At 63.2% G+C, this 56,467-nt stretch carries 52 protein-coding genes (2 of these 52 running past the window's edge); 18 read left to right on the forward strand and 34 right to left on the reverse strand.

Annotated elements, in window-relative coordinates; all coding sequences use genetic code 11:
* On the forward strand, positions 1–153 hold the 3' portion of the coding sequence (locus tag JQ641_RS19100; protein ID WP_211997524.1) for a bifunctional alpha/beta hydrolase/OsmC family protein. Its footprint begins 1,071 nt before the window's first position; the window shows 153 of its 1,224 coding nt (coding positions 1,072–1,224); the start codon falls outside the window, past its left edge; its stop codon occupies positions 151–153.
* A 5-nt stretch (positions 154–158) separates the two neighbouring features.
* On the opposite strand, the gene JQ641_RS19105 is transcribed toward JQ641_RS19100, so the two are convergent.
* The 16 genes from JQ641_RS19105 to JQ641_RS19180 all read right to left on the reverse strand — a co-directional run bounded on the left by JQ641_RS19105 (position 159) and on the right by JQ641_RS19180 (position 14,683).
* The gene (locus JQ641_RS19105; protein ID WP_502754973.1) at positions 159–1,130 is read right to left on the reverse strand and encodes a YeeE/YedE family protein; all 972 of its coding nucleotides are present in this window, start codon (positions 1,128–1,130) and stop codon (positions 159–161) included.
* A 316-nt stretch (positions 1,131–1,446) separates the two neighbouring features.
* A complete protein-coding gene (locus JQ641_RS19110; protein ID WP_211997526.1) occupies positions 1,447–2,451 on the reverse strand; it encodes a quinone oxidoreductase family protein in 1,005 nt (334 codons plus the stop codon).
* A 33-nt stretch (positions 2,452–2,484) separates the two neighbouring features.
* Entirely contained in the window at positions 2,485–3,816 is a 1,332-nt protein-coding gene (gene paaK, locus JQ641_RS19115) for a phenylacetate--CoA ligase PaaK (RefSeq protein WP_211997527.1), read from the reverse strand.
* Between the two features lie 29 nt (positions 3,817–3,845).
* Positions 3,846–4,298 (reverse strand): hydroxyphenylacetyl-CoA thioesterase PaaI, encoded by a 453-nt coding sequence (paaI, locus tag JQ641_RS19120; RefSeq protein ID WP_211997528.1) that lies wholly within the window; start codon positions 4,296–4,298, stop codon positions 3,846–3,848.
* Between the two features lie 190 nt (positions 4,299–4,488).
* Positions 4,489–5,568 (reverse strand): 1,2-phenylacetyl-CoA epoxidase subunit PaaE, encoded by a 1,080-nt coding sequence (paaE, locus tag JQ641_RS19125; protein WP_211997529.1) that lies wholly within the window; start codon positions 5,566–5,568, stop codon positions 4,489–4,491.
* A gap of 2 nt (positions 5,569–5,570) precedes the next feature.
* Positions 5,571–6,074 (reverse strand): 1,2-phenylacetyl-CoA epoxidase subunit PaaD, encoded by a 504-nt coding sequence (paaD, locus tag JQ641_RS19130; protein ID WP_192737266.1) that lies wholly within the window; start codon positions 6,072–6,074, stop codon positions 5,571–5,573.
* Positions 6,068–6,844, reverse strand: coding sequence for a 1,2-phenylacetyl-CoA epoxidase subunit PaaC (paaC, locus tag JQ641_RS19135; protein WP_211997530.1), 777 nt, complete (start codon positions 6,842–6,844; stop codon positions 6,068–6,070). Before paaC ends, paaD begins: the two co-directional genes overlap by 7 nt.
* Positions 6,845–6,977: 133 nt before the next feature.
* The gene (gene paaB / locus JQ641_RS19140; protein WP_192737264.1) at positions 6,978–7,265 is read right to left on the reverse strand and encodes a 1,2-phenylacetyl-CoA epoxidase subunit PaaB; all 288 of its coding nucleotides are present in this window, start codon (positions 7,263–7,265) and stop codon (positions 6,978–6,980) included.
* Between the two features lie 10 nt (positions 7,266–7,275).
* Positions 7,276–8,268, reverse strand: a complete 993-nt coding sequence (gene paaA / locus JQ641_RS19145) for a 1,2-phenylacetyl-CoA epoxidase subunit PaaA (protein WP_211997531.1) — start codon at positions 8,266–8,268, stop codon at positions 7,276–7,278.
* Between the two features lie 75 nt (positions 8,269–8,343).
* On the reverse strand, positions 8,344–9,213 hold the full coding sequence (gene paaX, locus JQ641_RS19150) for a phenylacetic acid degradation operon negative regulatory protein PaaX (RefSeq protein ID WP_211997532.1): 870 nt from the start codon (positions 9,211–9,213) through the stop codon (positions 8,344–8,346).
* 195 nt (positions 9,214–9,408) lie between these two features.
* Positions 9,409–10,179, reverse strand: a complete 771-nt coding sequence (locus JQ641_RS19155; protein ID WP_211997533.1) for an esterase/lipase family protein — start codon at positions 10,177–10,179, stop codon at positions 9,409–9,411.
* Positions 10,180–10,367: 188 nt separating this feature from the next.
* On the reverse strand, positions 10,368–11,654 hold the full coding sequence (locus JQ641_RS19160; RefSeq protein WP_211997534.1) for a DUF445 domain-containing protein: 1,287 nt from the start codon (positions 11,652–11,654) through the stop codon (positions 10,368–10,370).
* 209 nt (positions 11,655–11,863) lie between these two features.
* Positions 11,864–12,340 carry a phasin gene (locus tag JQ641_RS19165; protein ID WP_211997535.1) on the reverse strand — a complete coding sequence of 159 codons (477 nt, stop codon included), beginning with the start codon at positions 12,338–12,340 and terminating at the stop codon, positions 11,864–11,866.
* A gap of 290 nt (positions 12,341–12,630) precedes the next feature.
* Positions 12,631–13,224, reverse strand: coding sequence for a GNAT family N-acetyltransferase (locus tag JQ641_RS19170; RefSeq protein WP_211997536.1), 594 nt, complete (start codon positions 13,222–13,224; stop codon positions 12,631–12,633).
* Positions 13,221–14,306 carry an alpha/beta fold hydrolase gene (locus tag JQ641_RS19175; RefSeq protein ID WP_211997537.1) on the reverse strand — a complete coding sequence of 362 codons (1,086 nt, stop codon included), beginning with the start codon at positions 14,304–14,306 and terminating at the stop codon, positions 13,221–13,223. Before JQ641_RS19175 ends, JQ641_RS19170 begins: the two co-directional genes overlap by 4 nt.
* A complete protein-coding gene (locus JQ641_RS19180) occupies positions 14,303–14,683 on the reverse strand; it encodes a poly(R)-hydroxyalkanoic acid synthase subunit PhaE (RefSeq protein ID WP_211997538.1) in 381 nt (126 codons plus the stop codon). Before JQ641_RS19180 ends, JQ641_RS19175 begins: the two co-directional genes overlap by 4 nt.
* Positions 14,684–14,861: 178 nt before the next feature.
* On the opposite strand from JQ641_RS19180, the gene JQ641_RS19185 reads away from it, so the two are divergent.
* Together JQ641_RS19185 and JQ641_RS19190 are read left to right on the forward strand one after the other, a co-directional pair.
* Complete coding sequence (locus JQ641_RS19185) at positions 14,862–15,779, forward strand: alpha/beta fold hydrolase (RefSeq protein WP_349628587.1); 918 nt, start codon at positions 14,862–14,864, stop codon at positions 15,777–15,779.
* Between the two features lie 104 nt (positions 15,780–15,883).
* Positions 15,884–16,345, forward strand: a complete 462-nt coding sequence (locus JQ641_RS19190) for a nuclear transport factor 2 family protein (protein ID WP_211997540.1) — start codon at positions 15,884–15,886, stop codon at positions 16,343–16,345.
* A 102-nt stretch (positions 16,346–16,447) separates the two neighbouring features.
* Here the strand turns inward: JQ641_RS19190 and JQ641_RS19195 are convergent, their stop codons facing one another.
* The 7 genes from JQ641_RS19195 to JQ641_RS19225 form a co-directional block, all read right to left on the reverse strand.
* Complete coding sequence (locus tag JQ641_RS19195) at positions 16,448–17,122, reverse strand: spermidine synthase family protein (protein WP_211997541.1); 675 nt, start codon at positions 17,120–17,122, stop codon at positions 16,448–16,450.
* Between the two features lie 222 nt (positions 17,123–17,344).
* A complete protein-coding gene (locus JQ641_RS19200) occupies positions 17,345–20,581 on the reverse strand; it encodes a bifunctional cytochrome P450/NADPH--P450 reductase (protein ID WP_211997542.1) in 3,237 nt (1,078 codons plus the stop codon).
* Positions 20,582–20,766: 185 nt separating this feature from the next.
* A complete protein-coding gene (locus JQ641_RS19205) occupies positions 20,767–21,762 on the reverse strand; it encodes an alpha/beta fold hydrolase (protein ID WP_192737251.1) in 996 nt (331 codons plus the stop codon).
* Between the two features lie 9 nt (positions 21,763–21,771).
* The gene (locus tag JQ641_RS19210; protein ID WP_211997543.1) at positions 21,772–23,319 is read right to left on the reverse strand and encodes a WS/DGAT/MGAT family O-acyltransferase; all 1,548 of its coding nucleotides are present in this window, start codon (positions 23,317–23,319) and stop codon (positions 21,772–21,774) included.
* A gap of 101 nt (positions 23,320–23,420) precedes the next feature.
* Positions 23,421–24,155, reverse strand: coding sequence for an esterase/lipase family protein (locus JQ641_RS19215; protein WP_249150549.1), 735 nt, complete (start codon positions 24,153–24,155; stop codon positions 23,421–23,423).
* A 62-nt stretch (positions 24,156–24,217) separates the two neighbouring features.
* Positions 24,218–24,472, reverse strand: a complete 255-nt coding sequence (locus JQ641_RS19220; protein WP_192737248.1) for a DUF6489 family protein — start codon at positions 24,470–24,472, stop codon at positions 24,218–24,220.
* Positions 24,473–24,571: 99 nt separating this feature from the next.
* A complete protein-coding gene (locus tag JQ641_RS19225) occupies positions 24,572–25,825 on the reverse strand; it encodes an NAD(P)/FAD-dependent oxidoreductase (RefSeq protein ID WP_211997545.1) in 1,254 nt (417 codons plus the stop codon).
* A gap of 194 nt (positions 25,826–26,019) precedes the next feature.
* Between JQ641_RS19225 and JQ641_RS19230 the strand changes: the two genes are divergently transcribed.
* From JQ641_RS19230 to JQ641_RS19285, 12 genes are all read left to right on the forward strand, one after another.
* Positions 26,020–27,615 (forward strand): ABC transporter substrate-binding protein, encoded by a 1,596-nt coding sequence (locus tag JQ641_RS19230; RefSeq protein ID WP_211997546.1) that lies wholly within the window; start codon positions 26,020–26,022, stop codon positions 27,613–27,615.
* Between the two features lie 112 nt (positions 27,616–27,727).
* Entirely contained in the window at positions 27,728–28,708 is a 981-nt protein-coding gene (locus JQ641_RS19235) for an ABC transporter permease (RefSeq protein WP_211997547.1), read from the forward strand.
* Between the two features lie 14 nt (positions 28,709–28,722).
* Positions 28,723–29,694, forward strand: coding sequence for an ABC transporter permease (locus JQ641_RS19240; RefSeq protein WP_211997548.1), 972 nt, complete (start codon positions 28,723–28,725; stop codon positions 29,692–29,694).
* Complete coding sequence (locus JQ641_RS19245; RefSeq protein WP_211997549.1) at positions 29,691–30,689, forward strand: ABC transporter ATP-binding protein; 999 nt, start codon at positions 29,691–29,693, stop codon at positions 30,687–30,689. Before JQ641_RS19240 ends, JQ641_RS19245 begins: the two co-directional genes overlap by 4 nt.
* Positions 30,686–31,684: an ABC transporter ATP-binding protein gene (locus JQ641_RS19250; protein WP_211997550.1), complete on the forward strand. Its 999-nt coding sequence runs from the start codon at positions 30,686–30,688 to the stop codon at positions 31,682–31,684. The genes JQ641_RS19245 and JQ641_RS19250 overlap by 4 nt, the downstream gene beginning before the upstream one ends.
* A gap of 99 nt (positions 31,685–31,783) precedes the next feature.
* Positions 31,784–33,589 (forward strand): gamma-glutamyltransferase family protein, encoded by a 1,806-nt coding sequence (locus JQ641_RS19255; RefSeq protein WP_211997551.1) that lies wholly within the window; start codon positions 31,784–31,786, stop codon positions 33,587–33,589.
* A gap of 12 nt (positions 33,590–33,601) precedes the next feature.
* Positions 33,602–34,324 (forward strand): DUF1028 domain-containing protein, encoded by a 723-nt coding sequence (locus tag JQ641_RS19260; protein ID WP_211997552.1) that lies wholly within the window; start codon positions 33,602–33,604, stop codon positions 34,322–34,324.
* Complete coding sequence (locus tag JQ641_RS19265) at positions 34,321–35,373, forward strand: ABC transporter ATP-binding protein (protein WP_249150537.1); 1,053 nt, start codon at positions 34,321–34,323, stop codon at positions 35,371–35,373. Before JQ641_RS19260 ends, JQ641_RS19265 begins: the two co-directional genes overlap by 4 nt.
* A 172-nt stretch (positions 35,374–35,545) precedes the next feature.
* On the forward strand, positions 35,546–36,652 hold the full coding sequence (locus tag JQ641_RS19270) for an ABC transporter ATP-binding protein (protein ID WP_211997553.1): 1,107 nt from the start codon (positions 35,546–35,548) through the stop codon (positions 36,650–36,652).
* Positions 36,653–36,669: 17 nt separating this feature from the next.
* A complete protein-coding gene (locus JQ641_RS19275; protein WP_211997554.1) occupies positions 36,670–38,181 on the forward strand; it encodes an ABC transporter substrate-binding protein in 1,512 nt (503 codons plus the stop codon).
* A gap of 148 nt (positions 38,182–38,329) precedes the next feature.
* Positions 38,330–39,271, forward strand: coding sequence for an ABC transporter permease (locus JQ641_RS19280; RefSeq protein WP_192737237.1), 942 nt, complete (start codon positions 38,330–38,332; stop codon positions 39,269–39,271).
* A 3-nt stretch (positions 39,272–39,274) separates the two neighbouring features.
* Entirely contained in the window at positions 39,275–40,162 is an 888-nt protein-coding gene (locus tag JQ641_RS19285; RefSeq protein ID WP_211997555.1) for an ABC transporter permease, read from the forward strand.
* A gap of 166 nt (positions 40,163–40,328) precedes the next feature.
* On the opposite strand, the gene cnbZ is transcribed toward JQ641_RS19285, so the two are convergent.
* The 7 genes from cnbZ to JQ641_RS19320 all read right to left on the reverse strand — a co-directional run bounded on the left by cnbZ (position 40,329) and on the right by JQ641_RS19320 (position 50,590).
* Positions 40,329–41,072, reverse strand: coding sequence for a 2-amino-5-chloromuconate deaminase CnbZ (gene cnbZ / locus JQ641_RS19290; RefSeq protein WP_211997556.1), 744 nt, complete (start codon positions 41,070–41,072; stop codon positions 40,329–40,331).
* A gap of 19 nt (positions 41,073–41,091) precedes the next feature.
* Positions 41,092–42,342 carry an adenylate/guanylate cyclase domain-containing protein gene (locus tag JQ641_RS19295; RefSeq protein ID WP_211997557.1) on the reverse strand — a complete coding sequence of 417 codons (1,251 nt, stop codon included), beginning with the start codon at positions 42,340–42,342 and terminating at the stop codon, positions 41,092–41,094.
* Positions 42,339–42,728: a response regulator gene (locus tag JQ641_RS19300; RefSeq protein ID WP_211997558.1), complete on the reverse strand. Its 390-nt coding sequence runs from the start codon at positions 42,726–42,728 to the stop codon at positions 42,339–42,341. Before JQ641_RS19300 ends, JQ641_RS19295 begins: the two co-directional genes overlap by 4 nt.
* Positions 42,729–42,789: 61 nt before the next feature.
* The gene (locus JQ641_RS19305; RefSeq protein WP_211997559.1) at positions 42,790–45,375 is read right to left on the reverse strand and encodes an ATP-binding protein; all 2,586 of its coding nucleotides are present in this window, start codon (positions 45,373–45,375) and stop codon (positions 42,790–42,792) included.
* A gap of 125 nt (positions 45,376–45,500) precedes the next feature.
* Positions 45,501–48,596: a MexW/MexI family multidrug efflux RND transporter permease subunit gene (locus JQ641_RS19310; RefSeq protein ID WP_211997560.1), complete on the reverse strand. Its 3,096-nt coding sequence runs from the start codon at positions 48,594–48,596 to the stop codon at positions 45,501–45,503.
* Positions 48,597–48,693: 97 nt separating this feature from the next.
* Positions 48,694–49,887, reverse strand: a complete 1,194-nt coding sequence (locus JQ641_RS19315) for an efflux RND transporter periplasmic adaptor subunit (protein ID WP_211997561.1) — start codon at positions 49,885–49,887, stop codon at positions 48,694–48,696.
* 1 nt (position 49,888) lies between these two features.
* Positions 49,889–50,590 carry a TetR/AcrR family transcriptional regulator gene (locus tag JQ641_RS19320; RefSeq protein ID WP_211997562.1) on the reverse strand — a complete coding sequence of 234 codons (702 nt, stop codon included), beginning with the start codon at positions 50,588–50,590 and terminating at the stop codon, positions 49,889–49,891.
* 323 nt (positions 50,591–50,913) lie between these two features.
* Here JQ641_RS19320 and JQ641_RS19325 point away from each other — a divergent pair, with 323 nt between their 5' ends.
* Positions 50,914–52,152, forward strand: a complete 1,239-nt coding sequence (locus JQ641_RS19325) for a cytochrome P450 (protein WP_211997563.1) — start codon at positions 50,914–50,916, stop codon at positions 52,150–52,152.
* Between the two features lie 12 nt (positions 52,153–52,164).
* Here the strand turns inward: JQ641_RS19325 and JQ641_RS19330 are convergent, their stop codons facing one another.
* Positions 52,165–52,356, reverse strand: coding sequence for a hypothetical protein (locus tag JQ641_RS19330; RefSeq protein ID WP_211997564.1), 192 nt, complete (start codon positions 52,354–52,356; stop codon positions 52,165–52,167).
* A gap of 183 nt (positions 52,357–52,539) precedes the next feature.
* On the opposite strand from JQ641_RS19330, the gene JQ641_RS19335 reads away from it, so the two are divergent.
* Positions 52,540–52,677, forward strand: a complete 138-nt coding sequence (locus JQ641_RS19335) for a hypothetical protein (protein WP_211997565.1) — start codon at positions 52,540–52,542, stop codon at positions 52,675–52,677.
* A gap of 219 nt (positions 52,678–52,896) precedes the next feature.
* Positions 52,897–53,385 (forward strand): hypothetical protein, encoded by a 489-nt coding sequence (locus JQ641_RS19340; RefSeq protein WP_211997566.1) that lies wholly within the window; start codon positions 52,897–52,899, stop codon positions 53,383–53,385.
* A gap of 143 nt (positions 53,386–53,528) precedes the next feature.
* On the opposite strand, the gene JQ641_RS19345 is transcribed toward JQ641_RS19340, so the two are convergent.
* The 3 genes in view from JQ641_RS19345 to JQ641_RS19355 are tightly spaced (at most 9 nt apart) and all read right to left on the reverse strand, a layout consistent with a single transcriptional unit that may run on beyond the window.
* Positions 53,529–54,392, reverse strand: a complete 864-nt coding sequence (locus JQ641_RS19345; protein WP_211997567.1) for a sugar phosphate isomerase/epimerase family protein — start codon at positions 54,390–54,392, stop codon at positions 53,529–53,531.
* Entirely contained in the window at positions 54,392–55,585 is a 1,194-nt protein-coding gene (locus JQ641_RS19350) for a dihydrodipicolinate synthase family protein (protein WP_211997568.1), read from the reverse strand. The genes JQ641_RS19345 and JQ641_RS19350 overlap by 1 nt, the downstream gene beginning before the upstream one ends.
* A gap of 9 nt (positions 55,586–55,594) precedes the next feature.
* Positions 55,595–56,467, reverse strand: the 3' portion of a protein-coding gene (locus JQ641_RS19355) for a Gfo/Idh/MocA family protein (RefSeq protein ID WP_211997569.1). It continues 279 nt past the right edge of the window; the window shows 873 of its 1,152 coding nt (coding positions 280–1,152); its start codon lies off the right edge, out of view; it ends in the stop codon at positions 55,595–55,597.

The following is a 56,467-nucleotide window of genomic DNA, read 5'->3' on the forward strand; positions in this document are numbered from 1 at the left end:
GTCGGCATGCTCGACCAGATCGACCGCGTGATCTCGATCGAAGGCGCACTCGACCCCGATCAGCGCAAACGCTTGATGGAGATTGCTGACAAGTGCCCGGTGCACCGGACGCTGACCTCGGAAATCCGGATCGTGACGAAGGCTGCGGAGTAACGGAACTAGGCCGTTGCCAGCGGACGAACGCGGAGCGCGCCGCGCAGGCCGAGCGCGGTGCCGACCAGGATGCCGGCAACCGCGATCAACGAGGCCAGCGCCAGGGTCGAAAAGCCTGACAGGCCCTGCCCGATCGAGCAGCCGAACGCCATCACGCCGCCGGCACCCATCAGCGCCGCACCACCGGCCGACCGCAGCATGTGCTGCGGCGATTGATAGCCTTCGAGGTGGAATCGGCCGGTCGCCAGCGCGGTGATCAGGCTTCCCGCCAGCACGCCGCCCACGGTGGCGATGCCGAAATTCAACGTCGATCCCGTCGACAGCATGACATATTGCAAGGCATCCGCGATCGGCGCGATGAAGGTCAGCGACACCACCGGCGCCGGATTGAAGTCGTCGGCGCCGAGATAGCCGCTGGCGAACCAGCCGGCCGCGACCAGCAGGCCGACCACAAGACCGGCGGCGACCTGTCCCGGTGATTTCCGGAACGGTGCATGCGCGAACGCAAAGATGATCAACGCCGCGCTGATGACTGACGCGGCCACCATGCGCGCCGTGACGTCGCTCAATCCAAATGCCGATAGTAATGCGGGCACCGAATTCGCCGACGCCGTGGTTTGCGATGCCTGCACCAGGGCGATGCGTGCCGGAGCGATCAGGCCTTTCAGCGTCATCATCGCAAAAATGCCGAGCACGACCACCACCACGAAGGAACGGAGATTGCCGCGCCCGAGCAGCACCAGCGCGCGCGAGCCGCAGCCGTTCGACAGCACCATGCCGTAACCGAACAGCAAGCCGCCGAAGAACATCAGCGGCGCCGAGAACGACGGCTGCAGATAGATCGACTTGCCGAGATCGACGAGACCGGCTGCAGCGAGCAATTGCGTCGCGGCGACGCCGACGCCGATCGCCAGCGCGTAAGTGCGGGCCAGACGTCCATCGCCCTCCGCCCACCAGCCGCGCAAGCTCGAGAGCATGCAAAAGCCGCTCAACAGGCCAACCGCGCCATAGATCAGGCCGATCACCAATCCGCTCAACACAATGACGTTCGCAGTGCCTTGCACGGTAGTTTTTCCCTAAAGCCATCGGCGAAAACGGGTCGAGACAGCATAAATATGCTACAAACTCGACCTTTCTATAACGATGCTTGCATGGGGGCGCCACGGCAGCTGACAACAAAGAATGAAGCTTCCGTGCGGCGCGACAACGGGAGAATAAAACAATCGCCTCCAACCGGAATGCGATTGGTTTCATTCCCTCGCTGAAGAGGAAAAATATCTGCCGGAAGCCGGTTTACACCGGCCGCAGGATCACACGGTCACGCGACGAACCCGCCACCGCCACGAAGGCGGCCCTGGCCTGTTCCAGGGAAAACATCGCGGCCGGCTTGATCGGGAACGGTTTGAGATGCCCGCTCGCAAAGCCCGGGCCCAATTCCCTTAGCACCGCGCCGGTTGCGATCGACGACAGCCCGAGCGTATCGATGCCGACATAGGTGTGCTGGCCGCGATAGAACTCCAGAATGTTGAACTGTACGATGCGGTCGACCGCGGCGATCAGGATCTGCCGTCCGCGCAACGCCAGCGATTTGTGCGCCGCCTGGAAATAGGGATCGCCGACGGTGTTGAAGACGATGTCGGCGCCCTTGCCGTCGGTGAGTTCGCGCACCCGCGCCGCGACATCGGTCGCGGAGGCATTGATGATTTCGACCTTCGAATTGGCGTGGCCTTCATAAAGTTCGTCCTTGCGGACGACGCCGATCACGCGCGCGCCGTGCCAGCTTGCGATCTGCACCGCCGCCTGCCCGACCTTGCCGTTGACGCCCATCACCAGCACGGTCTCGCCGGCTTTGGGAATGCCGGCGCGGCGCAGGCCTTCCATCGCGGTCACGAAGGGAACGCCGATACCGGCGGCCTCCTCCCACGAAATGCTTTTGGGCTTCTCCACCACCGCATCGGCTTCGACCACGAGATGCGTGGCATGGGTGCCGTCGCGGCGAATGCCGAGATCGCCGGACGAGCCGAACACTTCGCGCCCGATCGACCCCACCGGGCCGTCGATCACGACGCCCGCATAGTCGCGGCCCGGCGTGCGCGGAAACACCGCATAGGGCATCAGGCCGGTCGCAGCTTTGACGTCGGACGGATTGACCGCGGCAGCCTTGACCTCGATCAACAGGTCGGTCGCGCCGCGCGACAGCGTTTGGGTCTCGATGACGGGCGCGAGCGAGGCCGCGTCGGCGACCTTTTCCAGGAGGCGCACGCAGCGGGCTTGAACAACTGGCTTCTCGGCAGGCATGTATCGAATTCCTGATCTCGCGCGGATCAGCAGTTACCCCTTCGGGCGCTTGTCGTAAACACGTTTCGCCTTTCCCAGCGATCGCTCCAGGGTTTCGGGGGCGACGGCTTTGATGCGGGCGGTGATGCCGATGGTGTTCTTGATGAAGGTTGCGACTTTTTCCGTGTGTGCGGGCAGACCGCTGCCGTCCCAATGTTCGGGGCGGGCTTCCGCCAGCACGGTCATTTCGTCCATGCGGCCTTCGCGCGTCAGTTCGATGATGAAATGCCCGCCGCACCAGTCGGTCGCGAGCAAGGCTTCCTCGATCTGGGTCGGGAATACATTGACGCCGCGCAGGATGATCATGTCGTCGGAGCGACCCGTGACCTTTTCCATCCGCCGCATGCCCGGCCGCGCCGTGCCCGGCAGCAGCCGCGTCAGGTCGCGGGTGCGATATCGGATGATCGGAAAGGCTTCCTTGGTCAGCGAGGTGAAAACGAGTTCGCCCTTTTCGCCATCGGGCAGCACCGCGCCGGTCTCGGGGTCGATCACTTCCGGATAGAAATGGTCTTCCCAGATATGCAGGCCGTCCTTGGTCTCCACGCATTCCTGCGCGACGCCCGGGCCGATCACTTCCGACAGCCCGTAAATGTCGGTCGCATCCATATCGAAGGCCTGTTCGATCTCGACGCGCATCGCGTTGGTCCAGGGCTCGGCGCCGAAGATGCCGAACTTGAGCGAGGATTTTCGCGGGTCGAGCTTCTGCTTCTTGAACTCGTCCAGGATCGCCAGCATGTAGCTCGGCGTCACCGTGATGATGTCGGGCTTGAAATCGTTGATCAGTTGCACCTGCCGTTCGGTCATGCCGCCAGATACCGGCACCACGGTGCAGCCGAGTTTCTCGGCGCCGTAATGCGCACCTAATCCACCAGTGAACAGGCCGTAGCCATAGGCGTTGTGCATGATCATGCCGGTGCGGCCACCGGCAGCGCGGATCGAGCGCGCCATCACGTCCGACCATACGTCGATATCGGCCTTTGTGTAGCCGACCACGATCGGCTTTCCCGTCGTGCCCGATGAGGCATGGACGCGGACCATCTTCTCGCGCGGCACCGCGAACATGTTGAACGGGTAATTGTCGCGCAGGTCGGTCTTGACCGTGAACGGAAATTTGGCGAGATCGGAAAGCTGCTTGAAATCACCGGGATGCACGCCGGCTTTATCAAAAGCCTTCTTGTAGTGTGCGACGTTGTCGTAGGCATGCGCCAGCGACCAGGCGAGGCGCTTTGTTTGCAGCGCCATGATCTCGTCGCGAGAGGCGCGCTCCGCGGCGTCCAACTCGGCGCGGTAGCCGCCTGCACTGGATTGAAGCTTGGTCGAAGCCATCGCGTGTTTCCTCAAGGATCGTTCTTGTTTTATTTTGTCGTGGTACCGGGCAGCCACGCACCACCGATGGTGCGGGAATGGCCGCGGAATTCCGCGATCACAACGTCACCGGCGGTGACCTGCACATCGTAGATGCCCGATCGGCCGCTGCGTGAGATCTCGCGCGCGCTCGCCACCAGCACATCGCCGAGCTTGCCGGGCCGGATGAAGGTGACATGGCACTGCGCCGCGACTGCGCGCTCGTTATGGGTGTTGCAGGCAAAAGCAAAAGTGGAATCCGCCAACGTAAAGATGAAGCCGCCATGGGCGATGCGCTGGCCGTTGACCATCTCCGGCCTGACCGTCATCGACAGCGTCGCCCGGCCCGGCCCGATCTCGACGATCTGCATCCCGAGGCCCTTGCTGGCGTCGTCCTCCTTCCACATCGCGTCCGCACAGGCGCGCGCGAGGTCGTCAGGCGAAAGCGTGGCATTGACGTTCACTGCGGTCTCCCTGTCGTCGGGCCTGTTGCAACAGGCCTCTTTGAATGCGGATAGTCTTTAGTGAAGCACCAAATGTGTCAACGCTCACTCCGTCATTCCGGGATGCGCCACTTGGCGCAGGCCAGGAATCCATACTCACGATCGTGGTTATGGATTCCGGGCTCGCGCTTCGCGCGCCCCGGAATGACGGTTACACATGGTCGTAATCCACCACGACCCTGTCCGACACCGGCCGGGCCTGGCAGGTGAGGATGAACCCCGCCTTCAGTTCCCAGGGCTCCAGCGAATAGTTCACTTCCATCTGTGCGTCGCCCTCGACCAGCTTGGCGCGGCAAGTCGAGCACATGCCGCCCTTGCAGGCGAACGGCAGGTCCATGCCGGCGCGCAATGCGGCGTCGAGAATGGATTCGTCCTCGGCCACCGGCACCTCGCGGCGCTTGCCGTCGATCACGAGCGAGGCCAGCGCCTTCGGCGGCGCGGATGTCTCGACGATCTTTTTGGCGCGCGGCTTGCCGCCGAACTCGGAGACGAAGCGCTCGACGTGGATGCGATCCTCGGCAATGCCGATCTCGCGGCAGGTGTTTTCGATGTCCTCGCTCATCCCCAGGGGGCCGCAGACGAAGACATGATCGACGCTATCAGCCGGCACCATCGAGCGCAGCAGCACACGCACCTTTTCACCATCGAGCCGGCCGTGCAGGATCGGAATATCCTGCTCCTCGCCGGAGATGACGTGGAACAGCGAAAGCCGCTGCATGAAGCGGTCCTTCAATTCCTCCAGCTCTTCGAGGAACAGCATGCTGTTGGTTGAGCGGTTGCCGTAGAACAGGAAGAAGCGGCTGTTCGGCTCGCGCGCCAGCACGCCCTTGACAATCGACAGGATCGGCGTGATGCCCGATCCCGCGGCAAAGCCGACATAGACCCGCGCCTGATCGGGCGCATGCGCGACGCCGAAGCGCCCGGTCGGCGTCATCACGTCGAGTTCGTCGCCGGCTTTCAGTTCATCCGCAGCCCAATTCGAAAACGCACCGCCATCGACCTTCTTCACCGCGATGCGCAATTCACCGTCGTCGGGGCCGGAACAGATCGAATAGGAACGGCGCACTTCCTCGCCGTCCATGGTCGTGCGCAGGGTCAGATATTGACCGGGTGTAAAGCTGTAATCTTTGGTCAGCTCCGCGGGGATCGCAAAGGTCAGCGACACCGCATCCGACGCTTCGCGGCGCAGGTCGTTGACGGCAAGACGATGGAAACGGGGTGTGAGGGACATGGTCAATGACACTTGAAATAGTCGAACGGCTCGCGGCAGCTCTTGCAACGCCACAGCGCCTTGCAGGAGGTCGAACCGAACTCGGAGAGAACTTCGGTATTTCCCGAGCCGCATTGCGGACACGACACCTGCTGCTCGCCGAACAGCGCGCGACGCGAGCTCGACGCCTGCGGCGGCGCGATGCCGTATTCCCTGAGCTTGCGGCGGCCGTCCTCGGTCATCCAGTCGGTGGTCCAAGCCGGCGAGAGCACGGTTCGGATTTTTGGCCGCGCGATGCCGGCACGCTCAAGCGCCAGTTCGATTTCCAGCGCGATCATGTTCATGGCGGGGCAGCCGGAATAGGTCGGCGTGATCGCGACCTCGACATGACCGTCGCTGACGGCGACGTCACGCAGCACGCCGAGATCGGCGATGGTCAGCACCGGAATCTCGGGATCGACCACTTGCGCGGCTGCATCCCAGGCGCGCCGGCGCAGATCGGCATCGCTGAGCATGACCGTCACCATGTCGCCCCCGGAAAGGTTCGCGGCAGCGACTGCAATTCGCTGAGGAGATGGCCGAGATGTTCGCTGTGCCGGCCGTCGCGGCCGCCACGCTGCATCCAGCTGTTCTGCGGCAACGCCAGTGTCGCCTCGTTGACGACGCCGGACAGCGTCTTGAGCCATGGCGCGTGCAATTTCGCGGGGTCGATCGCGATGCCGGCATCGATCAAGCCGCACTCGCTGTCGTCGAGATGGAACATCTCGCCGGTATAGGCCCAGAGATCGTCGATGGCGCTCTGCGCGCGGCGGTGGCTCTCCTCGGTGCCGTCGCCGAGCCGCACCATCCATTCCGACGAATGCCTGACGTGATAGGCGCTTTCCTTTTCGGACTTCGCCGCGATCGCAGCCAGCGTCGGATCGCTCGATTGCATCATCGCGCGCCAATAGAGATCGGCGAACGCCGCATAGAAGAACTGCCGCACCATGGTGCGCGCGAAATCGCCGTTCGGCTGTTCCAGCAGCAGCAGATTGCGGTACTGCCTGACGTCGCGCAGATAAGCGAACTTGTCCTCGTCGTTATCCTTACCCTCGACCTTGGCGGCGTAAGCGTAGAGCTCGCGCGCCTGGCCGAGCAGGTCGAGGCCCATATTGGCGAGCGCCATGTCCTCTTCCATCATCGGCGCGTGGCCGCACCATTCCGACAGCCGATGGCCGAGGATGAGCGCATCGTCGGCGCGGCGCAGGGTGTAGAGCACCAGCGGGGTTTCGGAGACCTGGATCGAGGCGACTGCCATGTCGGTTTGCCTGTTCGTTCACTCTCCGACCTCATCCTGAGGAGCGCGCCCTAGCGCGCGTCTCGAAGGATGGGCCACGGGGCCTCATGGTTCGAGACGGCGCTGCGCGCCTCCTCACCATGAGGGATTGGGATCACATATGCCCGACTTCGTCCGGCACGTCGTAAAAGGTCGGGTGCCGGTAGATCTTGGATTCCGCGGGCTCGAACATCATGCCCTTCTCGGAGGGATCGGACGCCGTGATCGCGTTCGACGGCACCACCCAGATCGAGAGGCCTTCGCCGCGGCGGGTGTAGATGTCGCGCGCCGCCTGCAACGCCAGCGTGGTGTCGGCGGCGTGCAGCGAGCCGACATGCTTGTGCGCGAGCCCGTTGCGGCTGCGGATGAAGACTTCCCAGAGCGGCATGTTCGGCGTGGCCATGGTGATCTCCCTATTCTGCTGCTTGCGCGTGCTGCCGCTGCCTGCGCTTCTCGGCATAAGCCAGCGCCGCCTCGCGCACCCAGGCGCCATCGTCGTGGGCTTTACGCCGCGCCGCCAACCGATCGCGGTTGCAGGGGCCGTTGCCGGCGAGCACCTGATTGAACTCTTCCCAGTCGATCGCGCTGTATTCCCAGTTGCCGTTGGCGTTCTGCTTCATTCCGGGATCGGGAATCGTCAGGCCGAGGAATTGCGCCTGCGGCACCGTGGCATCGACGAATTTCTGGCGCAGCTCATCATTGGAAAAACGCTTGATCTTCCACTTTGTGGAGGTGTCCGAGTGCTGGCTCGCCTTGTCGGGCGGGCCGAACATCATCAGCACCGGCCACCACCAGCGATCGAGCGCGCTCTGCGCCATCGCCTTCTGCTCTTCGGTGCCCCTCGACAGCGTCACCATGATCTCAAAACCCTGGCGCTGGTGGAAGGATTCTTCCTTGCAGACGCGGATCATCGCGCGCGCATAGGGACCATACGAACAGCGACACAGCGGAATCTGGTTCATGATCGCCGCGCCATCGACCAGCCAGCCGATCGCACCGATGTCGGCCCAAGTGAGTGTCGGATAATTGAAGATCGAGGAATATTTTGCTTTCCCCGCCAGCATCAGATCGACCAGCTCTTCGCGCGAGGTGCCGAGCGTCTCGGCCGCCGCATAGAGATAAAGCCCGTGGCCGCATTCATCCTGCACTTTTGCCAGCAGTGCGGCCTTGCGGCGCAGCGACGGCGCGCGGGTGATCCAGTTGCCTTCGGGCAGCATGCCGACGATTTCGGAATGGGCGTGCTGGGAAATCTGCCGCGTCAGCGTCTTGCGATACGCCGCCGGCATCCAGTCGTTCGGCTCGATGCGCTCGTCGGCATCGATGCGCGCCTGGAAGTTTGCGGAACGTGCGGCGTCCTCGATGTGGCTGGTGTCGCCATCGGACGTATTGAGCGCCTGCGTGTACATGGCCGACCTCCCCGTATGTTCTTTCCTCCAACATATAACACAAAAATACGAATGCAAGTTATTTTTGTAACATGTTTACGTCCCGTCGAACCGGCGCGCCAGCGCCCCGCCCGGCTTCGGCAGCGGCCCGTTTTCGCTGGTCGCATGGTCGTCAAGCCATTGTTCCGACGCAGGAAGCAGCCCGCGATAGATCTCGCCGCAGAGCCGTCGCGCTGCCCTGCCCGGCCAGTCCCGGGGCAGCAGCGGTGCCGGCAGCAGCGGGTCGCGCAACACCACCCGGCGGTAATGGTGGATCAGCAGGATCCGGGCGGTGAAGGCATCCGTGTCGGAAAGAATCTCACCGCGGCCGAGCGAGGCGCGGAGCGGCTCGAAGGTCTTCATGAATTTCAGATAGGCGTCTGCGGTGCGCTCAAGCGGCCAGCTTTCGCTGAGCAGACGCCGGCCGCTGTCGTCTTCCGCAGAGACTTCGAGACGGATCGCGCCCGCGGCCTCTTCCGGAACCGGCACGCCTGACGGTGCAACCCACACGCCCGGCAGCGGACTGCCGAAGCCGGCGTTCTTCAGCGCATCGCGCGATGCATCGCGGTCCCCGCCATTGCCGATCAGCAGCAGCTCAAACCGCCCGGTCCAGTCGGACGGCGGTGGATCGTAGATATGCCTGGTGGCGGTATCGAAGGTCTGCCGTCCCTTCTTGTCGAGCCGGTAAAAACTGTTGCGGCCGACCTTGTTACGCTCGAGCCAGCCGTCGCTCGCGAGCCGCGACATCGCGGTGCGGACGACGCCGCTGTCGATGTCGATCGCGGTAAAGAATTCCAGCAGCGTGCCGAGCCACACCGAGCCGCCGCGCGGCACGATGGCGTCGCCGAACACGGTGATGACGATCGAACCGGTGCGCGAGGGTTCGCGCTTGAGCTGTTCGACAATGCGGGCGAGCGGCTGCGGCATGCGTCAAGGCATACCGCGTTTTGCGGATTCACGAAAACGGCGGCGCTCTTCTCCCTCGCCCGCTCTTCGCGGGGAGAGGGTTGGGGTGAGGGGCTCCCTCCACGTGCGCGATCTATCGATAGACCTGTACCCCCTCACCCGCCGCGCGAGAGCGCGTCGACCTCTCCCCGCAAGCGGGGCGAGGTAAGCAAGCAGCTACCGATCCGGGTTCGGATACACCATGCTGCGCCAGCCGCTGCGGTCGAACGGGGCCCATTTGCCTTCCGCCTGCGCCAGACGGTCGGCGACGGCATAGACCACGGCGGGGTGATGACCCATGCCGCAATGGCTGCTCTCGACCTCGATGCTTTCGGAGGTCGCGGTGGTCTGCTCCATACAGCCCTGCCAGGCGCAGATGCCGTCGGTACGGCTGAAGATCGCGGTGGTCGGCACCGGCGGCGTGCCCGCCAGTGACCCGCCGAAACGCGTGTCCTCTTCGTCGGCGCGGCGGCCGCTTGCCATTTCATAGACGCGCCAGGCATTGGTCGCCTTCGGGCCGGCCGCGAACGGGCTACCGAGCGTGATCACCGAGCGCACGCGCTCCGGCATCATCTTGGCGAGCTGACGCGCGTAAAGACCGCCAAGGCTCCAGCCGACGAGGCTGACCTTCCGGCCGTGCGTGTCGTTCAATTCATGGACGAGATCGACCATCGCGTGCTGCACGCCCTGGCGCAGACCGAGATTGCGGCCCTGGCGCCAGCCGCTGACGGCATAGCCGCGGCTCTTCAGGAAGCTGCGCAGCGGGCGCGTCGAGGTGTCGGACGCCACAAGGCCGGGCAATACCAGCACCGGATGCCCGTCGCCTCTCGGCGCAAGACTAAGGAGCGGCAAGGCACCAAGGAAAGCGCCCAGTTCGGAAATCGCCCGCCCCTCCAGAAACATCAGGGTTCTGGACGGCGGACGAAGCGTCTGCGTAGCAACGGACATCATATCTCCTTCTCGGGCCTGGCCCCTTACGTCTCGGCAGCCGGCCCAGGGTTCATGGGTAGATGCTCACCTGGTAGAATCGTTCCGCAACGCAACATTGTTTCGTAAAAAGCTAGGGAACCGGAATTCTTCTTTCAACGGCGCACTTCACACTTGTGACAATTAAAAGCGCAGACGTGATGAAATAGTCACACGAGCCGCAGCAGGTACTCGAGGGTGTAAAGCACCAATCCTGCAAGCCCGCCGATCAGCGAGCCGTTGAAGCGGATGTATTGCAGGTCGCGGCCGATGTTGATTTCGATCAGCGCGATCAACTGCCCCATGTCCCAGGATTTGACCTGATCGGAGATGAACGTCGAGACGCCGCTCTTCTGTTCGGCGACTACGCTGCGCAGCACGGCGACCAGACCCTGGTTGATTTCGGCGCGCATCTCGGCGTCGGCGGCCAGCGCCTCGCCGGCCGTTACGAACATGCGCACGAGATATTGCTCCAGCACCTGCGTCTCGCCGGACGCGCTGCGCTCGAAGAACGATCGCGCATTCTCCCAGATGTGGCGCGCGAGGCTGTTCAGTTCGGGGCGCGCCAGGAGATCGCGCTTCAGCCCCTGGATGCGCTCGGCATAGGCCGGATCGCTGCCGAGCCGGTCCACGAAGGTCAGCACCATGCGATCGAACTCGTCGCGGAACGGATGCTTGGGATCGTTGCGCACTTCCTCGAAGAACGCGGTCGCCGACGCCACGATCTTGTTCACCAGGAACCGGTCGGCGCGATAGAGTTTTAGCAGCGTCGGCAATTCGTCGCGGATCTTCTCGCGGATCATGGCCATGGTCTCGGCCTGCGTCAGCGATTGATGCACCGCGCGCATGATGTCGTCGAGCAGGCCCTGGTGCCGGCCTTCCTTCACGAAGGTGCGCAGCGTGCCAGCCGCCAGCGGCGCCAGATCGATCGACATCAATTGCGAGGTGATGCGGCGGCTGACGAAGGTCATCAGGCCGGAATTCTCCGTGGCCGCGACCGCCTCGGGCAACAGCCGCAGTGCGAAGCGCGCGAGATCCTCGCTGCGCTTGCGGTCGCGCAGCCAGTCGGCGATGAACGAGCCGAAATCGATCTGCCGCAGTTTGGCTTCGACCGGGGCCGCTTCCAGAAAATGCTGCTCGATGAATTCACCGAGCTTGTCGGCGATGCGGTGCTGGTTGCTCTGGATGATCGCGGTGTGCGGGATCGGCAGCCCCAAAGGCCTGCGAAACAGGGCCACGACCGCATACCAGTCGGCAAGGCCGCCGATGGTGGCGGCTTCCGCAAAGGCCGCGACGAACCCGAACGCCGGGTGGACCGGCAGCAGCGCCCTCGCCGCAATGAAGATCGCAAACGTCGCCGCCAGCACCAATGTGGCCAGCAGCTTTACACGGCGCAGTTCGGCAGCCCGCTGCGCGTCGGCGGGCGTGTCGATCACGAATGTGCGGGGGACGGTCATGATGGCTTTCGGATGAACACTACTCCTCATCCTGAGGAGCGGCGTCTTCGCCGCGTCTCGAAGGATGCAGGCCCCATCGTGGCCTCATGGTTCGAGACGGCGCAAGTGCGCCTCCTCACCATGAGGGTCTGGCCTGATCTAGGTGGACAACAGACAAAAAGAAGGCCCGCCTAAGCGGGCCTTCCAAAAGGGCAGTTGGCAGATCGCTATCAGGCGGTCTTGCTGTAGACCTTGGAGAAACTGTCCTGAGCGGTCTTGGCGCTGTCGGCGACGAGCTTGCCGAGATATTCTGACGTGGCCTTCGCCCGCGAGACGAACACTTCGCCACGCGCACGGACCATGTCCGACTGGATCTGGGCGGCTTCGCTCAGCGACTTGGCCGAAGCGAGCTTGTCGATGCCGGCGAAGAACGCTTCCGCGTCCTGATAAAACGCCTGCTGGATGTTGCGGCTGATCTTGGCAGCCTCGGAAACCGAACCGGCAACGGCGGTCTCGATGGCAGCGGTCACCTTCTCGGAACCGGCATGCATGTCGGCGGCGCGAACCTTCGCGGTCTCGGCCTGCTTCTTCACGAATTCACGGGCAGCTTCCGGAACCTCCAGGTTCTGGAGCTTGGTGAACGCCTCGGTGACGGGCGCGAAGGCTTCCTTGACGGTGTTCAGCACGGAATTGGTTTCGGTGGTCATTTGGGTCTCTCCATCCTCGGGTTTGAGCTATGGGCTCACCCCGTCCGGTTCGGCCCGGGGCGAGATCGTTGTGCCATAGTTAATGGTGCGACGCAACATCAATGTTGCATCGCGATATCACGAATCCGTGATGCGCCTGAATGATGGGCGGCCTGCCTAGGGAAACGGCAAAAGTTCCACTTTAGTCTTAGTGCCGGACGTAGCCGAGGCCCTCATGCTTACTTTGCATGGGGTTGTTTTCGCGATTCTGAGTCCGGGCTGGACGGCGCTCTTTGTGCTGGACGGCCCTCTTAATGCTGGACGGCGCCTGGGAGCCCGTAGGCTTCCAGCTGGGCCCGCACTTGCGCCACATTGTGTCCGAGCACGACGATGTCGTGCTTCTTGCCGTCGACGTCGCGGACGTGGTCCCGCAACAGGGCCTCGGCCTTGAAGCCGAGGCTCTCGAACAGCGCGATCGCCGCCTGCTGGTCTACCGTCATCTGCACCGAAAGCTTTTCCAGCCCGGCGCCCAGCGCCAGCGCGAAGGTCTCCTGCGACAGCGCCCGGCCGACGCCCTGCCCGCGCACGTCCTGCGACACCACCATCCGGATCTCACCGACATGCGGCGACCAGGAGTGCGGGTCACGCACCAGCGTGCCGCAACCGACCACCGCCTCTCCCTTCACCGCCAGCAGGCTCGTGATCTGCCCACGCTCGATCTCGTTGATCCAGGCCGACAGCACCTTGGGCTGGCTGATGTTGCGTGGCAGGAACAGCAGATCATGGGTCGGCAGTTTTTGCGCGAAGGCAAGCACCGCGGCCTCGTCGGCGCGGGACATCAGGCGGAATTCGATCACGCCCGCGTCGGTCTTGACGTGGCGCGGATAGGAACGTGTTTCACTCATGTTGATCTCTTACCTAACCAGTTGTCCAGTTTCGGCCATAGCCGCTTGACCGCATTGGCGCCGGCGACGACGCTGACGTGACCGCCCTTCAGCATCACCTCTTCCTTGTCGGACGAGCCGACCTTGGCGATCAGGTGCTTGGCCGCATCATAGGGCACGATGTGATCGTGTTCGGCGACCGCATGCAGGATCGGCACCTTGATGTTGGCAATATTGGCCGCACGGCCGCCGACGCTCATGGTGTCGTTGAACAGCTTGTTGTCCCACATCAGGTCCTTGGTGATGGCGCGAAAATATTCGCCGGCCAGCGGCAAGGTGTCCGTGCCCCAGCGATCCATCATCCGGTAGGCCTTGACGTATTCGTCGTTCCAGATGTTTTCCCACAATTGCACCTGGCTGGCGGCGCGCGACGCCGGCCGCAGCATCTCGAATGACGACAGGATCATCTCGGGCGGCACATTGCCGATGCTGTCGACGAGGCGGTCGACATCGAAATAGCGCCGGTCCGAAAAATTCGAGAACAGCTTCATCTCGCGGAAATCGATCGGCGTGGTGAAGCAGATCAGATTCTTCATCGGTCCGTCGTTGAAGATCGAGCCGTACAGCAGCGACAGCACGCCGCCGAAGCAATAGCCGATCACGGTGACGTCTTTTTCGCCGGAATCCTGCTGCACGCGGCGGACGCAATCCGGGATGAAGTCGAGGACGTAATCCTCCATCCGCAGCGATTTTTCCTCGGGCTTCGGCGCGGTCCAGTCCATCATGTAGACGTCGTAGCCGCGCTTGAGCAGAAATTCGATAAAACTCTGGCCGGGCACCATGTCGAGGATGTAGCCGCGGTTGGTGGTTGCCATCACGATCAGGATCGGCACGCGGTAGATTTCGTCCGCGATCGGGCGGTAGTGATAGAGGTTCAGCGTGCCGCGGCTGAGCAACACGTCCTTCGGCGTCGAACCCAGCGCGGGGCCCGACGATGAGATGTATTCGACGCCCTTGATGCTGCGCTGGATCGCGCGCTGCACCTCGGACTGGATCCGCTCGGGAATCGACGCCAGATCGAGGGCTGCTGCGGGCGCGTTCATTTTTGTTCTCCCTCCGACGGGGGACGCTTGGTGCGCGGCGGCCGCGCCGCGCCATAGCCGCCTTCCGGCGCCAGCGAATTGTGATGGATCTGGTGCAGCATCGCCTTGATCTCGTTGAGCTGGCTTTCGATGCCCTGGATGCGCTCGGCCATGCCGACCATTTGCGCCCGGCTCGGCAGGTTCATGCTGACGAGATATTTCTCCATCAGCTCGCCGAGCTGCTTCTGCGCGCCCGCCGTGGCGCCGCCGACCTGGTTCATCACCTTGGAAAATTCGGGCGAAGCCATCGCCTGGTTGGCAAAGGAGTTGAACCCCTTCTCCATCTCCCCGATCATCGTCTGCCAGATCACGGCAGGATCGTTGCCTTTGTCGGCCATAGGCGCCCTCCCTTGGTTACGAGCGCTTTGCCACGCCTCGATATTATTCCACCATACGACACCGTTGCGGCGTGCCGGTCAACCGGATGAAATGGTTACTGCCGCTCTTCTGCGATGCGGCAAACCGTGCCATACAAGACCCATCAAGGTACCAGGACTGATCCAAAGGATTGCCGCCGTGACTCTTGCCCATCAGCCACCGCAGATCGCCCACGCCAACGGCATCGACATTTGCTACGAAGTCTTCGGTGACGCAGGCGCGGAACCGCTGCTGCTGATCATGGGTCTCGGCGCCCAGATGATCCATTGGGACGATGATTTCTGCCGCCAGCTTGCCGCGCGCGGCTTTCGCGTCATCCGTTTCGACAACCGCGATATCGGCAAATCCTCCCGCATGACCGGCGGCAAGCGCCTGACCGCGCTCGAACTGCTCAAGCTGAAATTCCTGAAGATCCCGGTCGCCGCGCCCTACAGACTGATCGACATGGCCAAGGATACGGTCGGCCTGATGGACGTGCTCGGCATCAAGTCGGCGCATCTGGTCGGCGCATCGATGGGCGGCATGATCGCGCAGGAAGTCGCGATCTCGTTTCCGGCGCGGGTGCGCTCGCTGACCTCGATCATGTCGACGACAGGCAATCCCAAGGTGCCGGGACCGACACGGGAAGCCGCCGCGGTGCTGATGGCGCCGCCGCCCGCGACCAAGGAAGAGTATTTCGAGCGGTTTGCGAAAACCTGGAAAATCCTGCGCGTCGGCTCGTTCCCGGAAGACGAAATGCTCGACCGCTCGCGCGCCGAACGCACCTATGAACGCGGCCTCAACCCGGCCGGCGTCGGCCGCCAGTTGCGCGCGGTGCTCGCCTCCGGCAGCCGCAAGGAACGGCTGAGCGCGGTGAAGGCGCCGACGCTGGTCATCCACGGCACCGTCGATCCCTTGGTGCGGCCCGAGGGCGGCAAGGATACCGCGGCCTCCATTCCCGGCGCAAAGCTTGTGATGGTCGACGGCATGGGCCACGCGCTGCCGATCCCGATGTGGCCGCAAATCATCGACGCGATCGACAAGCACGCCCATGGCGCGGCGGCGAAGGCGGCTTGATCAGGTTACTTCGAGGTTACTTTGTGAGCGTCCGGTGCCCTCTTCCGCACGACAGGGCCGGGGCCTATAGACGGCGCACCGATATCGCTACAAGGAGCCCGAACATGGATTTTGTTTTCCGGCCGCGCGCAGCGTTGGCCGCCGTCATTCTGTTAGCCCTTGCCGCTCCCGCCGCCTGGGCCGCCGATGCCAAGCAGGAAGCCAATCGCAAGGCCGTGCTCGAATTCTATGAGAAGGGCCTGAACCAAAAAGACGCCGACGGCGCGATCGCCTATATGGGCGACCGCTATGTTCAGCACAATCCGAATGCCGCTGACGGTCCCGAGGGTTTTCGCAAGTTCATCGGATTCCTGCGCGAGAAATTCCCGAACTCCCGCAGCGAGATCAAGCGTTCGTTCGTGGACGGCGATTACGTCATCCTGCATGTCCACGCCGTTCGCGAGCCGGGCGCGAGGGGGAACGCGATCATCGACATCTTCAAGCTCGAGAACGGCAAGATCGTCGAGCATTGGGACGTCGTCCAGCCGATCCCCGAGAATCCGGCGAACAACAACACGATGTTCTGAGGGTGGGCAAAGGCGCGCCTGCGCAGTGCCCACCATCGCTATCTGGAACACCTGGAGAGATGGTGGGCACGCTTGCGCTTTGCCCACCCTACGAATCGAAACTCAGCTCTTCGTCGCGATCCAGATGATGTGACGCGCGCCGCCGCCTCTGCCGGTGGCGCGCACGGCAACCTCGTTCACATCGAAGCCGGCGGCACGCAGGCGTTTTGAGAACGGCGCGTTGGGTCCGGACGACCAGACCGCGAGGACGCCGCCGGGACGCAGCGCCGTATGTGCCGCGCCCAATCCGGCTGAACTGTAGAGTCCATCATTGGCCTTGCGGGTCAGGCCTTCGGGGCCGTTGTCGACGTCGAGCAGAATGGCATCGAATTTCGATCGGGAAGACCGGATGATTTCGGTGACGTCCACTTCCTGAATGCTGACGCGCGTATCGTTCAGGCTGCCGCCAACAATCTCCGCCATCGGGCCTCGCCCCCAGGCAACGACGGCCGGTACCAGTTCAGCCACCACGATCCGCGCACCCGCGCCAACCACCGCCAGCGCGGCGCGCAGCGTAAACCCCATGCCCAATCCGCCGATCAGCAGATGCGGCTTCTTGTTCGCTTCCAGCTTCTTGACCGCAAGGGTGGCGAGCGCGGCTTCGGATCCAGAGAGGCGGCTGTTCATCAGCTCGTTGGTGCCGAGCATGATGGAGAACTCTTTGCCGCGCTTCATCAGCCGCAGTTCCGCGTCGGTGCCGGGAATATGTGCGGTATCGATTTTTTCCCAGGGAATCATGTGGGGGTTCTAGCACACGAACGGGAGACGCTGTTCGTTCCGATGCGGCGAAGTTCACCACGAACGACGCTGTCGTCGCCCGGCATAGCCGTTCGAAGAACGGCGTCGCTTCCGCTCGCCTACGCCCGGGCGATCCAGCATTCCAGAGACGCCATTGATTGAACCCAGAAGCCACGGCGTACTGGGTCCCCCGCTTTCGCGGAGGACGACAGCGGAGGCAGACTATCCCCCCGCCCACACGTCCAGCACGTAGCGGTTCCTGGCGCCGAGATCGTCGATCCAGCGCAGGCCTGCTGCTTCGTCCGCGCCGGTGCGTTCGCGATAGATCGACACCAGCGCTGCCTTGACGTCCGGCTCCATCTTGCCGCCGTCGCCGCAGACATAGACGATCGCGCCCTTCTCGATCAGGTTCCACACCTGATCCTTCTGCGCCGCGACCAGGTGCTGCACATAGGTCTTCGGCCCGTCGGCGCGCGAGAACGCGGTGTGCAGTTCGGTGATGCCGTTGGCGGCGAACGCTTTCAATTCACCCGCATAGAGGAAGTCCTGCTCGGGATGGCGGCAGCCGAAGAACAGCATCGATTGCCCCAAGCTCGCGCCCTTGGCCTTGCGGTCGGCGCGCTCCTGCAGGAAGCCGCGGAACGGCGCCAGCCCCGTGCCGGGGCCGATCATGATGATCGGAACCGACGCATCGTCCGGCAGGCGGAAGCCGGCCTTGGTCTCGCGCACCGTGGCATGGATGGTGTCGCCGGCGCGGCGGCCGGCGAGATAGTTCGAGCAGACGCCCTTGTAGACGCCGCGGCCCGAACTCGCCGGCGCTTCGACCACGCCGACGGTGACGCTGCAGCGCGAGGCATCGCCCGCCGGTGACGACGAGATCGAATAATAGCGCGGCGCCAGCAGCGACAGCATTTCGAGATAGGCGTGGAACGGCAGTTCGCAGGCCGGATATTCCTCCAGCAGGTCGAACACCGATTTGCGTTTCGCCAGTACATCATTGCGATAGAGCTCGGTCGAGGCGGCGTCGTCGCCGATATAGGCCAGCAGCTTCGGTTTGGTCATCGGACAACGCGTGTTTTCCGACATGATCTGGATCTGCTTGCGGGTCGCGATCTGCTGCAACTCGACAAACTCGGTCAGCAAACGCCCGACCGACACGGCGTCACCGGTCGGCAATTGCGCGCGGCGGCCTTCGGCGACCGCCAGCCTGATCTGATCGGCGGGCAGGAAGCCGAACCGGCGCGCGACGGAATCCACCAACGCCGGATCGTTGCGCGGCACCACGCTGAGGTGATCGCCGACGCGGTAGGAAACGCCTGGCGGCAGCTGCACTTCGATATGCCGCGTCGAGCGGTCGGACGGATTGGCGCCGGCCTTGTTCTGCAGCTCGGAATTGACCTGTACCTTCATCGGCGAAACGCCGCCCTGCGCCACGATCACGTTGACGGCGGTCGGCGCCACCGGCTCGATCGTGTACAGCGGCGCATCATCAGCGCTGCGGGCAAGCGTCGAATCGACGCCCAGCTCCTTCATCGCCGCGGGCGCCGCCGCCGCAAACCACTTTTCGAACTGGCCGTCGAGATCGCTGCGGGCATCGCCCTCGCCACGCGTTGCGAGACTGCGCGCACCGTGCCCCGCCATTTGTTCGTCGATGATGCGCGGCACCGACTGATAGGTCGCCGCCCAGTCGCTGTTGCCGCAGCCGAACACCGCGTAGCGGACTTTGGCCAGCGCGTCCTTGGCCAGGCCGCTGTCCAGCCATTTGACGAACTGCGTGGCGTTGTCGGGGGCTGCGCCATTATAGGAGGCGCAGAAGATCAGGACGCCGCCCTGCTCGGGCAGCTTGCCGACGTAGTCATCGAGGGCGCCGAGCTTGGTCGCAAATCCGTTGACCTCGGCAAGGTCGGCGACGCGGGTGGCGAGTTCTTCCGCGGTGCCGAGGTTGGAGCCGTAGAGCACCAGCAGCGGCGTATTGTGCCCGGGCCGTGTCCGGGCCGGCGCTGCGGCCGTGTTCGAGGCCGCCACCGCGGCCGCCGCGCGACCAGCGAACGCGCCGCGCTCCTTGTCGGCGCGCGGGCGCACCTTGATCTTGAATCCGTCCGGCTTGATCGTCAGCGTCTCTTTCAAATGCATCTGGTAGCGATTGACGTCGATCAGCTTGAAGCGCTGCAGGATCATGCCGATCGCCAGCGCCGCCTCGTGCATGGCAAATCCACGCCCGATACAGGCGCGCTGGCCGTTACCGAACGGTTTCCAGGCGTTGACCGGGCGCTTGGCTTCGGCCTCGCGGCTGAAATTCTCCGGATCGAACGCGTCCGGGTTCGGTCCCCACACGCTGGGATCGCGGTGCAGCGCCATCACGAGCACGGTGACGAAGGTGTTTTTCCTCAGCTTGTATTTGCCGCCGATGGTCTCGTCCTTAAGCGGCGCGATGCCATAGGCCGGCGCCGGCGGCCACAGCCGCAGCGCCTCCTTCAGTATCTGCGTGACGTAGGTCAGCTGCGTGACCTGCTGATAGGTCGGGCGCGCGTCGATATCGGGGCCGAGCACGCGGTCGACTTCCTCATAGGCCTTCTTCAGCACATCGGGATGCTTGAGTAGCGCATAGAGCGTGCATGAGAGGAGACCGCTGGTGGTCTCATGGCCCGCGATCAGGAAGGTGTTGATCTGGTAGCGGATGTTGACGTCGTCGAGCTGCTCGCCGGTGGCGCGGTCGACGCCGGTCATCATGGCGCCAAGCATGTCCTTCTTGCCCTCGGCGGCCTCCGCGTTGCCGCGGCGCTCGGCGATGATCTCGTCGACCATCTTGTTCATGAAGGCGACGTCCAGCGCCAGATCCTTGCGGCGCTTCTGCAGCCACAGGCCTTCGAGCGGGATGCCGCGGGTCATCATGATGGTCTCGAGCGAACGCACCAGCGATTCCACGAACGGATGGTAGTCACGGCGGTAGAACGAATTGAAGCGGTAGTCGAAGCCGCAAAGGCCGATGGTGTCGAGCGTCAGCGCGGTCATGTCATGGACGACGTCGATCTCCTCGTCGCCGTTCAGCCGCTCCCACTTCTTGACCAGCTGCTCGGCGATGTCGACCATGCTCGGATGATAGGACGTCATCGCGCGGTTGCCGAACGGCTGCAGCAGGATGTTGTGCGCCTTGCTCCAGTTCGGCTCTGACGTATCGGCGGTGAAAAGCCCATCGCCGCCGACCGCGCGCACCCGGCGCAGCGAGCCGCGCACCGCCTTGTCGAAGCGCTTCTCGTCGGAGAGTTCGTCGATGAGATCGTGGCCGGACACAATCACCAGCGGCGCGCCCATCATGTCGAGCCAGAAGATCGGCCCAAGCTCCTTGGTCAGCCGCACCAGATGCTGAACCGGCGCGTTCGGATCCAGCGACAGCATGTTGCCGACGACGGGCTTCTTCGGCGGATGTGGGATCGGACTGAGTTTGTTCGGTGACGCCATTGTGGATAATACCCCTGCCTCAATTGTCTCAAACAATGCGCGACGCTCTCACCCCGTCATTGCGAGCGAAGCGAAGCAATCCATTTCGCCGCGAAAAGAAGCATGGATTGCTTCGTCGCTGCGCTCCCTTGCACAAACGCTTTCGCGTTTGTTGCAGGCAATGACGGCTGGGAGAGCGTCACGCTCTAGCCAAACCGCTTCCTGCGCCATTCGATCAGTTTGGCGCTGACCTCGTCCGGCTTTTCCTGTTGGGTCCAATGGCCGCTGTCGCGCACCAGATATTTTTCGAGATCGGGAACGATCTTTTCCATGCCGTCAGCCGACGACGGCGGCAGCACATGGTCGTTTTCGGCCATGATCATCAGCGCCGGTACTTTCACCGTGTGATCGATCCCGGCCGAACGCTGCCAGTTGCGCGACATGTTGCGGTACCAGTTGATGCCGCCGGTGAAACCTGACTTCGTGAACGTATCGACGAACACCTTCTTCTCTTCCGGCGACAGGATTGGCTTCCGCGGATCATGCTTGGCGTCGTAACCGGCAATCATCTGCGGAAACGCCAGATTGAGCCTGGGTGAAGCACCGACGCCGGCAACCACCTGATCGGCGGGTGTGTCTGCGGGCCGCGGCACCGGCTTGCGCATGAAGGCGTCAAACGTCTGCTCGACCCGGCTGCCGAAGATCCTGTCGGGCTCGCGGGCCGGATCCTGGAACTGCACGATGTACATGCTGTCGCCGAACCTTTTGCGGAACAGCTCGATCGGATCGGCCGGCGGGCGATCGTGATGCGGCGTGTTGATGCCGACCACGCCGGCAACGCGATCAATGTGGCGGAGCGGCATCTGCCAGATGATGAAGCCGCCCCAGTCGTGGCCGACGAAGATCGCCTTGTCGATCTTCAGATGGTCCATCAGGCCGACGAGATCGCCGGTCAGGTGCTCGATGTCATAGGCCTCGACCGGCTCGGGCCGGTCGGTCGAACCATAGCCGCGCTGATCCGGCGCGATCACCCGGATCCCGGCCTCGCTCAGCGCCTTGATCTGGTGACGCCAAGAGAACGCGATCTCCGGCCAGCCATGGCACAGTATGACCGGCGGCTTGTCGGTCTTCGGCCCGGCCTCGTAGTAACCCATGCGAATGCCGTTCGTCTCGGCGAACTGCAGCGGCGGCATTTCAATCATTGCAAAACCCTATTCAGCCGCGCTGGTCATCTTGGACGGCGGCGGCGCATAGGCCGCCTCCAGCGCTTCAAATTCCAGCGGAAGCATGTCGCACAAGACCTGGACATGCGGGATGATGTTGGCGCCGGCGATGAAGCCGAAATCGAGCTGGTCGCGATAGCTCTGCACGGTGATGTTGAGCGCCAGCCCGTGGGTCGAGATCGACACCGGGAAGATGTGCAGCAACTCCGCGCCGGCCGCATAGAGCGTCTGCCGCGGCCCCGGCACGTTGGAGACCGTGATGTTGGCCGCCGGCGGCAGCACGTTCGAGAGGTCGGAACGGCTGTAGAGCAGCGCAAGAATCTGAACCAGGATCGGCGCGCCCAGCATCGAGATGTTGGAGACCTGCGGCATCAAGGCCCGCAGCGGATGCGACATTTCCTTGGACTTGGTGGATTGCGCGATGATCGCCTCCAGCCGCCCCTTGGGATCTTCGACGTTGGTGGCGATCGAGCAGATCATGCCGAACACCTGGTTGTTGGCCTCGGTGTTGCCCTCCTCGCGCAGCGAAATCGGCACCGCCGCGGTCAGCGACTTGGTCGGCAGCGCGCCCTGCTGCAGCAGATAGCGCCGCACCACGCCGGAAGACAGCGCCAGTACGACGTCGTTGAGTTTGCCGCCGGAGGCTTTCGCCACCGCCTTGGCCCGCGACAGCGAGATCGAGGTACCGGCAAAGCTGCGCTCCGACGAGATCGCCTTGTTCAGAACAGTCGGCGGCGAAACCATGCTGGCGATGCTGTCGCGCGACTTCGGATCGGAAATCTTGCCGACCACTTCGGAAACGCTCTTGAGCATCGTCGGCACGCTGGCGGCGAATTTCACCGCGCTCTCGATCTGGAACATGGCGTTGTCGAACAGGATCGATCCGAGATCGCTCTTGCCCGAACGCGGCAATTCCAGGCTCTTCGGCGCCGACGATGAATCGAACGGCTGCCGCCAGAGCTGCTGATAGGAATCGATCAAATTGGCGGCGATGTCGCGCGGCTCCTGCGCGACCTTGCGCGCCGTCGGGGGCTCCACCTGGCGCGGCACCGGGGTCAGATCGTAGATCATGTTGGTCAGCGCCGCACCGGCGCCGCCGTCGATGCAGGCATGGTGCATCTTGGAATAAAGCCCGATCTCGTTGTCCTTCATGCCCTCGAAGACATAGAACTCCCAGAGCGGACGGGCGCGGTTGAGCAGCTTGGCATGCATCCAGCCGACGATGCGCTCCAGCGTCGCGCGGTCATACGGGGCCGGCAGGCTGCCGCGGAAAATGTGGCGGTCGATGTCGAACTGGTCGTCCTCGACCCAGGACGGATGATCGATGTCGAGCGGCGCCTTTTCCAGGCGCGCTTTCAGGATCGGCGCAAGATGCAGCCGGGAGCCGATCATCGCCTTGAAATCCTCGAAGAAGTTGCCGTTGTAATTCTCGGGCAGGCGGAAGATCGCCATGCTTCCGACATGCATCGGCATTTCAGGCGTTTCCAGATACAGAAACGACGCATCCATCGAGGACAGTTTCTTGGAGTCAGTCATATTTTCCTCCCGCAGAGATCACGCGGCGCCTTGATGGCGCTTCTGGCGTTCAGATGGTCCTGAAGACGGGGGATGGGTATCCCGGCCTTCAACGACATTGGTCAGGATAGTGCATTTTCCGGGGCCCCATATGCAATGGCAAACGGGCCCGAACGGTCAAATTGCTTAAATTCGCCTTCCGGCTGTGCCAGGCGGTCGGCCACCGCCCACAACGCGGCCGGGTTGACGCCGAGGCCGATGTGGCTTGCGAGATGCACCTCGATATTTTCGGCCGTGCTGGAGGGGCGCAGCAGGCTGGTACGCCAGTTCACGATGCCATCGGTGCGGGAATAGATCGAGGTCGCGGGCACCGGCAGGTCGCCGGCGATGGCTTCCCGGATCTCCGGGTTGTCGTTGATGCCTTCCCCCGACAGCGCTTCGTACAATCGCGTCGCATTGGTCGCGGTGATGTCGTTGGCGAACGGACTGCCGAGCGTGATCACCGATCGTACCAGGTCCGGCAGTTGCAGCGCGAGATCGCGTGCGTAGATGCCGCCGAGACTCCAGCCAATGATGCTGACCTTTCGTCCCGTGGTCTCGTGAATTCGCTTGACGAGGTCGCGCAGCGCGCCGCGCTTGCTGGCGACGCCGCCGAAATTGCGGCCCAGGTTCCAGGCATAGCTGTCGTAGCCAAGCTCCTTCAGGTAGCGCCGCATCGGCGCCATCGACAAATCGCTGGCGAGAAATCCCGGCAGCGTCAGCACCGGATGACCGTCGCCCTTCGGGGCGCGCATCAACAGCGGCGACAGCAGCAGGCTCGAATTCAGTTCGAACACGCTTCTGGCTTCGGCCAGCATCAGGAACAGACTCGGCGGACGAAGCTTGTGTTCTGCCACCGGCGCGTCCTCCGCGACGCCCACTATTTCTTGTCCTTCTTGGCCATGCCGCCGAGGCCGGCCATGGTCACGAACATGTCCTGAAAGCGTTCAGCGATCTTGGGGTCGAAGGTGAACCAGGACTGGATCAGCGATTCCGGCGAGACCTTGTCGATGTTGGCCATCATCTGCTGCTGCAACTTGTCCATGACCGCGGTCTGCATCGGCTGAACGTCCGGAAGTCCGAAGAACTGCCGGGCCTCGAGCGGCGTGCAATCAATTTCAACGTTTACCTTCATGGCCGCTCCTTCATTAATGGCTTGCCGCAGTATCACCGTGACTGGCTAGGTCACGCAAGGACAAGACCGCCTTCCGGGGCCCCCAATCGCCCCCTATGGTCAACCAAAACGTTCGACAGCAAAAGGGCTAGTATCGGCAAACGGGGTCTCGCCGGTCATCATTTCCGCCAGCAGCCGGCCGGTTGCGGGTCCGAGCGTCAGGCCGTGGTGCTGGTGGCCGAAATCGAACCACAAGCCCGGATGGCGGGGCGCCTTCCCGATCACCGGCAGCATATCCGGCAAACAGGGCCGCGCCCCCTTCCATGGCCGGGCGTCGACCGGCTCCCCCAGGGGAAACAGTCTATGCGCCTTTGGCATGGCCCGTTCGACCTGGACCGGGGTCGGCGGTGCATCGCGGCGGGCCATCTCGGCGCCGGTGGTCAGGCGAATGCCGCGGTTCATCGGCGCCAGCAGAAAGCCCTGATCGGCATCCAGCACGGGATGATTGAGCACGGCGTTGCCGCGCGGCGCCAGGTGGATGTGATAGCCGCGCTTGACGTTGAGCGGGATCGTATAGCCGAGCGGGGCGAAGATCTGATCGGACCACGGCCCCATCGCGACGACGACTTCGCGCGCGGTGATTGACCCTTTCTGGGTTGCGACGCGCCACCTTGCGCCGGATTGTTCGAGCGTTCGCGCATCGCCGACCAGGAACCGGCCGCCCTTGCGGCCGAACAGCGCCGCATAGGCCTTGGTGAGGCCGCCGGGATCGGGGACAAAACCGGGATCGGGAAAATGCACCGCGCCGGCGAAATCGCCGGTCAGGTTCGGCTCGCGCGCCGCGATAGCAGATGCGCCGAGGATGTCGCCCGCGACGCCATATTGCCTGGCGCGTTCGAGTTCCTTCACCGCTTTCGCCAGCGTCGCATCGGAGCGATAGAGCTTGATCCAGCCGGTGCGGCGCAACAGCTCCGGCACATCGGCTTCCGCGATCAGCGCCTCATGCTCGACCAGGCTGCGCTGGATCAGCGGCAGTTCGGCCATCGCGCTGTGCAGCGCACGCTCCGGCGAAGACGCTAGGAAGTAACGCACCAGCCAGGGCAGGAAGGACGGCAGATCGGCGAAATGATAACGCAACTGCGGCGTACGGTTGGTCGCATATTGCAGGATCTGGCGCAGGTCGCGGGGAAACATGTAGGGAAAGACCGACGCGCATTCGATCAGTCCGCCATTGCCATAGCTGGTCTCCTCGCCGGCAAGTTCGTGGCGGTCGATCAGGACCGTATCGCGGCCCTTTTTCTGCAGGTGCAGCGCAGCGCCGACGCCGACCATGCCTGCCCCCAACACAAGAACGTCAGCCTTCAGTTCCGCCACCGGCACTCCGAAAGTTTAATGTGGCGCGGTCTCGCGCTCAGCTTAAGGTGAAGCTAGACGTTGCCGCATCGCGGTGCAAACCGGTCCGCTGAAGGGGATCGCGCTTGCGCGGTGGCTGGACTTTGGCAACATGGATCGGCAATATCCGCCGCTATTGCGGAAATTGAGCTGATCAAAGCGGGGAAATCGAACAAATGTCGTTACGTCAGAGTTTGCTTGCAGTGGCTACGGTTACAATGCTCGGCTTTGCGGTTACGCCGGCATCGGCCCAGACCCTGCGCTACGCCAACCAGGGCGACCTCAAATCGCTGGATCCGTACACGCTGAACGAAAGCACCACGCACGCCCATCTCGGCCATGTCTATGAAGGCCTGATCGCGCGCGACAAGGATCTCAAGATCATCCCGGCGCTGGCCGAAAGCTGGGAAACGCCGGAGCCGACGCGGTGGCGTTTCCATTTGCGCAAGGGCGTCAAGTTCCAGAACGGCGACCCCTTCACCGCCGACGACGTCCTGTTTTCGGCCGATCGGATTCGCAAGAAGGGCTCGAATCTTCAGACCCGCATTTCGCCCGAGATCAAGGTGGTCAAGGTAGACGATTACACCGTGGATTTCGTGCTGCCCTCGCCCAATCCCATTCTGCATTACCAATGGGATACCTGGTACATCATGGACAAGAAATGGGCCGAGGCGAACAACTCCATCGACCCGACGCCCGCCGCGGCGACCACCCCGAGCTTTGCCTCGCTCAACGCCAATGGCACCGGCCCCTTCACCGTCGACAGCCATCAGCCCGGTGTCAAGACCGTCTACAAGGCCAATCCGAACTGGTGGCGCAAGCCCGAACACAATCTCAAGGAAATCGTCTTCACGCCGATCGGCTCGGACGCGACGCGCGTCGCCGCGCTGTTGTCCGGTGAAGTCGATGTCATCGAACCTGTTCCGCTGCAGGACATCACCCGCGTTGATTCGACGCCGACCGCGCAGGTGCTCAAGGGGCCGGAACTGCGAACCATCTTTCTCGGCATGGATCAGATCCGCGACGAATTGCTCTATTCCAACGTCAAGGGCAAGAACCCGTTCAAGGATATCCGCGTCCGCGAAGCCTTCTACAAGACGGTCGATGTCGAGTTGATCAAGACCCGCGTGATGCGCGGCCTCTCGACGCCGTCGGCGATGATGATCGCGCCGCAGCTGTTCCCGCTGTCAAAGGACTTCACCCGTCCCAAGCTCGATCCGGACGGCGCCAAGAAGTTGCTGGCGGAGGCGGGCTATCCCGACGGTTTCGAAGTGACGATGGACTGTCCCAACGACCGCTACGTCAACGACGCCGCGATCTGCCAGGCGGTGGTCGGCATGCTGGCGCGAATCGGCGTCAAGGTCACCCTGCTGGCGCAGCCCAAGGCGCAATACTTCGCCAAGGTCCTGCAGGCGGGCGGTTACCAGACCTCGTTCTACTTGCTTGGCTGGACTCCCGGAACGTCCGACTCGCATAATGTTCTCTACGAAATCCTGGGCTGCCGCGACGATCCAAAATCCCCGCGCGGCCAGGGCAATCTCGGCGGCTACTGCAACAAGAAGCTGGATGCAATCACCGACAAGGTGCTGCTGGAGACCGATACCGCCAAACGCGATCTGCTGATCAAGGAAGGTTACGAAATCGCAGCCAAGGATTTTTCCTACATCCCGCTGCATCAGCAGGCGCTGGCATGGGGCGTATCGAAAAAAGTGAAGCTCACGCAGCGTGCCGACAACCAGGTGCTGCTGTACTGGGCAACCAAGCAGGACTAAGCGGCTCAGTCATCATGGTCCCGGCAGCCAGGCGCTTCCGGGACCTTTCATTTCCGGCTGACAGCGTCGTCGGCCAAGACGAAGTCACAGCAGAGGAAAGTGAAAGGAATACATGCTCGCTTTCACTCTTCGCCGGGCGATCCAGGCCATCGGCGTCATGATTGCGGTCGGGGTCATCTCGTTCTCGATGTTCCGCTTCGCAGGTGACCCGGTCAACCAGATCGTCTCGCTCGACACGCCGCCCGCCGAACGCGAGGCGGTTCGCAAGTCGCTCGGTCTGGACGATCCCGTGCCGGTGCAGTTCGCGCGTTATTTCGGCAATGCCGTCCAGTTCAAATTCGGCGTGTCCTATCAGTTCCGCCAGCCGGTCTCGAGCCTGCTCGCAGAGCGGATGCCCGCGACGCTGGAGCTCGCGATCTGCGCCACCATCTTCGCGATGGTGTTCGGCATCCTGATGGGGGTGTATTCGGCGCTCAAACGCGACACCGTGCTTGCCAAAATATTCCAGGCCGTATCGCTGATCGGAATCTCGCTGCCGACCTTCCTGATCGGTATTTTGTTGATCTATCTGTTCTCGGTGACATTGGGCTGGCTGCCCTCGTTCGGCCGCGGCGATGTCGTGCGGCTGGGCTGGTGGACCACGGGGCTCCTGACCCTCTCCGGCCTCAAGGCGCTGATCCTGCCGTCCATCACACTTGGCCTGTTCCAGCTGACGTTGATCATGCGGCTGGTGCGCGCTGAAATGCTGGAAGTGCTCCGCACCGACTACATCCGCTTCGCCCGTGCCCGCGGCCTGACCACGCGGGCGATCCATTTCGGCCACGCGCTCAAGAACACGCTGGTTCCCGTCATTACTGTGGCCGGGTTGCAGTTTGGCTCGGTTATTGCATTTGCCATCATCACCGAAACCGTATTCCAGTGGCCGGGCATGGGGTTGCTGTTCGTGCAGGCAGTGCAGAACGTCGACATCCCGATCATGGCGGCCTATCTGCTGATGGTGTCGCTGATCTTCGTCACCATCAATCTGGTGGTCGATATCCTCTACACCGTCGTCGATCCGCGCCTGCGCTCGACCATCCGCCGTCCGGCTTGAAGGAAAGATTATCGATGTCCGACGCCGTCGTTCCCCACCGAGCCGAGCCGAGCGCCGCAGTTGCGCGTGCCGGCACGAGCTGGTTCAGACGCGCGCTCGACAGCGACATCTTCTATTCGTTCCGCCGTTCCAAGCTGACGATGGTGGCGGCAGCCGTCACCCTCCTGTTTTTCCTGCTGGCGATCTTCGCTTCGGTGCTTTCGGTGCAGAACCCGTTCGATCCGGCGCAGCTTCAACTGATGAATTCGCGCATTTCGCCGCTGTGGACCGCCGACGGCCAGAGCCCGTTCCTGCTCGGCACCGACGAGCAGGGCCGCGACGTGTTCTCCGCCATTCTCTACGGGCTTCGGATCTCGCTCGTCGTCGGCGTGCTCGGCGTCGTCTTCGCCGGCGCGCTCGGAATTACGCTCGGGCTGATTGCGGGCTATGTCGGCGGCGCGGTCGACGGCCTGATCATGCGCATCGCCGACGTGCAACTCACCTTCCCGGCAATCCTGATCGCGCTGCTGGTCAACGGCGTCGCCAAGTCGGTGTTCGGCAACCGGCTGGACGCCATGAGTACGCTGGTGGTGCTGGTGGTCGCGATCGGATTGAGTTTCTGGGTGCAGTACGCCCGCACCGTGCGCGGCTCCGTCATGGTCGAGAAGAACAAGGATTACGTCGCGGCCGCCCAATTGATCGGGCTCCCCGCTCCCATCATCATGCTGCGTCACGTGCTGCCGAACACGATGGGTCCGATCCTGGTGATCGCCACCATCAACCTGGCGCTCGCCGTCATTACGGAAGCCACGCTGTCATTCCTCGGCGCCGGGATGCCCGATACCATGCCGTCGCTGGGCACGCTGATCCGGATCGGCAACAATTATCTGTTCGCGGGCGAATGGTGGATCGTGGCCTTCCCCGGCTTTGCGCTGGCCGGGCTGATCCTGTCCATCAATCTGCTCGGCGACTGGCTGCGCGACGCGCTCAACCCGAAACTCCGATGACCAGTCCTGTCCTTTCCGTGCGTAACCTCGAGGTGGAGTTCCACACCCGCCGCAGCGTCCTGCACGCCATCAACGGCATCTCCTTCGACATTGCCAAAGGCGAGGTGCTCGGCGTGGTCGGCGAATCCGGCGCGGGAAAATCCGTGACGGGCCTTGCCGTGATCGGCCTGATCGATCCGCCGGGGCGGATCGCGGGCGGCGAGATCCATCTGTCGGGGATGCGGATCGATCATCTGCCGCCGGAAGAAATCCGCCGCATCCGCGGCAAACGCATCGGGATGATCTTCCAGGATCCGCTGACTAGCCTCAATCCGCTCTACAAGATCGGCGACCAGATCGTCGAAACCATCCGGACCCATCTCAATCTCTCGGAGACCGCGGCGCGCAAGCGCGCCATCGATCTTTTGGCGGAGGTCGGAATTCCCGCGCCGGAAAAACGCATCGACGCCTATCCACATGAATTCTCCGGCGGCATGCGCCAGCGCGTCGTGATCGCGCTTGCGATCTGCGCCGAACCGGATCTGATCATCGCCGACGAGCCGACCACGGCCCTCGACGTATCCGTGCAGGCGCAGATCATCTCGCTGATCAAACGCCTCGGCCGCGACCATGGCACCGCCGTGATGCTCGTGACGCACGACATGGGCGTGATCGCCGAAACCTCCGACCGCGTCGCGGTGATGTATTCGGGCCGGATTGCCGAGATCGGCCCGGTTCAGGACGTCGTGCAGAACCCGCTGCATCCCTACGCCAAGGGCCTGATGGGCGCGATCCCGACGCTGGCGGGCGAAGACAAGCGGCTGGTGCAGATACCCGGCTCGATGCCGCGGCTGTCGGCGATTCCGAACGGCTGCTCGTTCAACCCGCGCTGCGGCTTCGTCTTCGACCGTTGCCGCGTCGAGCGTCCGGAGCCGATCGCGCACGGTACACAGGCCGTGGCCTGTCATCTCTATGATTCCGCGCCCAAGTCAGCGATCAAGGAGACTGCGGCATGAGCGCGGCGCACTTCATCGATGTCAGGAATTTGCGCCGCGAGTTCGACGTTTCAAAGCCGTGGCTCAACCGCGTGCTCGAAGGCGGGCACCTGGAATTCCTGAAAGCGGTCGACGGCGTCACCTTCGGCATCAAGAAGGGCGAAACGTTTGCCCTCGTCGGCGAATCCGGTTCGGGCAAGACCACCGTGGCACGGATGGTCGTTGGATTGCTGCCGCCGAGTTCCGGCGAAGTCGTCATCGACGGCGTCTCGATGACCGATGCAAGGCAGGCACAGGTACGGCAGAAACTGCGCCGCCGCATCCAGATGATCTTCCAGGACCCCTATGCGAGCCTCAATCCGCGCTTCCGGGTCGATGCCATCGTCTCCGAGCCCATCCGCGCCTTCGACCTGATCGCGGGCGAGCGCGACATCGCCGCGCGCGTCGGTGAATTGCTGAGCCTCGTCGGCCTGCATGCCGATGACGGCCTGAAGTTTCCGCATGAGTTCTCCGGCGGGCAGCGCCAGCGCATCGCGATCGCCCGCGCGCTGGCCTCGGAAGCCGAATTCATCGTCTGCGACGAGCCGACTTCGGCGCTTGACGTCTCCGTGCAGGCGCAGATCCTCAATCTGATGCGCGATTTGCAGGACAAGTTCGGCCTGACTTATCTCTTCATCAGCCATAACCTTGCCGTGGTGCGGCATATGGCGAGCCGCATCGGCGTGATGTATCTCGGCCGCATCGTCGAAATCGCGGAAGGGCGCGAACTCTTCAGCAATCCACGGATGCCCTACACCAAGATGCTGCTGGGTGCGGTTCCTGATTTGGCGATGTCCGGCCGCCAGCGGATTCCGGTCAAGGGCGAGATTCCCAATCCGATCAATCCACCGCCCGGCTGCGCCTTCAACCCGCGCTGCCCGTTGGCCTACGATCTGTGCCGTCAGCAGGCGCCCGCGCTGATCAACGGCGTCGCCTGCCACGCCGTCAATTCGCCGGCCGAAGCCGTGCCTGCGTGATCACAGGGATGGGAGCCCGCTAAGTCAACCAAACGGTTGGCAGCAGGCCCCGCCTGTGGTCAAGTGGCGCACCAAATACCAGCGCAGCATCGGATTCCCATGAGCAACATCAATCCCGATCCGTTCACGACCAGGCCCGAAATCGAAGGCACGTTCGGGGTTGTGACCTCGACCCACTGGATCGCGACGGCGGTCGGGATGGGCATCCTGGAAAAGGGCGGCAACGCGTTCGATGCCGGCGTTGCCACCGCCTTCACGCTGCAGGTGGTCGAGCCGCATTTGAACGGCCCGGGCGGCGATGTACCGATCATCGTGCATGACACCAAGCGCGCCCGCACCGAGGTGATCTGCGGCCAGGGCCCGGCGCCGGCCGGCGCCACCATCGCGCATTACAAGAGCGAGGGGCTGGAGATGGTGCCCGGCACCGGGTTGCTCGCGGCCTGCGTGCCCGGCACGTTCGAATCCTGGATGTTGCTGCTCCGCGATTACGGCACGATGCGGCTGCGCGACGTGCTGGAACCCGCGATCGCCTATGCCCGCGACGGCTATCCCCTGGTGGAGCGCGCGGCGGCGACGATCCAGATCGTCGAGAAACTGTTCCGCAATCACTGGAAGACCTCGGCCGCGGTCTATCTGCCGAACAATGAAGTGCCGAAACCTGGCACGCTGTTCACCAACAAGCAGCTCTCGGAAACCTACGCCCGCATCCTGCAAGGAGCCGAAAGCGCCGGCGGTGATCGCATCGCGCAGATCGAGGCCGCGCGTAAGGCCTGGTCGCACGGTTTTGTCGCGGAGGCGATCGACAAGTTCTGCCGCACGCAGGACGTCATGGACGTCAGCGGCTCGCCGCATCGAGGCGTGCTGCGCGCTGACGACATGGCGCGCTGGCAGCCGACCGTCGAGGCGCCGCTGACCTATGATTACGGCCGTTACACCGTGTGCAAGCCCGGTGTCTGGAGCCAGGGCCCTGTCATGCTGCAGCAGCTGGCGTTGCTCAAGGGTTTTGAACTCGACGGGCTTGATCCCGCCGGGCCCGAATTCATCCATCTGCAGACCGAATGCGCCAAGCTTGCCTTCGCCGACCGCGAGAAATTCTACGGCGATCCAAAGTTTACCGACATCCCGATCGCGACCTTGCTGTCGGATCCCTATAACGACGAGCGTCGCAAGCTGATCTCGAAGGACAAGGCCTCGCTCGATTTCCTCCCCGGCTCCGTCGAGGGTTTTGGTTCGGTAGTGAAACTGCGCCGCGCCGAAGGCCATCGCGAGGCGGTCGGCGCCATGGGCGCGGGCGAGCCGACCGTCGGCCGCTTCGGCGAAGTGCGCGGCGACACCGTGCATTTCGACATCATCGACCAGGCCGGCAACATGATCTCGGCGACGCCGTCCGGCGGCTGGCTGCAATCCTCGCCCGTCATTCCCGAACTCGGCTTCTGCCTCGGCAGCCGCGCCCAGATGTTCTGGCTCGAGGAAGACCATCCCGCCGCACTGGCGCCGGGCAAGCGCCCGCGCACCACGCTCTCGCCGACCATGGCGCTACGCGACGGCGAGCCGTACATGGCCTGGGGCTCGCCCGGCGGCGACCAGCAGGATCAATGGACCACGCAATTTTTCCTGCGCCACGTCCACGCCAATCTGAACCTGCAGGAAGCGATCGACGCGCCCGCATGGCACTCCGAACATTTCCCGATCTCGTTCTGGCCGCGCACCGCCCGGCCCGGCGTGCTCGTGGTTGAAAACCGCGTACCAAAGGCCACGATCGATACGTTGAAGAGCCGCGGCCATGTCGTCGAGATCGGCCCCGACTGGTCGGAAGGCCGCCTCACTGCCGCCTCCAAGGTCGGGCGCCGCCGTCGTGCGGCCGCCAATCCGCGGGGCATGCAAGGCTACGCGGCCGGACGGTAGGAGTGCACCAAGATGACCTGGTCGATCATCGCCCGCGATCCCGCGACCGGCCAGTTCGGCATCGCGGTCGCGACCAAATTCTTCGCAGTCGGCGCGCGTGTGCCGCATATCGTGGCCGGCGTCGGCGGCATTGCGACCCAGGCATTGGTCAATCCCTATTACGGCATCGACGGCGTGAGGCTGTTGAGAGAGGGACGTGAACCGAACGACATCCTCAACACCCTCATCGCCACCGACGACGGCCGCGAAAGCCGGCAATTGCACATCATGGATGCGAAAGGCCGCATCGCCGCACATACCGGCCGCGATTGCGTCGACTGGTGCGGACACATCCAGGGCGACGGTTTTTCGATTGCGGGCAACATGCTGGCGGGCGCCGCCGTGCTCGACGACACCGCCAAGGCCTATGTCGCCAATGCCGGCCTGCCCTTTCCCCGCCGGCTGATCGCCGCGATGCATGCGGGCGAAGCGGCGGGCGGCGACAAGCGCGGCAAGCAGTCCGCGGCGCTGCTGATCCACGGCGAGGAGGAATGGTCCGAACTCAATCTGCGCGTTGACGACCATACCGATCCGCTGCGCGAGCTCGAGCGGCTCGAAGAAGTGAGCCGCGAGCGCTGGGTGCATTTCCGCGCCTTCATGCCGACGCGCAAGAACCCGGCCGGGATCACCGATCGCGCAACCATCGACGCCGGCATCGAGGCCAGCATCAAAGCGGCGGCTGCAGGCAAGGCATGACCTCAAGAGCGTTTTCCAGCGAAGTGGAAGCCGGTTCGCGTCAAGAAAACGCGTCAAATCCAGAATCCAGCCCGCTGATCGAGATCGAGGGCCTGCGCGTCGTATTCCATGGCGACGACGGCCGCGCCACCCATGCAGTCGATGCCGTCGATCTCAGCGTGGCCAACGGCGCGACGCTGGGGCTGGTCGGCGAATCCGGCTGCGGCAAGAGCGTGACGTCGCTCGCCATCATGGGGCTGTTGTCAAAGCATTCGGCGCAAGTTTCCGGCTCGATCCGCTTCGACGGTTTTGATCTGCTCGACGTTCCCGACGAGACCTTGCGCGACCTGCGCGGCAACCGGCTGGCGATGATTTTTCAGGAGCCGATGACCTCGCTCAATCCGAGCTTCACCATCGGCGACCAGATCATCGAGACCATCCTGCGCCATCGCGGCGGCTCGAAGCGACAGGCGCGCGAGCGCGCCATCGAACTGCTGCGCCGCGTCCACATCCCCTCGCCCGACAAGCGCATCGACGAATATCCGCACAAGCTTTCCGGCGGCATGCGCCAGCGCGTGATGATCGCGATGGCGCTGGCCTGCGATCCCCGCCTCCTGATCGCGGACGAGCCGACCACCGCGCTCGACGTCACCCTGCAGGCCCAGATCCTCGATCTGATGCGCGAGCTGAAGGCCGCCAGCGGCGCCGCGATCATCCTGATCACGCACGATCTGGGCGTCGTCGCCGAGGTCTGCGACGAGGTCGCCGTGATGTATGCCGGCGAGATCGTCGAGCGCGCGCCGGTCGATGAACTGTTCGCCAATCCGCAGCATCCCTACACGGTCGGCCTGCTCGGCTCGATCCCGCGGCTCGGTCGCCGCGCCTCGCATCTGGCCACCATCGAGGGCATGGTGCCGAACATGGCCAATCCGCCACCCGGCTGCCGCTTCTCGGCGCGCTGTCCTTTTGTCGCCGACATCTGCGTCGCGGCGCCGCCGCCGCTGGCGATCCTCAGCCCCGGCCACGCCTCGCGTTGCATCAGGGCGCCGCTGGAGCGGCTGGTGTCATGACGGCGTCGCCCTCAACTTTCATGCCCCGGGCGCGGTGCAGCACAAGCGAAGCGCAGTGGTGCGCCGCTGAACCGGGGCCCATGTTCGGCACCGTGGAAGATGGGTCCCGGTTCTGCGGAGCAGCGTTTCACGCTGCACCGCGCCCGGGACACGAGAGAGACGGGGCGCGAACATGACCGCGCTGCTCGAAGTCGAAGGACTCGTAAAACATTTCGTCGCGGGACGTTCGTTGTTCGGTCGCGCCACTGCCTTCGTCAGGGCTGTCGACGGCGTCAGCTTCCACGTCGAAGCCGGCAAGACACTGGCGCTGGTCGGCGAATCCGGCTGCGGCAAATCCACCGTGAGCCGGCTGGTGCTGCGGCTGATCGAGCCGGACGCCGGCAGCGTTCGCTTCGAGGGCCGGGATCTCCTGGCGCTCGATGCCAATGCATTGCGCAACTTCCGCCGTGACGCGCAGATCATCTTTCAGGACCCTTACGCCTCGCTCAACCCGCGCATGACCGTCAGCCAGATCCTGACCGAACCGCTGGCGTTACATGATCTCGTGCCCGCGCCGCGCCGCCGCGAGCGGGTCGAGGAATTACTGCGGCTGGTCGGGCTGGAGCCGCGCTTTGCGCGGCGCTATCCGCATGAATTTTCCGGCGGCCAGCGCCAGCGCATCGCCATCGCACGGGCGCTGGCGGTGGAACCGAAATTGATCATCTGCGACGAGCCGGTGTCGGCGCTCGACGTCTCGATCCGCTCGCAGATCCTGAACCTGCTGCGCGATTTGCAGAACCGGCTGGGTCTTGCGTACATTTTTGTTTCGCACGATCTGGCCGTCGTAAAACACATCGCCGACCGCGTCGCGGTGATGAATCTCGGCGTCATCGTCGAAACCGCGGATGCGCAGGCGCTGTTCGCCGCTCCGCGGCATCCCTATAGCCGGGCTCTGTTGTCGGCTATTCCCGTACCCAAGCCGCAAGCCAAACGCAGCCGCATCGTGCTGCAGGGCGAGATGCCGAGCGCGCTCGATCCGCCGTCCGGCTGCCGCTTTCATACCCGCTGCCCCTATGTGGTCGAGCGCTGCCGCACCGAGGTGCCGCAGCTCCTGGCCGACAGCACGGGGCACGCCACCGCCTGCCACCGGATGGCGGAACTGCCGGCGCCTGATAGCATCGTGCCCAGTGATGGCGGCTTTTCCCCGGTGCTGGAAAAACTGGTCGCCGCCTTTGGACGGGCGGAAGGCGCGGGCCGCAACGGGGTTGATATATCAGGAACACGACCAACAGCAGCGTAATCAAGAGGATGGGTGCGATGAAAATCTTGCGTTTGGCGGTGACCGCGGCGGCCCTGTTGCTGTCGTTCGAGGCGAGTGTTCAGGCCCAGACCACGCTGCGCATCGGGCTTGCCGAGGATCCGGACATTCTCGATCCGACCCTGGCGCGCACCTATGTCGGCCGCATCGTGTTCGCCGGCTTCTGCGACAAGCTGTTCGACATCGACGAGAAGATCAACATCGTGCCGCAGCTCGCGCTGTCGCACGAGACCTCGGCCGACGGCAAGGAGGTCATCATCAAGCTGCGGCCGGGCGTGAAATTCCACGACGGCGAGCCGCTGGACGCCGAGGCCGCGAAATTCTCGCTCGACCGCCACATGACGATGCCGACCTCGTTCCGCAAGCCGGAGCTGGCGCAGCTCGACCGTGTCGAGGTGGTCGATCCCCTCACCATCAAGCTGGTGCTTAAGACGCCGTTCTCGCCGCTGATCGCCCAGCTCACCGACCGCGCCGGCATGATGGTTTCGCCAAAGGCGGCGAAGGCCGAAGGCGACAAGTTCGGACTGAAGCCGGTGTGCGCCGGTCCCTACAAATTCGTCGAGCGCGTGCAGCAGGACCGCATTGTATTCGAGAAGTTCGCCGACTACTGGAACAAGGACGCGATCAAGATCGACCGCATCGTTTACCTGCCGCTGGTCGACGCCACCGTGCGCCTCGCCAACCTTAAATCCGGCGGCCTCGATCTGATCGAGCGTCTGCTCGCCACCGACATCAAAGCGGTGGTGGGCGACCCCAAATTGAAATTATCCAGCGCCATCGAGCTCGGCTATCAGGGCGTGACGCTGAACGTCGGCAAGGACAAGGCCAAGGGGCCGCTCAGCCAATCGGCAAAAGTTCGCCAGGCGCTCGATCTGTCGCTCGATCGCGAGGCCATCAACCAGGTGGTATTCAACGGCGAATTCAAACCCGGCAACCAGTGGGTCAACCCCGATCACCCCTATTACCAGAAGGCCTTTCCGGTCCGCGGCCGCGACATCGCCAAGGCCAAGGCGCTCTTGAAGGAAGCCGGCGTCACCGCGCCCGTCAGCGTCGATTTCATGGTGCCGAAGGGCGCGGAAACCGAAGCGGTCGCGCAGGTGATCCAGTCGATGGCCTCCGAAGCCGGCTTCGACATGAAGATCAGGGTCACCGAATTCGCAACCTCGCTGAAGCTGGCTGAATCAGGCGAATACCAGGCCTTCATGCTGGCCTGGAGCGGACGGATCGATCCTGACGGCAATTCCTACGTATTCCAGAAATCCAACGCGCCGCAGAACTATAGCGCGTGGTCCAATGCCGATGCCGACAAGGCGCTCGACGACGGGCGTCTCGTGACGGATCAGTCGCAGCGCAAGGCCATCTATGAGAAGCTGGCCAAGCTCGTGCTTGACGAAAAGCCGCTGCTCTACATCTATCACCGCAAAATCCTGATCGCGCATAGTACAAAACTCGAAGGCTACAAGCAGATGCCGGACGGCCTGGTGCGCGTGACCGGGTTGACGCTGAAGTGAGGGCACAAGTCATATTCTTGTGTCCCGGACGCGGTGCAGCGCAGTTGCGCTGCTCCGCAGAGCCGGGACCTACCGTGCGACCGGGTTGGGTCCCGGTTCAGCAGCGCAACAGTGCATGTTGCGCTGCGCCCGGGACACGGGGAAAGCCATGCTGAACTTCCTCGGCCAGCGCATCCTGCAGCTGATCCCGACGCTGTTCTTCGTGTCGGTCCTGATCTTTTCGCTGCAGCATCTGCTGCCTGGCGATCCCGCGCTGGTCATGGCCGGCGAGGAACGCGATCCCGAGGTTATCGCGCAAATCCGCGCACAATACCGGCTCGATCAGCCGATCCCGATCCAGTACGTCTACTGGGTCAAGGGCGTGCTGTCGGGCGATTTCGGCGAGTCGTTGCGCATCAAGGTGCCGGTGCTGAGCCTGATCGCGCAGAAACTGCCGGTGACGATCCAGCTCGGCTCGATGGCGATCGTGATCGCCTTCCTGATCGGCATTCCCGCCGGCATCGTATCGGCCGTCAAGAAAGGCACGGCCTGGGACTACGGCGCCAACCTGTTCGCGCTGTGGGGCATCTCGACGCCGAATTTCTGGCTCGGCATCATGCTGATCTTCCTGTTCTCGATCGAGCTCGGCTGGCTTCCGGCCTCCGGGTATGTGCCGCTATCGGAAAACTGGCGCGCCAGCCTCGCCTCGACCATTATGCCCGCTTTCGTGCTCGGCAACGCGATTGCCGCGATCCTGATGCGACATACCCGCAGCGCCATGCTACAGGTGCTTGAAAGCGATTATGTCCGCACCGCGCGCGCGAAGGGCCTTTCCGAACGTTCGGTGATCCTCAAGCACGCGATGCGCAACGCGCTGACGCCGGTGATCACGCTCGGCGCGCTCGAACTCGGCACGCTGCTGTCGGGCGCGGTGCTGACCGAGCAGATTTTTTCGATTCCCGGCTTCGGCAAGCTGATCGTCGACGCGGTGTTCAACCGTGACTACGCGGTCGTGCAAGGCGTCGTGCTGACGACGGCGACGATCTACATCACGCTGAATCTTGTCGCCGATATCGCCTATGTCCTCGTCAACCCGCGGCTGAGGGCTTAACCCATGACCGACGTCGCCCTCGGCACCCTTCCAAAAGTCGCCTCCGATGAACTGGAGAGCCCGACCCGGCGCGCGCTGCGGCGGCTGTTCAAGCGCAAGGGCGCCGTGGTCGGCCTTGCCGTCATCGCGCTGTTCGTGGTGCTCTCGCTGTTCGCGCCGCTGATCGTGCCCTATGACCCGATCGCAACCAGCTGGTCGCTGGTGCGCAAGCCGCCGACGTGGCAGCACTGGTTCGGCACCGACGATCTCGGCCGCGATATCCTGGCCCGCGTGGTCTATGGCGCGCGGGCCTCGCTGATGGCCGGCGCGATTTCGGTCGGGATTGCGCTCGGCATCGGCGTGCCGCTCGGCCTGCTGTCAGGCTATCGCGGCGGCTTCATCGACAGCCTGATCAGCCGCATCACCGATGCGATGCTGGCCTGCCCGTTCCTGATCCTCGCCATTGCGCTGGCGGCGTTTCTCGGGCCGAGCCTCGGCAACGCCATGATCGCGATCGGGATCTCGGCGACGCCGATCTTCGTGCGGCTGACCCGCGGCCAGGTGATGAGCGTCAAGGTCGAGGATTATGTCGAGGCGGCGCGCGCGATGGGCAATCCGCGCTGGCGCATCGCGCTGTTCCATATCCTGCCGAACATCATGCCAGCGCTTTTGGTGCAGGCGACGCTGTCGATCGCGGCCGCCATCATTGCGGAGGCCGCACTGTCGTTCCTCGGCCTCGGCCAGCAGCCGCCCTCTCCGTCCTGGGGCAGCATGCTCAATTCAGCGCAGCGCTTCCTGACCAACGCGCCCTGGATGGCGATCTGGCCGGGACTTGCGATCTTCCTCGTGGTGCTGTCGTTCAACCTCGTCGGCGACGGTTTGCGCGATGCACTCGATCCAAGGGAGCGGTAGCGCCGGTGGCTTTCATCCTACGAGACGCGCGCAAGAGCGCGCTCCTCCAGCGATGAGCTTACGCTCACGCGGGGATGAGGTCTGGCAGTTCAGGATGAGGTCTTAGACCCTCATGGTGAGGAGCGCGGCAACGCCGCGCGTCTCGATGCGGCCGAACCGGAGGCCGCTAAATCACAATCTCCCGCAACACCCGCCGACAATCCATCTCATACTCGAGATCAATCACGGGCGGCCTTGCAAAATGCCAGGTCAGGCCCGAACGCGCGGCGCCGCGGCGGACCAGTTCTTCGGCAAACACCGGATGGAAGTCGTGGATCGTGTAGGTCTGTGCCGCCGTCGCGTCCCTCCAGCCGAAGCCGAATTCGCCCATGCGCTTTTCCATGGCGCCAACCACGTAGCTCACCTTCTCCTTCAACCCGTCGGGGCTGAGGTCGCGGTAACGCACCGTACGCTCGGCATAGGTCGCACCGCCTTCCAGCGATTCACCGCTACCCGCGATCACGAAGCTCGGCGTCGTGTTCCCGCTCGGGCGCGTAAACGAGAAGGCATGGAACGACGGCTCGGCGGGCGGGTCGATCTCGGGACAGACATTGCTGCGCGCCACCGGGTTGGTGGTGCCGTCATAGATCCCCCATTCGGCGAGCGTCTTGACGTAGTGCAGGTTGAAATTGCGGAAGCCCTCGTCGGTGAACGCCGCCGGCGAGCGCAGTTCGCAGGCGCAGAACGAGGTCAGCGGCCTGCCCGCAGCCTGAATGTATTTGGCGATCCGGGCAAAGCCTTCGGCCAAGGCCACCGGCTTGTCGAACCGCACCCGCTCGATCTCAAATCCGGGACTGGCTGCTGCGCCAGCCGAATACTGAAACACTGCCGGGATGAACCGGTAATTACCTGCCACAAAGTCGGTCGTCATATCCATTCTCCGTTTCTTGTTATTCCAGTTGCATGCGGACGCCCTTGGCGCCGTTGAGCAGCCGCTTCAGATGAAAGCCGGCGAGCGCATCGTCGGCATGCGCGCCGACCAGCGCCGCAAAAGCCGGCATTGCCGCCGGGTCACCAGCCTCGAGCTTGGCGAAGGCTTCGGCATATTGCGATGCCGCGGGGCTCTCAAACGCTGCCGCCGTCAGCGGCTCATAGGCGCGCAGCGGCTCGCTGCGCCCGCGCAGCACGAGGTCGCCGACCGGCCGGCCGCGAAAATCTCCGGCGCCATCAGCGACGACGGCGCTGACGCAAATCCGCGTGCCCAGGAACTTGTTGGCGGCCTCCAGCCGCGCCGCGGTGTTGATGGTGTCGCCATAGGCGGTGTAGTCGAAAAACCGGCTGCCGCCGAAATTTCCGACCAGCGCGGGACCGGCGTGGACGCCGACGCGCGTGGCCCCGAAATTCACACCCTTTTCCTGCCAGCGCAGGCGAAACTCCTGCGCCCAGCCATCGAGATCGTGGGCGCAGGCGATCGCGCGCCTGGCGTAATCAGGCTGATCCCCCGGCGCGTTGAACAGAACGTGGATCGCATCGCCGATGATCTTGGCGACCGTCCCCTCATGCGCGAACACCACGTCGGTCATGCCGCCCACATAGTCGCCGAGCAGCGTACCCAGCACGTCGGGCGCGGCGGTTTCCACCAGCGAGGTGAAGCCGGTGATGTCGGTGAAGATCGCCGCGACTTCGCGCCAATGCACCTCCATGCCGTCGCTGTCGCCGATGGCGGCAAGACGGCTCGCAATCTGCGGCGAGAAATAGCGCGACAGCGAGGCGTGCGCGCGCTCGGCCTCGGCCTGGCGGCGGCGCGCCTCGCGCATCATCTCGACATGGCGGATGGTCTTGTCGATGGTCATTTCCAGATCGCCGAAATCGATCGGCTTGGTCAGGAAATCGAACGCGCCGCGATTCATCGCCGTGCGGATGTTGCTCATGTCGCCATAGGCGGACACGATGATGGTGGATTTCTTGTCTTCGGCCTCCTGCAGCTTGGCGAGCAGCGACAGCCCGTCCATGCGCGGCATGTTGATGTCGGATACCACCATGTCGACATGCGGGTTCTGCTCGATCGAGGCCAGCGCTTCGATCCCGTCATGGGCGAACACAAAGGCTACGATGCCGTCGCGGATCTGGCGACGGAATTTCTGCAGCACCAGAGCCTCGAGATCTGGCTCGTCGTCGACGACGAGGATCGTTGCGGTCATGCGGCTTGCTCGAGCCGGGTATCGATCTCGTGGCGCAGCAGCGCAAAATCGATCGGCTTGGTCAGGAGGCCGATCGCGCCGCGCTCGATCGCCTTGCGGCGGGTTTCGGCATCGCCATAGGCCGTGATCATGATGACGGGCACATCGGGCCGCGCCGCGCGTACCTTCGGCAGCATTTCAAGCCCGCTCATGCCGGGCATGTTGATGTCGGACAGGATCAGGATTAGCGACGGGTCACGAACTTCCGCAGCACGCTCCAGCGCCGCCGGCGCCGACGGCGCGAACTCCATCGTAAAGCGACCGGATTTGAGATCACGCCGGAACTGCTGCCGAAACAGCGTTTCGACATCGGGCTCGTCATCCACGATGAGGATGTAAACACTCAATTTTTGCCTCCAGTATCATTGGGCATGACCTTATCCGAAAACCGGTCTCCACTTTTCGGAATCATGCCCGCGCTACGCCTTTTCGCGGCAGCGTAATAATGAATTCGGTGAATACATCAGGCTCCGTCCGTACGTCGATCTTGCCGCCATGCTGTTTCACCACGATGTCGTGACTCATCGATAATCCGAGCCCGGTTCCCTCGCCCGCGGGTTTCGTCGTGAAGAAGGGATTGAACATTTTCTCCTTCACTTCCAAAGGGATACCCGTGCCGTTGTCGCGAATCCGGATTTCCACCTTGTTGCCGAGGTTTTTCGTCGTCGCCGTCAGGACAGGCTCGAAGCCCTTCTCGCCCGTCTCCTTGCGCTTGGTCGCGGCGTAAAAGCCGTTCGAGATCAGGTTGAGGAACACCCGCGTGATTTCCTGCGGATAGAGATCGACCATGCCGGCCTCGGGATCCAGATCGCGCTTGAGCGTGATGTTGAATCCGGATTTTTCCGCCCGCGCGCCGTGATAGGCGAGGTTGAGGCTTTCCTCGATGATCGCATTGATGTCGGCGGACCGGACTTCGCCTGATCCCTCGCGCGAATGGAGCAGCATGTTCTTGACGATCGAGTCGGCGCGCTTGCCGTGCTGCACGACCTTTTCGAGATTGCCCTTCAGCATATGGGTGAGTTCGTCGATCTCCTCGCGGGTCTTGTCGTCGAGCGCGGCGGGCTTGAGCACATCGTTCAGCTCGTCGATCAGTTCCGCCGACAGCGCCGAGAAATTGTTGACGAAATTGAGCGGGTTCTTGATCTCGTGCGCGATCCCGGCGGTGAGCTGGCCGAGCGAAGCCAGTTTCTCGGTTTGTATCAGGCGGTCCTGCGCGGTGCGGAGATCGTCCAGCGAAAGCGAGAGCTCGGTGGTTCGTTCGCGCAACTGATTCAACAGACGGGCATTCTCGATCGCGATGACAGCCTGATTTGCGAAATTCGTGACAAGTTCGGTCTGCTTCTCGGTGAACGGCTTGACCTCTTGCCGGAAAATTGTGATGGCGCCGATCAGCTCGTCTTCCTTGAGCATCGGAACGATTACCAGCGTACGCGCCCCCGCCAGATTTGCCAGCGCGCGAACGTTGGGGTTGCCCTCCAGATAGGGAGGCTGCGTCCTGATATCGTCGATATGGACTGTCTGGTGAGTCCTTTCGATGGTGCCAAGGCCACTCTGCGGATGCGGCTGGATCATCTTGTGAAGCTGCGTGGCGGCATAGGCCTCTGGGGCGTTGTACAACGCAACCGTGTTGAAGCCGCCGCCTTCATAGAGATTCATGGTGCCAAAATTGGCGCCGCAAATACGCGTCGCGTTTTCGAGCATCTTCTGGAAAACCGGCTGCAACTCGCCTGCCGAAGAGCTGATGACTTGCAGTACCTCCGACGTCGCGGTTTGCTGTTCGAGCGTTTCGCTGAGTTCAGCGGTGCGCTGCTCCACCTTGTTCTCCAGGTCGGCATAGGATTCCTGCAGCCGCGCGCCCATTTCGTTGAACTGATTGGCGAGGCCTTCGAGTTCGTCGCCGGTCTTGATGCTGATGCGCTGGGCGAAATCGCCGCCGCCGATGCGTTCGGCGCCGGCTCGCAATGCCTGGATCGGGCCGACCATGCGACGTGCCAGGAAAATTCCGGCGAGCACCGCAACGATCGATGCCGCCGCGAGCAGCAAGGCAAGCCGCTGCAGCGCCTGGTACAGCGAGGCGTAGGCCTCGTTGACCGGCAGTTCGACGAACATCGTCCATCCCAGCGGGGCGATCGGCGCGGATGCCGTCAGCACCTCCTGCCCCTGGATGTTCAGCGCGCCCTGCAATTCAACGGCTTCGCTCGTTCTGCCGGTGCGGGCGGCGGCCTGCACCTGCGTCAGCTTCGACATGTCGGTGTTGCGCAGCACCAGGCTGATGTCTGGATGGGCAATCAGGCGTCCCGCCGAGCCGACGACATAGGCGTGGCCGCGCTCGCCGACCTTGATCTGCGAGACCACGTCCCAGATCAGCTTCAGATTGACCTCGGCGATGCTGACACCGGCATCCTTGCGGGTGCCGGCCAGCGATAGCGTCATGTACGGCTCGGACTCCCGGCGAAAATACACCGGCCCGTAAAACACCTTGTTGGCGACGGCTTCCGTGAATTTCGGGTCTTTGGAAAGGTCGAGGCCGGAGTCGACGACATCCATCGCCAGGCGCGACACGCGCAGGCGCTCCTTGCCGGTGGAATCGATCTGCGACAGCTCGGTGATCGCCGGCACCTGCCGCAGCAGGCGGAGCGCGTCGAACCGGCGATCCTGCAGCGATCCCGCCGACCAGGGCAATTGGGTGGTCCAGCCCAGCTGGCTTTCGATTTCCTTGATGAACTGGCCGATCTTGGCAGCGGCGGCTTCGGCCTGCTCGTGCTGGATCCGGATCAGGGAGGTTTTGTGCTCCCGATAATAGAAGAAAACCTCGAAAATCCCGTTGGAAAGCAGCGCCACGCCCACCACGGCGACGAACAGCGCGACGTATTTGGTGAACAGCCGGCTGCGGGTTTTGGTCCCGGGCGCCCCCTGCACGGGCGCAGCATTCTCCGCCGGCGAGGCCGCCAGCGCTCGCCCCTCAGGGGTGCCGGGATGCAGAGAAATGCTCATCCCGGCTAAGCTATCAAGAAGCCTTGAGCTTGTCTCTTGCCGCACTGCGGCAAACCGGCCGGAGCTCATAACGAAACGGCGGCGGTCAGGACCGCCGCCGTTCCAAGTTTATTCGGCTGCCATGCTCAGGTCGGTTTGAGCCCAGACGTTCCCAGATCGAAATCTTCGATCTCCTTCGTCCGCTGCGAGCCGGCCTTGGCCTGGTGGTCGGTCGCCATCCAGACATAGACCGCTGGCAGCACGAACAGCGTGAACAGCGTACCGATCGACATGCCGGAAACCACGACGAGACCAATCGAGAAGCGGCTCGCCGCACCTGCGCCCGTTGCGGTCAGCAGCGGGATCAGGCCGGTGACCATCGCCGCCGTCGTCATCAGGATCGGGCGCAGCCGGATCCGGGCCGCCATCTCGATCGCCGAACGCTTGTCGAGACCTTCCTTGAGCTGCAGTTCGTTGGCGAACTCCACCATCAGGATGCCGTGCTTGGTGATCAGTCCGACCAAGGTCAGCAATCCGACCTGGGTATAGATGTTGATCGTCGCCATGCCGAAGAACAGCGGGATCAGCGCGCCGACGATCGCCATGGGAACGCTGATCATGATCACCAGCGGATCGCGCAGGCTTTCGAATTGCGCCGCCAGCACCAGGAAGATGATGATCAGCGCGAAACCGAAGGTGATCGCAAGCTGATTGCCTTCCTGCACATATTGGCGGGAATCGGCCAGATAGTCGTGACCGAAGCCGGCGGGCAACTTCTTGGCTTCACCTTCGAGGAAGTCCACCGCCTGCCCAACCGTCACGCCCGGCATCGGCACCGCCTGGAAGGTCGCGGAGTTCAGCTGGTTGTAATGCGTCAGCGAATTCGGATCGGTCGCGGTCTCGATCGACACGATGGTCGATAGCGGCACCAATTGCCCCGTGTTGGTCGGGACGTAGTAACCGCCGAGCGATTCCGGCGACAGCCGCATGCCGCGGGGCACCTGCGGGATCACCTGATACGAGCGCCCCTCGAGGTTGAAGCGATTGACGTAATTGCCGCCCAGCAGCGTCTGCAACGTGGCGCCGACCTGCGCCATGTTGATGCCGAGATCGCTTGCCTTGGAACGGTCGATGTTGACCCGCACCACCGGCTGATTGAAGTCGAGGTCGCTGTCGGAGACGATGAACAGACCGCTCTTGCGCGCCGCGTCCTTTAGCTTGTTCATCTCCTCATAGACGGCCTGGAAGCCCGCGGTCGAATTGATCACCATCTGCACCGGCAGACCACCGGGCCCGCCCGGGAGCGGCGGCAGGTTGAACGCGAACGCCTGGACGCCTTCGATCTTGCTGATCTCCGCCTGTACCAGCGGCTTCAGCTTGATCGAGGAACGTTCACGCTCGTCCCACGGCTTGAGCAGCATGCCGGCGATCCCGCCCTGCGGCCCATTGATGCCATTCAGGACGAAGCGCAGGTCGGTTTCGGGAAATTTGGCAAACGCCTTGTCGAGCTTGTCGCCATAGAAGTCGACATAGTCGATGTTAGCGTATTTCGGCGCCTTGGTCACCGAGAACACAATGCCCTGGTCCTCTTCGGGCGCGAGTTCCTTGGCCGTGTTCATATAGAGGAACCCGACCAGACCGAGGATCGTCAGTGCGAACACGCCGGTGATCGGACGATAGTCGAGCGAACGATCGAGTTGCCTTCCGTACCAGCGCGTCATCGCACCGAACACCCGGTTGACGATCCTGGCGAAACGCCCCTCTTCGGCGCTCTTGAGCAGGACCGAGCACATCATCGGCGACAGTGTCAGCGCGATCACGCCGGACACGATCACCGAGCCCGCGAGCGTGAAGGCAAATTCGCGAAACAGCGAGCCGGTCAAGCCGCCGAGGAATCCGATCGGTGCATACACGGCCGCCAGCGTGATCGTCATCGAGATCACGGGACCGACGATTTCGCGCGCCCCCTGCAGTGACGCCTGTACGGGTGTTTTTCCCTCTTCCAGATGGCGATGGATGTTCTCGACCACCACGATGGCGTCGTCGACCACGAGCCCGATGGCGAGCACCATCGCCAGCAGCGTCAGCAGGTTGAAGCTGAAGCCCAGCGCCAGCATCAGGCTGCAGACGCCAATCAGCGACAGCGGTATCGTGACGACGGGAATGATGACCGAACGGAACGATGCCAGGAACAGGAAGATCACGACCACGACGATCAGCATCGCCTCGATCAGCGTGTTCTGCACCTCGTCGATCGATGACTGAATGAACTTCGTGGAATCGTAGGCCACCTTCATCTTCATCGAAGGCGGCAAGTTGCGTTCCAGCTCCGGAAACAGCGCACGCACGCCCTTGACCAGCGTCAACGGATTGCCTTGCGGGGTCGCCTGCACGCCGATGAAGATCGCGCGCTCGCCGCTGAACGCGACACTCGCATCGGTGCTTTGCGCCGCAAGTTCGACGGTCGCGATATCCTCGACCCGAACAAAGCCGCCGTCCTTGGACTTGACGATCATCCGCTTGAACTGATCGAGGCTCCGCAAGTCGGTATTGGTCGTAATGTTGGAGACGATGAAGTAGCCCTTGGCCTGGCCGGCGGCAGCCTGGAAGTTGTTGGCCTGGATCGCCGCCTGGACATCGCTCGGCGATACGCCGCGCCCGGCCATCTTGACCGGATCAAGCCACAGCCGCATCGCAAATGTCTGGCCGCCCAGAATGTCGGCCGACGCCACGCCGTCGACGGTCGACAGCACCGGCTGAACCACGCGCGTCAGATAGTCCGAGATCGCCGAACCGGACAACTCCTCGCTGGAGAAGCCGAGATACATCACGGCCGTTGTCTGACCGGTTGTCTTGGTCACGATCGGATCGTTGGATTCCTTCGGGATCAGATATTTGACCGAGTTCGTCTTGGCGAGAACTTCGGTCAGCGCCTGGTTCGGGTCGAAATTCAGCTTGATATAGACCTGGATCGTGCTCGTGCCCTGCACCGACGACGACGTGATGTAGTCGACACCTTCGGCGGAGGCGATCGCCTGCTCGATCGGCGTCGTGATGAAGCCCTGAATCAAATTCGCCGACGCGCCCGGATAGACGGTGGTGACGTTGATCACCGTGTTCGACAGCTTCGGATACTGCCGGATCGGCAAGACGCTGGCGGCCCGCAGACCGAGCAAGAGAATCAGCAAACTAACGACGACCGACAGAACCGGGCGCTTGATGAAGATATCAGTTAAGGCCATCGCTGGTTATCCAGTTCGAACATGTGGGCACGGTCCCTCCACGAGACCGATGCCTGAATCCTGATGTTGCAAACGCGGCCCTGCGGCCGCGTCACGTTCAATAGCGCGGCGGCTTCGCCGGAATCACAGGCGCCGGATCGGCCGAAACCGTCACCGCCGCACCCGATTGCAGCTTGAGCTGTCCGACTGCAACGACACGGTCGCCGGGCTTCAGCCCCTTCAGAATCTCGGCACGCCCGTCGATGCGGTTGCCGGTCTGCACGAAGGTGCGCACCGCCGTCAGGCTGGTCTTGCCGTCATCCGCTTTCTTCTCGGTGAGGAGATAGACGGAGTCGCCATACAGCGTGTAATCGACCGCGGTCTCGGGAATGGTGATGACCGCCGGCTTGTCCGGCAGCACCACCGTGGTGGTCGCGAACATGCCGGGCTTGAGGATGCGCTCCGGGTTGTCGATCGTCGCCTGCACGCGAATGTTGCGCGTGTCGGTAGCGATCTGCGGCTCGATGGTCGTGATCTTGCCCTCGAACTTGCGACCCGGATAGGCGTCGACCCCGATACGAACGATCTGTCCGACCTTGAGCGCGCCCGAGTCCTTTTCCGTCACGGTGAAGTTGGCAAACAGCCGCGACAGATCGGTCAACGACACGATCTGCGTTCCCGCCGTCAGGTACTGACCGACCTCGACCCTGCGAACGCCGAGCTCGCCGTCGAACGGAGCCCGCACCTGCTTTTGCGAGATGATGGCCTGGGTCTTGGCGATGCCTGCATTGGCCTGGTCGAACGCCGATTGCGCCTGGTCGACGGTTGCCTGCGGCCCGAACTGGCGGCTTGCCAGTTGCTTGGCGCGCTCCAGCGAGAGCTGCGCCATCGTCGCCTGCGCCTTGAAGCTGGCGAGGTCGGCCTGCTCGGGACCATCAAACAACTGCACCAGCGGGGTGCCTTCCTTCACGGTGGAGCCCGCGGTGAACATGATCTCGGTGATACGGCCGTTCAAATCCGAGGTGACATTGACCTGGTGCACGGCGGCGAGATCGCCAACCGCGGTCAACAGGTTGGGTATGACTTCGGACTTCGCGTCGGCAACGCTGACGCTGGTCGGCGGCGGTTTGTTGTTCGCGAAGAACTGCGCGATCATCTTGCCGCGGAAATAGTTGAACCAGACCAGACCGCCGACCAGCAGGCTCAGCAAGAGCCCGACGACGATGAACCAGCGCACCATGCGGACCGGACGCTTGCGCGCCTTGTCGCCGATCGGCTGACCCTTGAGGTGGCTTTCGGTTACGATATTCATTTCATGCACTTTCTGCAGTTACCGATTGTCCCGAATTCGGCGACGGCTCGTGGTCCAAATGCGTAGCAATTGCGGCTTCGTTGAGTCCGATGCCGCGGAGGATGAATTGGCAAAGCTGCCGTTCGAGATCGGCGGCGTTGCCGTAAGTGAGAACAGGCACCGCGGGAAGCCGCGACAGCGCGGCCATCAGCACGGTGTGATGCGCAAACCAGAACAGGTTGAGCGGTTCATCACCGATCTTCGACGCATCGCCCGCCGCCACCGCGCTTTCGAGCGATTCAGTGAATACGCTGCCGATCAGATCGCTGATCTTGGTATAAAGCAGCCGCGCGAATTCGCCGTCGTCGAGATGGCTCGTCGTCATCAGCCGCAGCCGCTGCGCCTCTTCCTCGTCGGGTCCGTCGCAGATCTGCATGAAATGCCCGACCATGCCCTTGATCAGTTCGACCAGCGTGCCGGTCGACGGCGGTAGGCCGAGCAGATGCGCCAGATCCGGATCGGCTTCGCACTCTTCCGCCAGGATCTCGGCATAGAGCGCCGCCTTGGACGGGAAGTGCTTGAACAGCAGCCCTTCCGAAATGGCAGCAGCCGCCGCCACGCTCTTGGTCGTGGTGCCGGCAAAGCCGTTGCGGGCGAAGCACCGCTTGGCAGCGCTCAATATCAATTGACGCCGTAAATCACTCGTCATGCGAAGGCTGGACATGGGCGTGTGAGTAATCACTCACCTTGACCGAGTCAAGGTTTTATTGCAGCGCAAACCGGGCATTTCGGCCCAGATCGGCTGCAATCCAGGGCTCGTCAGGTGTTCTCGCCGGGGGTGCGCGGGAATGCATTTGCATGTCGGGGTGCATATTGGACAGGACTTGTAGACCGCAGGCCGCCTGGCAAAAGCTCATAAGCCGCCTACCCGCTTCAATTTGAGTTGACCCGGCCCCCGGGACGGAGTTTAAATTAGTTGCACGTGCGACTAATTTAGGACTCGCCGGGCTTCACACCTTCTCTGTCTCGCAAAGAGTAAGACGCGCCATGAATTGGGATGCACGGGAGCTGTCGGCGAATTTCGATCTGGAGAAGCTGACGCCGGACTTCTATGCCAACCCTTATCCGACCTATCGCGCCCTGCGCGAGAACGAGCCGGTCAAGCGGCTGCGCAACGGCTCCTACTTCCTGACCCGCTATGACGATCTGGTCGCGGCCTACAAGGCGACCAAGGTGTTCTCGTCCGACAAGAAGAAGGAGTTTCTTCCAAAATACGGCGACAGCCTGCTCTACGAGCACCACACCACCAGCCTCGTCTTCAACGATCCCCCCGCCCACACCAGGGTGCGGCGGCTGATCATGGGCGCGCTGTCACCGCGCGCCATCGCGGCGATGGAGAGCGACCTGATCGGGCTGGTCGACGGCCTGCTCGACGGCCTCGCCGCAAAGGAAAAGGTCGACCTGATCGACGACTTTGCCACCGCCATCCCGATTGAAGTGATCGGCAATTTGCTCGACGTCCCCCATGAGGAACGCGCGCCGCTGCGCGACTGGTCGCTCGCCATCCTCGGTGCGCTGGAACCCGTGATCGGTCCCGAGGTGTTTGCGCGCGGCAACAAGGCGGTGAAGGATTTTCTGAGCTATCTCGAAATCCTGGTCGAGCGCCGGCGCGCAAAACCCGGCAACCCCGAGCGTGACGTGCTGACGCGGCTCATTCAGGGGGAGGACAATGGAGAGCGGCTGACCTCGAAGGAACTGCTGCACAATTGCATCTTCCTGCTCAATGCCGGCCATGAGACCACCACCAATCTGATCGGCAACGGGCTGGTGGCGCTGTCGCATTATCCGCACCAGAAGGCGCGGCTGATCGAAAATCCCGCCCTGATCAAGACCGCGATCGAGGAGATGCTGCGCTTCGAAAGCTCGAACCAGCTCGGCAACCGCATGACGGTCGAGCCGGTCGAACTCGGCGGCATCGCAATGCCGTCAGGCACGCCGGTGACGCTGTGCATCGGCGCCGCCAACCGCGATCCGCAGCAGTTCACCGACCCTGAAAACCTCGATATCGGCCGCACGCCGAACCGGCATCTCGCCTTCGGCACCGGCGCGCATCAATGCGCCGGCATGGCGCTGGCGCGGCTGGAGGGCGCGATCGCGATCTCGCGCTTCCTGGCGCGGTTTCCGGATTATGCGCTGAACGGCGAGCCGGTGCGCGGCGGCCGCGTCCGCTTCCGCGGATTTCTGAGCGTACCGTGTCAGGTCGGCGAAACCACGCGGGCATCGTAGGCGGCAGCCTGCTTAGGCCGTCGCCGGCTCGCCAGCGATCGCGCGATCGATCGCATCGATCAGCACCTGCATCTCCAGGAATTTGGCGCGCGCCCGCTCGGCCTTGTCGCGGTCGAATGGCGCCGCCAGCACCTTGGCGTGCGCATCGCGGTCTTCGAGCATGCGATCCCTCGCCTTCTTCAAATTGTCCAGTCGGTCGCTCATGCGGGCTCGCTTTGCTGTTGGCCGTATCGGCTCTGCCAGGGATTCGCTGCGGACCTTACGGCATGGCAGACCCGATCACGTGAAATAAATCGGGTTTGGCCGGAACGGCCTGTAGCTATCCTTCGGCAAATCGCTACCTTCAGGGTCGTTCAAAAGACATCATCAAATCGAAGGGAGGCCGGCATGGCCAAGGGTGAGCAACGCAGCAATCGCGAAACCAAGAAGCCGAAGAAGGAGAAGATCAAGACCATCGCCGCGGCGCCGAGCCAGAAGGGCGTTGGCAACCTGCAATCGGGCTTTGCCTCGGGCAAAAAGAAATAGCTTTCCGATCCCCGTGACAGGCTTCCGACCAAGCGGGTCATCCTGAACGGAAAAGGGGCGGCTCTGTTCACCGCTCGGGTTCCCGACTGTGGCTTGCCCTCTGTTGCTTGCCTCCTGCCCGTTGCCCCCTGTCGCATGCCTTGGGCCGGTAATTAACCCGCGGTTTACCATGTTTGCGTACCTTTTTTCGCACCGGCGTTTCGAAAAAGGGCCTCCCGTATGGCGTACCGCGCAAATCAGCAGCTTCGTGAGGACATCTGGGACTACCGCTACCCCTCCGCGCCCGCCCCGCTGCCCGACGAAGAAGAGAAAGTCGTCAGTTTTGCCCGGCAACCCGCGAAAGGACCCGGCACCACCGCGCTGAGCCTGATGCAGCAAGCCACCGAGATGTTCGAGGGCATCGAAAACCAGGCCCGCGAGACAGAAGCCCGCGCCCAGTCGCTGTGCAAGAGCGCCACCGAGCGGCTGCGGCTGGCCGAAAAACAGCGCGACGCTTCCGAGCGCTCGCGCCGCGACCTGATCAATGATTTCAATGCCCGGATCGAGGAAATGGCAAAGGCCATGCAGCGGGCCGAAAAGCGCATCGTCAGCGCCGAGGATCATGCGATCGCCGCCGAGTTCCGCGCGCAGGCCGCCGAGGCCCAGCTTCACAAAGCCAACCGCGAACTCGCCGCCATCGAAGACATGATCCGAAAGCGGCTGGTTTGAGCTACTCCCTGCCGTCGTCCCGGCCTTGAGCCGGGACCCATAACCACAGTCGTTCGTGGTTAGACCAGGCTGGCGCTCCAGCCTCTCTCAACAATTAACATCGGTGGCTATGGGTCCCGGCTCAAGGCCGGGACGACGTAAACCTAAACCACCGACCGGTGCCGCTCGATGCAGGTCCGCAGCACCTCGTCCATCGGCTTGCTCCACCACTCCTCCGAAAAAATCTCGATCTCGGAATAGCCCGCAAATCCCTGCGCCTCGACCGCTGCGCGCACCGATTTGATGTCGATGACGCCGTCGCCCATCATGCCACGGTCGTTGAGGATGTCCCTGGTCGGCACCAGCCAGTCGCAGACGTGGAACGCCATTAGCCGGTCCTTGCCGGCGCGCGCGATCTGCGACAGCAATTCCGGATCCCACCAGATGTGATAGACGTCGAGCGCGACACCGAGCGCGCCTGATCGTTTCGGATCGAGCGCATCGCAAAGATCCAGCGCCTGCTTTGTCGTGTTGACGCAGGCGCGGTCGCCGGCATAGGCGGGATGCAGCGGCTCGATCGCCAGCCGCATGTTTGCGCCCCTGGCATATTCCATCATCTCGGCGATGCCGTCGTGGACCTGATTGCGGGCTTCAATGATATCCTTTGAGACCGCACTGCCCGGCCGCGAATATTGCGGCAGTCCGCCGACGACCAGCACGATGCAGGGCGCGCCCAGCGCCTTGGCTTCATCGACGGCGCGGCGGTTATCGTCGCGTGCCTCGATGCGATGCGCGGCGTCCGACGTGAACATGCCGCCGCGGCAATAGCCTGTCAGTTCCAGCCCGGCGTCGCGCACCGCACGCGCGGCACGCTCGAGGCCGACGGAAGCGACCTGATCGCGCCACGGGTCGATGGCGCGGATGCCATGCCGCGCGCAGGCCTCGATGATTGCGACGAGATCGCCCTGCTTGCGCACCGTTGCCGTGTTCAGCGACAGCCAGCGATGGTCTTTCGAAAAATCCCGCATCAGGGCTCAACGCCGCGTGTCGCCAGTACGGTCTTCATCCGCCGTGTCGCCAGTTCCGGATTGGCGAGCAGGCCCGCCTGGTCGGCCAGCCGGAACAGTTCAGCCAGATGCAGCGTCGAGCGCGTGCTCTCCTGCCCGCCCACCATGGTGAAATGATCCTGGTGGCCGTTGAGATAGGCCATGAACACGATTCCGGTTTTGTAGAACCGCGTCGGCGCCTTGAAGATATGCCGCGACAGCGGCACCGTCGGCCCGAGCACATCGTGGAAGCCGGCCTCGTCGCCGGCCGCCAACCGCGACAGAGCGTAGGACGCCGCTGGCGCAATCGCATCGAAAATGCCGAGCAGCGCGTGCGAAAAGCCCTTGTCGTCGCCGGCGATCAGTTCGGCATAGTTGAAATCGTCGCCGGTATACATCTTCACATTCTTGTCGAGCCGGCGGCGCATGTCGATCTCGCGCTGCTTGTCGAGCAGCGAGACCTTGACGCCGTCAACTCTTGCAACATTCGCGTTGATGATACCGACTGCGGTGTCCATGGCTTGATCGAGGTTGGCCGTGCCCCAGTAACCGGCCAAAGCCGGATCGAACATGTCGCCGAGCCAGTGGATGATCACGGGCTCGCGGACCTGCGACAGCACGCGGTTATACACCTTGGCGTAATCGTCGGCGTTGCGTCCGATCTTGGCCAGCGCGCGCGAGGCCATCAGGATGATGCGCCCGCCGACCTTCTCGACCGCCGCGATCTGCTCTTCATACGCGCGGATCACGTCGTCGATCGACTTCGCATCCTCTATCGCGAGGTGGTCGGTGCCGGCGCCGGAAAACACCAACGCATTGCCCCTTGCTTTTGCAGCCTTCACCGAACGCTGGATCAATTCCAGCGAGGTCGGCCAGTCCAGCCCCATGCCGCGCTGCGCGGTGTCCATCGACTCGGCGACGCCGAGACCGAGGTCCCAGATATGTTCGCGGAACGCGATGGTCTTGTCCCAGTCGATCGCTGATGTCAGCCACGGATCATTGTCAGCAAAGGGATCGGCGACAACATGCGCCGCCGAGAACGCGACGCGGTTCAGCGTGCCTTCAAGCCGGGCCGGAAAGACCCGCGACGCCGCGAGGCGATAGGTTTCGACGGAACGGTTCGCGGTCGGCAACCTCACGGACAGCGACGAGACAGGCATGACCGGCTTGTTCATGGCTTCACCTCACACCTTGATCGGAGCGACGTCGATCCAGCGCCGTTCGCGCCAGCTCTGAAGTGCGCATTCGGCGAGCTGCACGCCCTTGGCGCCTTCCAGCAGCGTATACTTGTAGGGCGCGTCCTCGCAAACGTGGCGAATGAACATTTCCCACTGCTCCTTGAAACCGTTGTCGTAAGAGACGTTCTCGGGGAGCGTCTGCCAGTCGGCATAGAAATCATGCGTGCGCTTCTCGTCCGGATTCCACACCGGCCGTGGCGTGGCCTGCCGCGCCTGAATCACGCAATCGGTGAGCCCCGCCACCGCCGAGCCATGGGTGCCGTCGACCTGGAAGGTGACGAGGTCGTCGCGATAGACCCGCGTCACCCATGACATGTTGATATGCGCGATCACCCCGCCCTTGAGGCGGAACGTGGCGTAGGCGGAGTCGTCGGCGGTCGCCTTGTACTGCTTGCCCTTCTCGTCGAAGCGCTCAGGGATATCCGTGGTGCCGGTGCAGCTCACGCTCTCGACCTCGCCGAAGAGGTTGTCGAGCACGTAACGCCAGTGGCAGACCATGTCGAGGATGATGCCGCCGCCGTCCTCGCTGCGGTAATTCCAGGACGGCCGCTGCGCCTCCTGCCAGCCGCCTTCGAACACCCAATAGCCGAACTCGCCGCGCACCGAGAGCATGCGGCCGAAGAAGCCGGAGTCGCGCAGGAAGGCGAGCTTCTTCAGGCCCGGGAGGAACAGCTTGTCCTGTACCGTGCCGTGCTTGACGCCTTTTGCAGCGGCGAGCCGCAGCACCGCAACGGCCTCGTCGAGATTGGTCGCGATCGGCTTCTCGCAATAGACGTGCTTGCCGGCATTGATCGCCTTGGTCAGCAGCGTGGGCCGCGC

Origin of the sequence: Bradyrhizobium sp. JYMT SZCCT0180 (genome assembly GCF_018130165.1) — a bacterium.
Lineage (GTDB): Bacteria > Pseudomonadota > Alphaproteobacteria > Rhizobiales > Xanthobacteraceae > Bradyrhizobium.

What these genes read in the sequence shown, in the direction of transcription:
- JQ641_RS19295 (WP_211997557.1), bottom strand. Translation starts at nt 42,342, where the DNA reads ATGACCGCAACGATCCTCGTCGTCGACGACGAGCCAGATCTCGAGGCT.
- paaX (WP_211997532.1), bottom strand. Translation starts at nt 9,213, where the DNA reads ATGCCGCAGCCGCTCGCCCGCATTGTCGAACAGCTCAAGCGCGAACCC.
- paaD (WP_192737266.1), bottom strand. Translation starts at nt 6,074, where the DNA reads ATGGTGACGGTCATGCTCAGCGATGCCGATCTGCGCCGGCGCGCCTGG.
- JQ641_RS19170 (WP_211997536.1), bottom strand. Translation starts at nt 13,224, where the DNA reads ATGAGTGAAACACGTTCCTATCCGCGCCACGTCAAGACCGACGCGGGC.
- JQ641_RS19155 (WP_211997533.1), bottom strand. Translation starts at nt 10,179, where the DNA reads ATGTCCGTTGCTACGCAGACGCTTCGTCCGCCGTCCAGAACCCTGATG.
- JQ641_RS19160 (WP_211997534.1), bottom strand. Translation starts at nt 11,654, where the DNA reads ATGACCGTCCCCCGCACATTCGTGATCGACACGCCCGCCGACGCGCAG.
- JQ641_RS19215 (WP_249150549.1), bottom strand. Translation starts at nt 24,155, where the DNA reads ATGCTGGCCGAAGCCAGAAGCGTGTTCGAACTGAATTCGAGCCTGCTG.
- cnbZ (WP_211997556.1), bottom strand. Translation starts at nt 41,072, where the DNA reads ATGACGACCGACTTTGTGGCAGGTAATTACCGGTTCATCCCGGCAGTG.
- JQ641_RS19345 (WP_211997567.1), bottom strand. Translation starts at nt 54,392, where the DNA reads ATGCGGGATTTTTCGAAAGACCATCGCTGGCTGTCGCTGAACACGGCA.
- JQ641_RS19250 (WP_211997550.1), top strand. Translation starts at nt 30,686, where the DNA reads ATGAGCGCGGCGCACTTCATCGATGTCAGGAATTTGCGCCGCGAGTTC.
- JQ641_RS19200 (WP_211997542.1), bottom strand. Translation starts at nt 20,581, where the DNA reads ATGGCGTCACCGAACAAACTCAGTCCGATCCCACATCCGCCGAAGAAG.
- JQ641_RS19230 (WP_211997546.1), top strand. Translation starts at nt 26,020, where the DNA reads ATGTCGTTACGTCAGAGTTTGCTTGCAGTGGCTACGGTTACAATGCTC.
- paaE (WP_211997529.1), bottom strand. Translation starts at nt 5,568, where the DNA reads ATGTCCCTCACACCCCGTTTCCATCGTCTTGCCGTCAACGACCTGCGC.
- JQ641_RS19235 (WP_211997547.1), top strand. Translation starts at nt 27,728, where the DNA reads ATGCTCGCTTTCACTCTTCGCCGGGCGATCCAGGCCATCGGCGTCATG.
- JQ641_RS19205 (WP_192737251.1), bottom strand. Translation starts at nt 21,762, where the DNA reads ATGATTGAAATGCCGCCGCTGCAGTTCGCCGAGACGAACGGCATTCGC.
- paaB (WP_192737264.1), bottom strand. Translation starts at nt 7,265, where the DNA reads ATGGCCACGCCGAACATGCCGCTCTGGGAAGTCTTCATCCGCAGCCGC.
- JQ641_RS19305 (WP_211997559.1), bottom strand. Translation starts at nt 45,375, where the DNA reads ATGAGCATTTCTCTGCATCCCGGCACCCCTGAGGGGCGAGCGCTGGCG.
- JQ641_RS19320 (WP_211997562.1), bottom strand. Translation starts at nt 50,590, where the DNA reads ATGTCCAGCCTTCGCATGACGAGTGATTTACGGCGTCAATTGATATTG.
- JQ641_RS19180 (WP_211997538.1), bottom strand. Translation starts at nt 14,683, where the DNA reads ATGGCCGACAAAGGCAACGATCCTGCCGTGATCTGGCAGACGATGATC.
- JQ641_RS19350 (WP_211997568.1), bottom strand. Translation starts at nt 55,585, where the DNA reads ATGAACAAGCCGGTCATGCCTGTCTCGTCGCTGTCCGTGAGGTTGCCG.
- JQ641_RS19105 (WP_502754973.1), bottom strand. Translation starts at nt 1,130, where the DNA reads ATGCTCTCGAGCTTGCGCGGCTGGTGGGCGGAGGGCGATGGACGTCTG.
- JQ641_RS19280 (WP_192737237.1), top strand. Translation starts at nt 38,330, where the DNA reads ATGCTGAACTTCCTCGGCCAGCGCATCCTGCAGCTGATCCCGACGCTG.
- JQ641_RS19175 (WP_211997537.1), bottom strand. Translation starts at nt 14,306, where the DNA reads ATGAACGCGCCCGCAGCAGCCCTCGATCTGGCGTCGATTCCCGAGCGG.
- JQ641_RS19165 (WP_211997535.1), bottom strand. Translation starts at nt 12,340, where the DNA reads ATGACCACCGAAACCAATTCCGTGCTGAACACCGTCAAGGAAGCCTTC.
- JQ641_RS19335 (WP_211997565.1), top strand. Translation starts at nt 52,540, where the DNA reads ATGGCCAAGGGTGAGCAACGCAGCAATCGCGAAACCAAGAAGCCGAAG.
- JQ641_RS19310 (WP_211997560.1), bottom strand. Translation starts at nt 48,596, where the DNA reads ATGGCCTTAACTGATATCTTCATCAAGCGCCCGGTTCTGTCGGTCGTC.
- JQ641_RS19195 (WP_211997541.1), bottom strand. Translation starts at nt 17,122, where the DNA reads ATGATTCCCTGGGAAAAAATCGATACCGCACATATTCCCGGCACCGAC.
- JQ641_RS19110 (WP_211997526.1), bottom strand. Translation starts at nt 2,451, where the DNA reads ATGCCTGCCGAGAAGCCAGTTGTTCAAGCCCGCTGCGTGCGCCTCCTG.
- JQ641_RS19255 (WP_211997551.1), top strand. Translation starts at nt 31,784, where the DNA reads ATGAGCAACATCAATCCCGATCCGTTCACGACCAGGCCCGAAATCGAA.
- JQ641_RS19260 (WP_211997552.1), top strand. Translation starts at nt 33,602, where the DNA reads ATGACCTGGTCGATCATCGCCCGCGATCCCGCGACCGGCCAGTTCGGC.
- JQ641_RS19340 (WP_211997566.1), top strand. Translation starts at nt 52,897, where the DNA reads ATGGCGTACCGCGCAAATCAGCAGCTTCGTGAGGACATCTGGGACTAC.
- JQ641_RS19315 (WP_211997561.1), bottom strand. Translation starts at nt 49,887, where the DNA reads ATGAATATCGTAACCGAAAGCCACCTCAAGGGTCAGCCGATCGGCGAC.
- JQ641_RS19325 (WP_211997563.1), top strand. Translation starts at nt 50,914, where the DNA reads ATGAATTGGGATGCACGGGAGCTGTCGGCGAATTTCGATCTGGAGAAG.
- JQ641_RS19245 (WP_211997549.1), top strand. Translation starts at nt 29,691, where the DNA reads ATGACCAGTCCTGTCCTTTCCGTGCGTAACCTCGAGGTGGAGTTCCAC.
- paaA (WP_211997531.1), bottom strand. Translation starts at nt 8,268, where the DNA reads ATGTACACGCAGGCGCTCAATACGTCCGATGGCGACACCAGCCACATC.
- JQ641_RS19210 (WP_211997543.1), bottom strand. Translation starts at nt 23,319, where the DNA reads ATGACTGACTCCAAGAAACTGTCCTCGATGGATGCGTCGTTTCTGTAT.
- JQ641_RS19285 (WP_211997555.1), top strand. Translation starts at nt 39,275, where the DNA reads ATGACCGACGTCGCCCTCGGCACCCTTCCAAAAGTCGCCTCCGATGAA.
- paaK (WP_211997527.1), bottom strand. Translation starts at nt 3,816, where the DNA reads ATGGCTTCGACCAAGCTTCAATCCAGTGCAGGCGGCTACCGCGCCGAG.
- JQ641_RS19265 (WP_249150537.1), top strand. Translation starts at nt 34,321, where the DNA reads ATGACCTCAAGAGCGTTTTCCAGCGAAGTGGAAGCCGGTTCGCGTCAA.
- JQ641_RS19270 (WP_211997553.1), top strand. Translation starts at nt 35,546, where the DNA reads ATGACCGCGCTGCTCGAAGTCGAAGGACTCGTAAAACATTTCGTCGCG.
- JQ641_RS19190 (WP_211997540.1), top strand. Translation starts at nt 15,884, where the DNA reads ATGGATTTTGTTTTCCGGCCGCGCGCAGCGTTGGCCGCCGTCATTCTG.
- JQ641_RS19275 (WP_211997554.1), top strand. Translation starts at nt 36,670, where the DNA reads ATGAAAATCTTGCGTTTGGCGGTGACCGCGGCGGCCCTGTTGCTGTCG.
- JQ641_RS19330 (WP_211997564.1), bottom strand. Translation starts at nt 52,356, where the DNA reads ATGAGCGACCGACTGGACAATTTGAAGAAGGCGAGGGATCGCATGCTC.
- JQ641_RS19220 (WP_192737248.1), bottom strand. Translation starts at nt 24,472, where the DNA reads ATGAAGGTAAACGTTGAAATTGATTGCACGCCGCTCGAGGCCCGGCAG.
- paaC (WP_211997530.1), bottom strand. Translation starts at nt 6,844, where the DNA reads ATGGCAGTCGCCTCGATCCAGGTCTCCGAAACCCCGCTGGTGCTCTAC.
- JQ641_RS19240 (WP_211997548.1), top strand. Translation starts at nt 28,723, where the DNA reads ATGTCCGACGCCGTCGTTCCCCACCGAGCCGAGCCGAGCGCCGCAGTT.